The 56184-nt window shown below is 35.8% G+C and carries 50 protein-coding genes, 4 tRNA genes and 4 pseudogenes; 26 read left to right on the top strand and 32 right to left on the bottom strand.

Annotated features, from left to right (window positions below; translation table 11 throughout):
- Positions 1-225: 225 nt before the first annotated feature.
- A pseudogene (locus RHOW815_RS08410) lies at positions 226-415 on the bottom strand (transposase); the annotation flags it as partial.
- A 315-nt stretch (positions 416-730) separates the two neighbouring features.
- A complete protein-coding gene (locus tag RHOW815_RS00285; RefSeq protein WP_215216383.1) occupies positions 731-1417 on the bottom strand; it encodes a hypothetical protein in 687 nt (228 codons plus the stop codon).
- 73 nt (positions 1418-1490) lie between these two features.
- Here RHOW815_RS00285 and RHOW815_RS00280 point away from each other — a divergent pair, with 73 nt between their 5' ends.
- From RHOW815_RS00280 to RHOW815_RS00270, 3 genes are read left to right on the top strand one after another with little or no spacing between them, the layout of a single operon-like run.
- Complete coding sequence (locus RHOW815_RS00280) at positions 1491-2840, top strand: glycosyltransferase (protein ID WP_215216382.1); 1350 nt, start codon at positions 1491-1493, stop codon at positions 2838-2840.
- Positions 2800-3891, top strand: a complete 1092-nt coding sequence (locus tag RHOW815_RS00275) for a radical SAM/SPASM domain-containing protein (RefSeq protein ID WP_215216381.1) — start codon at positions 2800-2802, stop codon at positions 3889-3891. Before RHOW815_RS00280 ends, RHOW815_RS00275 begins: the two co-directional genes overlap by 41 nt.
- A complete protein-coding gene (locus tag RHOW815_RS00270; RefSeq protein ID WP_215216380.1) occupies positions 3839-5545 on the top strand; it encodes a methyltransferase in 1707 nt (568 codons plus the stop codon). The genes RHOW815_RS00275 and RHOW815_RS00270 overlap by 53 nt, the downstream gene beginning before the upstream one ends.
- On the opposite strand, the gene RHOW815_RS00265 is transcribed toward RHOW815_RS00270, so the two are convergent.
- The 4 genes from RHOW815_RS00265 to RHOW815_RS00250 are packed head-to-tail and all read right to left on the bottom strand — an operon-like array spanning position 5491 to position 9578.
- The gene (locus RHOW815_RS00265) at positions 5491-6105 is read right to left on the bottom strand and encodes a histidine phosphatase family protein (protein ID WP_215216379.1); all 615 of its coding nucleotides are present in this window, start codon (positions 6103-6105) and stop codon (positions 5491-5493) included. The genes RHOW815_RS00270 and RHOW815_RS00265 overlap by 55 nt on opposite strands.
- A 21-nt stretch (positions 6106-6126) precedes the next feature.
- A complete protein-coding gene (locus tag RHOW815_RS00260; protein ID WP_215216378.1) occupies positions 6127-7020 on the bottom strand; it encodes an NAD-dependent epimerase/dehydratase family protein in 894 nt (297 codons plus the stop codon).
- Between the two features lie 60 nt (positions 7021-7080).
- A complete protein-coding gene (gene asnB, locus RHOW815_RS00255) occupies positions 7081-8805 on the bottom strand; it encodes an asparagine synthase (glutamine-hydrolyzing) (RefSeq protein WP_215216377.1) in 1725 nt (574 codons plus the stop codon).
- Positions 8766-9578 carry a glycosyltransferase gene (locus tag RHOW815_RS00250; RefSeq protein WP_215216376.1) on the bottom strand — a complete coding sequence of 271 codons (813 nt, stop codon included), beginning with the start codon at positions 9576-9578 and terminating at the stop codon, positions 8766-8768. Before RHOW815_RS00250 ends, asnB begins: the two co-directional genes overlap by 40 nt.
- A 35-nt stretch (positions 9579-9613) precedes the next feature.
- Here RHOW815_RS00250 and RHOW815_RS00245 point away from each other — a divergent pair, with 35 nt between their 5' ends.
- Positions 9614-11239 (top strand): ABC transporter ATP-binding protein, encoded by a 1626-nt coding sequence (locus tag RHOW815_RS00245; protein ID WP_215216375.1) that lies wholly within the window; start codon positions 9614-9616, stop codon positions 11237-11239.
- A gap of 148 nt (positions 11240-11387) precedes the next feature.
- Here the strand turns inward: RHOW815_RS00245 and RHOW815_RS08795 are convergent, their stop codons facing one another.
- The 3 genes from RHOW815_RS08795 to RHOW815_RS00230 all read right to left on the bottom strand — a co-directional run bounded on the left by RHOW815_RS08795 (position 11388) and on the right by RHOW815_RS00230 (position 12882).
- Positions 11388-11603 carry a DUF4277 domain-containing protein gene (locus RHOW815_RS08795; protein ID WP_215216374.1) on the bottom strand — a complete coding sequence of 72 codons (216 nt, stop codon included), beginning with the start codon at positions 11601-11603 and terminating at the stop codon, positions 11388-11390.
- A gap of 522 nt (positions 11604-12125) precedes the next feature.
- Positions 12126-12500 (bottom strand): ISAs1 family transposase, encoded by a 375-nt coding sequence (locus RHOW815_RS00235; protein WP_215216373.1) that lies wholly within the window; start codon positions 12498-12500, stop codon positions 12126-12128.
- A gap of 229 nt (positions 12501-12729) precedes the next feature.
- A complete protein-coding gene (locus RHOW815_RS00230; RefSeq protein ID WP_215216372.1) occupies positions 12730-12882 on the bottom strand; it encodes a hypothetical protein in 153 nt (50 codons plus the stop codon).
- 330 nt (positions 12883-13212) lie between these two features.
- On the opposite strand from RHOW815_RS00230, the gene RHOW815_RS00225 reads away from it, so the two are divergent.
- Genes RHOW815_RS00225 through RHOW815_RS00215 form a run of 3 tightly spaced genes read left to right on the top strand, consistent with a single transcriptional unit; the run spans position 13213 to position 16231 of the window.
- Positions 13213-13557, top strand: coding sequence for a hypothetical protein (locus RHOW815_RS00225; protein WP_215216371.1), 345 nt, complete (start codon positions 13213-13215; stop codon positions 13555-13557).
- Positions 13558-13564: 7 nt separating this feature from the next.
- The gene (locus RHOW815_RS00220) at positions 13565-15211 is read left to right on the top strand and encodes a hypothetical protein (RefSeq protein ID WP_215216370.1); all 1647 of its coding nucleotides are present in this window, start codon (positions 13565-13567) and stop codon (positions 15209-15211) included.
- An 18-nt stretch (positions 15212-15229) separates the two neighbouring features.
- A complete protein-coding gene (locus tag RHOW815_RS00215) occupies positions 15230-16231 on the top strand; it encodes a hypothetical protein (protein WP_215216369.1) in 1002 nt (333 codons plus the stop codon).
- Between the two features lie 135 nt (positions 16232-16366).
- On the opposite strand, the gene RHOW815_RS00210 is transcribed toward RHOW815_RS00215, so the two are convergent.
- Positions 16367-16741 carry a hypothetical protein gene (locus RHOW815_RS00210; RefSeq protein WP_215216368.1) on the bottom strand — a complete coding sequence of 125 codons (375 nt, stop codon included), beginning with the start codon at positions 16739-16741 and terminating at the stop codon, positions 16367-16369.
- A 39-nt stretch (positions 16742-16780) separates the two neighbouring features.
- Here RHOW815_RS00210 and RHOW815_RS00205 point away from each other — a divergent pair, with 39 nt between their 5' ends.
- Genes RHOW815_RS00205 through eno form a run of 3 tightly spaced genes read left to right on the top strand, consistent with a single transcriptional unit; the run spans position 16781 to position 19965 of the window.
- On the top strand, positions 16781-17548 hold the full coding sequence (locus RHOW815_RS00205; protein ID WP_215216367.1) for a TrmH family RNA methyltransferase: 768 nt from the start codon (positions 16781-16783) through the stop codon (positions 17546-17548).
- Positions 17541-18665 (top strand): ribosome small subunit-dependent GTPase A, encoded by a 1125-nt coding sequence (gene rsgA / locus RHOW815_RS00200; protein WP_215216366.1) that lies wholly within the window; start codon positions 17541-17543, stop codon positions 18663-18665. Before RHOW815_RS00205 ends, rsgA begins: the two co-directional genes overlap by 8 nt.
- 16 nt (positions 18666-18681) lie before the next feature.
- Positions 18682-19965 (top strand): phosphopyruvate hydratase, encoded by a 1284-nt coding sequence (gene eno / locus RHOW815_RS00195; protein WP_215216365.1) that lies wholly within the window; start codon positions 18682-18684, stop codon positions 19963-19965.
- Here the strand turns inward: eno and RHOW815_RS00190 are convergent.
- From RHOW815_RS00190 to RHOW815_RS00180, 3 genes are read right to left on the bottom strand one after another with little or no spacing between them, the layout of a single operon-like run.
- Positions 19937-20881 carry a hypothetical protein gene (locus RHOW815_RS00190; protein WP_215216364.1) on the bottom strand — a complete coding sequence of 315 codons (945 nt, stop codon included), beginning with the start codon at positions 20879-20881 and terminating at the stop codon, positions 19937-19939. The two genes, eno and RHOW815_RS00190, sit on opposite strands and share 29 nt — an antisense overlap.
- Positions 20874-22709, bottom strand: a complete 1836-nt coding sequence (locus tag RHOW815_RS00185) for a sulfatase-like hydrolase/transferase (RefSeq protein WP_215216363.1) — start codon at positions 22707-22709, stop codon at positions 20874-20876. Before RHOW815_RS00185 ends, RHOW815_RS00190 begins: the two co-directional genes overlap by 8 nt.
- 9 nt (positions 22710-22718) lie before the next feature.
- Complete coding sequence (locus RHOW815_RS00180; protein WP_215216362.1) at positions 22719-23504, bottom strand: DUF8085 domain-containing protein; 786 nt, start codon at positions 23502-23504, stop codon at positions 22719-22721.
- 131 nt (positions 23505-23635) lie between these two features.
- Here RHOW815_RS00180 and RHOW815_RS00175 point away from each other — a divergent pair, with 131 nt between their 5' ends.
- Positions 23636-24025, top strand: coding sequence for a hypothetical protein (locus tag RHOW815_RS00175; protein ID WP_215216361.1), 390 nt, complete (start codon positions 23636-23638; stop codon positions 24023-24025).
- Here RHOW815_RS00175 and RHOW815_RS00170 read toward each other — a convergent pair.
- The 5 genes and pseudogenes from RHOW815_RS00170 to RHOW815_RS00150 all read right to left on the bottom strand — a co-directional run bounded on the left by RHOW815_RS00170 (position 24022) and on the right by RHOW815_RS00150 (position 26394).
- Entirely contained in the window at positions 24022-24606 is a 585-nt protein-coding gene (locus RHOW815_RS00170) for a peroxiredoxin (protein ID WP_215216360.1), read from the bottom strand. The two genes, RHOW815_RS00175 and RHOW815_RS00170, sit on opposite strands and share 4 nt — an antisense overlap.
- Positions 24603-25253 carry an MBL fold metallo-hydrolase gene (locus RHOW815_RS00165; protein WP_215216359.1) on the bottom strand — a complete coding sequence of 217 codons (651 nt, stop codon included), beginning with the start codon at positions 25251-25253 and terminating at the stop codon, positions 24603-24605. Before RHOW815_RS00165 ends, RHOW815_RS00170 begins: the two co-directional genes overlap by 4 nt.
- A gap of 23 nt (positions 25254-25276) precedes the next feature.
- Positions 25277-25350 (bottom strand) — tRNA-Arg (locus RHOW815_RS00160).
- Positions 25351-25585: 235 nt separating this feature from the next.
- A pseudogene (locus tag RHOW815_RS00155) lies at positions 25586-25771 on the bottom strand (transposase); the annotation flags it as partial.
- 155 nt (positions 25772-25926) lie between these two features.
- Positions 25927-26394, bottom strand: coding sequence for a hypothetical protein (locus RHOW815_RS00150; RefSeq protein ID WP_215216358.1), 468 nt, complete (start codon positions 26392-26394; stop codon positions 25927-25929).
- Positions 26395-26787: 393 nt separating this feature from the next.
- Here RHOW815_RS00150 and RHOW815_RS00145 point away from each other — a divergent pair.
- A pseudogene (locus RHOW815_RS00145) lies at positions 26788-27581 on the top strand (IS5 family transposase).
- A 37-nt stretch (positions 27582-27618) separates the two neighbouring features.
- Here RHOW815_RS00145 and RHOW815_RS00140 read toward each other — a convergent pair.
- From RHOW815_RS00140 to RHOW815_RS00130, 3 genes are read right to left on the bottom strand one after another with little or no spacing between them, the layout of a single operon-like run.
- Complete coding sequence (locus RHOW815_RS00140; RefSeq protein ID WP_215216357.1) at positions 27619-27756, bottom strand: hypothetical protein; 138 nt, start codon at positions 27754-27756, stop codon at positions 27619-27621.
- A gap of 38 nt (positions 27757-27794) precedes the next feature.
- Complete coding sequence (locus RHOW815_RS00135; RefSeq protein WP_215216356.1) at positions 27795-28244, bottom strand: ExbD/TolR family protein; 450 nt, start codon at positions 28242-28244, stop codon at positions 27795-27797.
- The gene (locus tag RHOW815_RS00130) at positions 28241-29128 is read right to left on the bottom strand and encodes a MotA/TolQ/ExbB proton channel family protein (RefSeq protein WP_215216355.1); all 888 of its coding nucleotides are present in this window, start codon (positions 29126-29128) and stop codon (positions 28241-28243) included. The genes RHOW815_RS00135 and RHOW815_RS00130 overlap by 4 nt, the downstream gene beginning before the upstream one ends.
- 164 nt (positions 29129-29292) lie before the next feature.
- Here RHOW815_RS00130 and trmB point away from each other — a divergent pair, with 164 nt between their 5' ends.
- Both trmB and RHOW815_RS00120 read left to right on the top strand, forming a co-directional pair.
- Positions 29293-29988, top strand: coding sequence for a tRNA (guanine(46)-N(7))-methyltransferase TrmB (gene trmB, locus RHOW815_RS00125; protein ID WP_215216354.1), 696 nt, complete (start codon positions 29293-29295; stop codon positions 29986-29988).
- A complete protein-coding gene (locus RHOW815_RS00120) occupies positions 29975-30868 on the top strand; it encodes a hypothetical protein (RefSeq protein ID WP_215216353.1) in 894 nt (297 codons plus the stop codon). Before trmB ends, RHOW815_RS00120 begins: the two co-directional genes overlap by 14 nt.
- On the opposite strand, the gene RHOW815_RS00115 is transcribed toward RHOW815_RS00120, so the two are convergent.
- Positions 30854-31300: a hypothetical protein gene (locus tag RHOW815_RS00115; protein ID WP_215216352.1), complete on the bottom strand. Its 447-nt coding sequence runs from the start codon at positions 31298-31300 to the stop codon at positions 30854-30856. The genes RHOW815_RS00120 and RHOW815_RS00115 overlap by 15 nt on opposite strands.
- Before the next feature lie 57 nt (positions 31301-31357).
- Positions 31358-31432 (bottom strand) — tRNA-Pro (locus RHOW815_RS00110).
- Between the two features lie 606 nt (positions 31433-32038).
- On the opposite strand from RHOW815_RS00110, the gene RHOW815_RS00105 reads away from it, so the two are divergent.
- The 3 genes from RHOW815_RS00105 (at position 32039) to RHOW815_RS08930 (ending at position 34940) form a co-directional block, all read left to right on the top strand.
- Positions 32039-32386: a helix-turn-helix domain-containing protein gene (locus tag RHOW815_RS00105; RefSeq protein WP_215216351.1), complete on the top strand. Its 348-nt coding sequence runs from the start codon at positions 32039-32041 to the stop codon at positions 32384-32386.
- 135 nt (positions 32387-32521) lie between these two features.
- Positions 32522-34117, top strand: a complete 1596-nt coding sequence (locus tag RHOW815_RS00100) for a glucose-6-phosphate isomerase (RefSeq protein ID WP_215216350.1) — start codon at positions 32522-32524, stop codon at positions 34115-34117.
- A gap of 718 nt (positions 34118-34835) precedes the next feature.
- Positions 34836-34940, top strand: a complete 105-nt coding sequence (locus RHOW815_RS08930; protein WP_350339713.1) for a winged helix-turn-helix domain-containing protein — start codon at positions 34836-34838, stop codon at positions 34938-34940.
- A gap of 16 nt (positions 34941-34956) precedes the next feature.
- Here the strand turns inward: RHOW815_RS08930 and recF are convergent, their stop codons facing one another.
- Genes recF through RHOW815_RS00075 form a run of 4 tightly spaced genes read right to left on the bottom strand, consistent with a single transcriptional unit; the run spans position 34957 to position 39019 of the window.
- Positions 34957-36018 carry a DNA replication/repair protein RecF gene (gene recF, locus RHOW815_RS00090; RefSeq protein ID WP_215216349.1) on the bottom strand — a complete coding sequence of 354 codons (1062 nt, stop codon included), beginning with the start codon at positions 36016-36018 and terminating at the stop codon, positions 34957-34959.
- Positions 36008-37120 (bottom strand): DNA polymerase III subunit beta, encoded by a 1113-nt coding sequence (gene dnaN, locus RHOW815_RS00085; RefSeq protein WP_215216348.1) that lies wholly within the window; start codon positions 37118-37120, stop codon positions 36008-36010. Before dnaN ends, recF begins: the two co-directional genes overlap by 11 nt.
- A gap of 49 nt (positions 37121-37169) precedes the next feature.
- Positions 37170-37637, bottom strand: a complete 468-nt coding sequence (gene smpB, locus RHOW815_RS00080; protein WP_215216347.1) for an SsrA-binding protein SmpB — start codon at positions 37635-37637, stop codon at positions 37170-37172.
- 5 nt (positions 37638-37642) lie between these two features.
- Complete coding sequence (locus RHOW815_RS00075; protein WP_215216346.1) at positions 37643-39019, bottom strand: hypothetical protein; 1377 nt, start codon at positions 39017-39019, stop codon at positions 37643-37645.
- Between the two features lie 190 nt (positions 39020-39209).
- Here RHOW815_RS00075 and leuS point away from each other — a divergent pair, with 190 nt between their 5' ends.
- The 4 genes from leuS to RHOW815_RS00055 all read left to right on the top strand — a co-directional run bounded on the left by leuS (position 39210) and on the right by RHOW815_RS00055 (position 43170).
- A complete protein-coding gene (leuS, locus tag RHOW815_RS00070; RefSeq protein ID WP_215216345.1) occupies positions 39210-41744 on the top strand; it encodes a leucine--tRNA ligase in 2535 nt (844 codons plus the stop codon).
- A 22-nt stretch (positions 41745-41766) separates the two neighbouring features.
- Positions 41767-42996, top strand: a complete 1230-nt coding sequence (locus RHOW815_RS00065) for a 3-deoxy-D-manno-octulosonic acid transferase (protein WP_215216344.1) — start codon at positions 41767-41769, stop codon at positions 42994-42996.
- Between the two features lie 17 nt (positions 42997-43013).
- Positions 43014-43087, top strand: a tRNA-Met gene (locus tag RHOW815_RS00060).
- A gap of 9 nt (positions 43088-43096) precedes the next feature.
- Positions 43097-43170: transfer RNA gene (locus RHOW815_RS00055), tRNA-Met, on the top strand.
- A gap of 127 nt (positions 43171-43297) precedes the next feature.
- On the opposite strand, the pseudogene RHOW815_RS00050 reads toward RHOW815_RS00055, so the two are convergent.
- From RHOW815_RS00050 to RHOW815_RS00035, 4 genes and pseudogenes are all read right to left on the bottom strand, one after another.
- A pseudogene (locus tag RHOW815_RS00050) lies at positions 43298-43761 on the bottom strand (transposase); the annotation flags it as partial.
- A gap of 209 nt (positions 43762-43970) precedes the next feature.
- Positions 43971-45650, bottom strand: coding sequence for a peptide ABC transporter substrate-binding protein (locus tag RHOW815_RS00045; RefSeq protein ID WP_215216343.1), 1680 nt, complete (start codon positions 45648-45650; stop codon positions 43971-43973).
- A 775-nt stretch (positions 45651-46425) separates the two neighbouring features.
- Positions 46426-47871 (bottom strand): AAA family ATPase, encoded by a 1446-nt coding sequence (locus RHOW815_RS00040; protein ID WP_215216342.1) that lies wholly within the window; start codon positions 47869-47871, stop codon positions 46426-46428.
- 112 nt (positions 47872-47983) lie between these two features.
- Positions 47984-48796, bottom strand: a complete 813-nt coding sequence (locus RHOW815_RS00035) for a glycosyltransferase family 2 protein (RefSeq protein WP_251368188.1) — start codon at positions 48794-48796, stop codon at positions 47984-47986.
- A gap of 24 nt (positions 48797-48820) precedes the next feature.
- Here RHOW815_RS00035 and RHOW815_RS00030 point away from each other — a divergent pair, with 24 nt between their 5' ends.
- From RHOW815_RS00030 to RHOW815_RS00010, 5 genes are all read left to right on the top strand, one after another.
- Positions 48821-49837, top strand: coding sequence for a guanosine monophosphate reductase (locus RHOW815_RS00030; RefSeq protein WP_215216341.1), 1017 nt, complete (start codon positions 48821-48823; stop codon positions 49835-49837).
- A 108-nt stretch (positions 49838-49945) separates the two neighbouring features.
- The gene (locus RHOW815_RS00025; RefSeq protein WP_215216340.1) at positions 49946-51211 is read left to right on the top strand and encodes an Npt1/Npt2 family nucleotide transporter; all 1266 of its coding nucleotides are present in this window, start codon (positions 49946-49948) and stop codon (positions 51209-51211) included.
- Complete coding sequence (locus RHOW815_RS00020; RefSeq protein ID WP_215216339.1) at positions 51204-52469, top strand: Npt1/Npt2 family nucleotide transporter; 1266 nt, start codon at positions 51204-51206, stop codon at positions 52467-52469. Before RHOW815_RS00025 ends, RHOW815_RS00020 begins: the two co-directional genes overlap by 8 nt.
- Complete coding sequence (locus tag RHOW815_RS00015) at positions 52462-53700, top strand: Npt1/Npt2 family nucleotide transporter (protein ID WP_215216338.1); 1239 nt, start codon at positions 52462-52464, stop codon at positions 53698-53700. Before RHOW815_RS00020 ends, RHOW815_RS00015 begins: the two co-directional genes overlap by 8 nt.
- A gap of 1 nt (position 53701) precedes the next feature.
- Positions 53702-55357, top strand: a complete 1656-nt coding sequence (locus tag RHOW815_RS00010; protein ID WP_215216337.1) for an NAD-dependent malic enzyme — start codon at positions 53702-53704, stop codon at positions 55355-55357.
- Positions 55358-55359: 2 nt separating this feature from the next.
- Here RHOW815_RS00010 and tpx read toward each other — a convergent pair whose 3' ends face one another.
- A complete protein-coding gene (tpx, locus tag RHOW815_RS00005) occupies positions 55360-55866 on the bottom strand; it encodes a thiol peroxidase (RefSeq protein ID WP_215216336.1) in 507 nt (168 codons plus the stop codon).
- Between the last annotated feature and the right edge of the window lie 318 nt (positions 55867-56184).

Genomic DNA, 56184 nt, shown 5'->3' with positions numbered 1-56184 from the left:
TAAGTCAGCTCTCTGGCTAGGGATCAGTTTTTTCATACTCAATAGCTTAACACAAAACAAAATATTTTTCTATACGATTGAATCGGAACCACTATATTCTAATATTTCCTGTACACTCTTTCCAAATCTTTCTCCAGAATATCCTCACTTTTGAAAAGATTTTAAACAGGCTCTTAGAATTTTTATCATCTTTTTTATTCCAAAGATGGAAATAATAATAACATAATTCCCATTTAGGATAATCTATGGGTAATATACGCCACTGGCAACCACTTTTTAAAATGTACAAAATTCCACAAAAAATATCATATAGATCAACTCTTCGTGGACGTGTTTTTTTGCGTGTAGACTCAAGTATTAGATGGATTTTGCTAAATTGTTTACGAGAAATATCGCTTGGATGAGAGCGGGTCATAACTACCTCCAAAGGTTTTATGAAAACTATCATTATACCTTAATGAAAAGATTTTAAACAGGCTCTTATATATTCAAGGGTCATAAGAAGCTGATCCTTTGTAGAGGATCTATGGAGTCTTCCTTCAAACCTTTTTTAAATGTGGCTCTTTTTAATCCTGTTAATCGACGAAACTCTTCTTTCTTAAAATCCTTTAAACAATTGTATTTCATGACAAAACCGTTTAAAGTTTTAATCATTTTATAAATTATCTACAAGTTATGCAAGAGATCTATTACAAATCCCAAGCAAAATTTTACTCCCTCTAGCATAATTTTAGATTTTTTTGGCATATTTTTTTATTAGAGGTTCTAAACGCTGATAATAATCAAATGTTTTGATATGAACAAAATATGTGTTAGAAGTAACCCAATCACATTCGTTTTGTAGCCAAACATTCACAACATAATCTCCCCACCAAAACTCTTTTTTCTCCTTTATGTCTTTGGGAAGAACGGAAAGCCACATCAGTTCATCATTTGTCTCTAAAGTTGGAATATAAAAACTTTTTTCCATGGCTGAAAGCCATTTTTGACATACATAGTAGACACTACAATTAATCGTTGCATGATACCCTGGAATATAGACAAATCTAGGTGTTTGATATTTTCTGCAGAATTGAAAAAAGGGAACATCTAGAGGTTTTATATTCACTGTATCCCAATCGATCCAAATCACTTCTTGATGGTGCCGAAGCATTTGATAAACCATCCAATGTTTCATGCGGAACGCAGGTTCTTTTAATATAAAATCTGGCGCATCGTCGAATATGCAGTGCACCTTTAGCCCAAAATTTTTTAAAACACTTGCTGCGGATACATCTCCGGCTAAAAAAATCAGTCGCTCTCTGTACTCTCGATTAATATACAAAGAAGTTTGCACTTCATGCAAAATTTTTTGAGAAATTTTTTCTAAATGCCCATATTTTTTTGAAAATAATCCTGTAATCAGTACTGGATCCATATGACATTTTTGGTTTCTTAAAAAAACAATTAGAAGTATTATTGATCTCAAATATTTAGTACAAGGAAAAGAATTGAAAATTTTAAAAGTGATCCACGGGTATCCCCCATTTTATTCTGCTGGTTCGGAGGTTTATTCACAAGCCCTTTGCTGCGAGCTTGTTAAACAAAGACATGAAGTGGTTGTATTTACTCGACAAGAAAATGCCTATAAGAAAGAGTATGCAGTTGATTGGCAAGTGGACCCAATGTGTTCTGATATTAGACTGTGTTTAATTAATATGGCGCAGAGTCGAGATGGATACCGACACGCCGCTGTTGATGTAGAATTTAATAAACTATTAAGAGAATACAAACCCGATATTGTTCATATTGGCCATCTCAACCACCTTTCCACTTCCATTGTTTTGGAAGCATTCAAACAAAACGTTCCCATTATATTTACGTTGCATGATTTTTGGCTGATGTGTCCTCGTGGGCAATTTCTACAATCTACTAACTCTAAAGACGCAGATCTTTACCCTCTCTGTCACTCCCAAAAAGACAAAACATGTGCTAGAAAATGCTATTGGCGTTACTTCAGTTCTCAGGACAATCAAGAAGACATCCTGTATTGGACAGGGTGGGTGAGTAAAAGAATGCGCCATATTAAAGAAGAGATCCTACCTAGGGTTGATTTGTTTATCGCTCCCTCTCGCTATTTGATGGAACGATTTATTTATGATTTTCCAATGGACCCCTCGAAAATTATTTATTTGGATTATGGCTTTCTAAGAGACAGCCTTACAAAAAGAAAGAGAGTAGGAAATCAATCGTTTACATTTGGGTATATTGGCACGCATAAACAAGCGAAAGGCATCTTCCTTTTGCTTCAAGCGTTCTCTCAATTGAATACTAAACAAGCGCAACTTAAAATTTGGGGATCTCCCTTAGAACCTTTCACCAGCTCTTTAGAAACACTCGTCTTAAATATGTCTCCTGAGGTTCAGAAAAAGATCTTCTGGATGGGCGGATATCAAAATGGGAGAATTGTCGAAGATGTTTTTAACTATGTGGATGCGATTGTTATTCCTTCGATATGGGGCGAAAATTCTCCTCTAGTTATTCATGAAGCTTTAGAAGCAAAAATTCCGATTATCACTGCAAACTTTGGAGGAATGAAAGAATATATCCATCACGAAATCAATGGACTTTTATTTGAGCACCGCTCTTTTTCTAAACTTGCTATTCAGATGCAACGACTGATTCAAGAGCCGGAGCTTTTAGAGTCTATTACGTGCAAAGGGTATCTACAATCTGATGACGGACGCATTCCTAGCATCCAAGAGCATGTAGAGCAAGTCGAGTCTTATTATCGTTTAATCATTCAACAAAGGAGTATGAATGATGGACAAAAAACCAGGTCCTTGGAGGATCACATTTGATACTAATCCTGATGATTGCAATTTGCGTTGCATCATGTGTGAGGAGCATTCGATTTACAGCCAATGTCAAATAAAAAGAAAAGCAGAAGGACGTTCACGACGACGGATGGACATTGATTTAATGCGAAAAGTGCTTGAGGAATCCAAAGGCTCTCCTTTAAAAGAGATTATCCCTTCAACAATGGGTGAACCCCTACTCTATCGTCACTTTGAGAAGATTATTGATCTTTGCCACGAATTTAATGTGAAAATGAATTTGACCACTAATGGAACCTTTCCAAAATTTGGAGCGACTGAGTGGGCAAAAAAAATTGTCCCAATTGGATCAGATGTTAAAATTTCTTGGAATGGAGCTACAAAAGAGACCTCTGAAAAGATTATGATTGGTTCAAACTTTGAGCAAAGGGTCCAAAACGTTCGAGATTTCATTCAAGTGCGCAATGAGATCGCAGCTCAAGGAAGGAATTCATGTCGCGTAACTTTTCAATTAACTTTTATAGAAATTGGAATCGAAGAAATTCCTGAAGTAGTGAAACTTGCTGCTGCACTCGGTGTCAATCGGGTTAAGGGACACCATTTATGGATCTTTACGAAAGAAATGGAAAATCAATCCATGAGGCGAAGTAAAGAAGTGATTCAAAGGTGGAATCAAATTGTTGCCAAAGCGCATGTTGCTGCTGAAAATTTTCGATTGCCTAATGGAGAAAAAGTCTTGTTAGAAAACATTTATGCCTTAGACGAAACAGCAGAGAAAGAATTAGTGCCTCAAGGAGTGTGTCCTTTTTTAGGAAAAGAGGCCTGGGTTTCCGCAGAGGGTCTTTTCGGACCGTGCTGCGCGCCTGATAAAGAGAGAAAAAAATTAGGAAATTTTGGCTCTTTGCATCACCAGTCTATTCAAACCGTATGGCAGAGCGATGCTTATCAAAAGCTTCAAAAAAATTACCTAAACTACGACGTCTGTCAAAGTTGTAACATGCGTAAAAAACCAGAGGAGCTTTATGAAAACGGGTCAGAAGTTGAATTGGACGACCTACCAAGTCTCTCCAGATGAAACCCATCATCTGATTGGAAAAACACCTGCTTACACAAGGCGTTTTTTTCATGTCCTAAAGTTTCATTCTCCAGGAGTTGCTCCAGTTTTAGATGAAACAGGGGCTTATCATATTAATTCACTCGGAGAACCGATCTACTCGCAACGCTATACACATGCGTTTGGTTTTTATTTTGAGCGCGCGGCAGTGAGCCAACAAGGGGAGTGGTTCCATATCCTTTTAGATGGGACCCCTTTATATCCGCATTGCTATCAGTGGTGTGGAAATTTTCAAGAAGCATTCTGCGCAGTTAGAGACAATTTAGGCTTTTTTCATATTGATCTGACAGGTGAGCGCCCTTATCCTGAGCAGTATGCTTATGTTGGAGATTTTCATGATGGAACAGCCGTTGTTCAAACAGAAGAAGGAGCCCATTTTCATATCAATCCAAGGGGAAAGCCCATCCATCCTTATCGCTTTCTCGACTTAGATGTTTATCATAAAGGATTTGCTCGGGCCAAAGATTCTGAGGGATGGTTTCATATTGACCGATTAGGTCAACCGATTTATCGAGAAAAATATGCATGTATTGAGCCTTTTTACAATAAGATTGCCCGTGTGGAGACACATTGGGGAGCACTTGTATTAATTAACCAGGAGGGAAAGGTCATTCAGGAGATCCGAAAGCAAACAAAAGATCCCTTTCATCACGTTTCTAGAGATCTGGTCTCTTATTGGAAGTTATTCACTTTAAAAACAGCTCAAGATCTTAATCTCTTTGACTTGCTTCCTAGCACCCTTTCCCTGATTTCTGATCAGATCGGGTTGTCTTCTTCAACTGTTGAAAAAATTCTCCTGGCTCTCAAAGAAATGCAATATGTGAGGGAATCAAAAGAAGGGTGGAATACTACAAATACTGGACAGCTTCTGACCTCTTCCCATCCTTTTTCTCTAAAAGAGGCTCAAGAGCTTTGGATGATGGAACACTTTAATAGCTGGCATGGACTTCTTGAGGCGCTCAAAAATGGGCAATGCGCGTTTGAAAGACTCTATCAAGTTAAGTGGTTTGACTTTTTGAATCAACATCCCAAAAAGCAAGCCTTGTATCATAGAGCTCTATCTCAATATGCAAAGAGAGACTATGGAGAAATTGTAAAAAGAATCAATTGTTCAAGCTATCAATCCCTTGCTGACATTGGAGGATCAACAGGAACTGTCTTAGAAAGATTCTTAACCCAATATCAACATCTAAATGGCCATTTACTTGATTTACCCACTGTAATCGATCAAATCAAAATAGAAGAATCCGTTAGAAGAAGAATGCACCTACATCCCTGTAATTTTTTTAAACGATGGCCGGATCTAAAAGTGGATGCGGCACTGCTCTGTCGCGTGATTCATGATTGGGACAACAAAAGGGCTCTTCATATTTTAAAACAGGTGCGGACATTACTAAAAAATTCTGCCAGTCGATTATTTGTGATAGAAAGTATCTTGGATCAGGACACAGGAAAGGGTGCCCTCTTAAATCTAAACATGCTCGTAATGACAGGAGGTCAAGAGCGCACCTTTGATGCATTCCATTTTCTATTTGAAGAAGCGGGTTTTTCTGTTGAGTCTCAAGAGCCTCTTAATGAGGTCTCATCTATCTTTGTTCTTAAGCCCCTAAAGTGAGCAAAGACACCTAAGTTTTCGAAAGAAAATGTGAGTCCCTCTAAAAATGTTGGCATCATCCTTTCAGGATTTTGACTTTTAAAAATATAACAAGTCAGTAAACAAACGTGGATATCATGTGAAATCCATATTTGATTCGATTGTTTGTTTTCTAATAGTTTTCTTAACATGCGATCGCATCCAACAGTTACGGAGTAAAAACCAGGCATAGACTTTCCATCCAACAAACATTTTATAATTTCAACAAGTGGGTCGTTTTGAAACGCTTTTTCAGCAATTTTAGGATTCAAAATCATAAAACCTGGGTCTCCAAGCAATATTGATTGGTAAGTTGGAATATCGACTCCTATTCCGTTTTTTATCTCTTCTGCAGTTTGGATGCATCGCTTAATAGGACTGCTCCAAATGACCTCTACCTTAGATTGAGCGATCTGCTTTCCAAATTCTCTAGATCTTTTTTGGCCTTGCAGGGTAATAGATACTTCGTGTCCCCAGTCATTCAGGCTGAATGGAGCTCTATGTGCGTGCCTAATGAAATAATGGGTATAATTAGAAGACATCTTTGAAACAGCTTCTCTTTTTCAAGAGGATTTCAATTGATTCAGCATCTGATGGATCCCTTCTCGAAGATGGACAGAGGCTTTCCATTTTAAAATCTCTCTAGCACGAGACGTCTCTCCCGAAAACTTTGAAACGTCAAATGAGCGGGAAGGCGCTTCTATGATTTCTATATTATGAACGCTTGCTTCTTGTGCATAGAAAGCGGCTTCTTCTAAACTCACTCCAAGACCTGTCGTGAAGTGAATTGGCATAAGGGGAATAGGGCTTTTGTTTAAAATATCAATATAAGATAACATCCCTCGAACAACATCATCAATAAACGTGAAATCAAAAAGGTTTTCTCTACCATCAATCCGAATAGGTGTTCCATAAAATGCGGCCAAACAAAATGCAGGAATCACCCGATCATGATGATCGTTCACGCTTCCAAAAACATTAGAAAAGCGGACAATAGACCCTTTGAGGCCTCTTTTGACTGCATTTTTAACTGCTTGTTCTGCGGCAACTTTTGATTCTCCGTAAATATTTACAGGAGCTAAGGGGGCGGTTTCTTTTACGGGTAATCGCTCTTGCTGTCCATAAACTTCTCGACTACTCCCATAAAGGACCCAAGGCTTTAAAGGAGATTCAAGAGCCGCTTCAAGAATGTGTTTTGTCCCTTCAACATTGGTTTCCCAACAAAATTTTGGGTTTTCTTCTCCCCATATCACTCGAGAGACAGCTGCTAAATGTACAATCCCATCGACTTGAGACGCTGCATCTAAAACTCGATTATAATCTAAAATATCTCCATAATCTTCACAATTCGACTGTGCTTTAATGTCGATTCCGATCACTTTTATGCCTCGTTTTTTTAAGGCAGAGGATAATGCGGATCCAATTAATCCAGCAGATCCGGTTACTAAGAGCTTCATAAGACTTCCTTTTTTCATATAAATGAAAAGAAAGTTTATGAACTAAAGAGGTGAATTTTTTCAATAAATATTTTTTCTCCACCAACTTTCTAACACCAAAAGATTGAAAATAGCGCGAGAGTGCCCATGAGGATTCTGAGAGAGTTTTTCAAGACCTGACAAAGAAAAAAATTTTAATTCAGTTAAGACTCCAGATAATAGCCTTTCTCTCATCCAGTCTTTTAATATCCCAGAAAACCAGTTTCCTAGAGGGACCCCAAATCCTTGTTTTTTTCGATTAATAATAGCTGGAGGCACGAGTCCTTCTGCTGCTTGTCTTAGGATCCATTTTCCTCTTTTCTTGTTTTCTATAAGCTGCTTGATAGGAAGGTTCAATGCAACATGTGTGATCTCGGGCATTAAGAAAGGCGCGCGCGCCTCTAAGCCAACGTGCATTGTCGCTCTATCTAATTTAGTTAAAATGTCATCTACTAAATAATTTTGAATATCGTCAAAAGAACGTGCTCTGTATGGATGGACATTGCCAGACTTCCACTCTTTTAAAAAATCAAGACGAGGAGTTGCAACGATTGTCTGCATCTCTTTTACAAGAACAAAGTTTCTGGTCAAGAGATCCATTGAGGAGAAAACATCTGAATAACAAGCGCTTGGATGGTTAAAGAAATAACGTTCATAGCCATGGAAAAATTCATCAGCCCCATCTCCAGTTAACACAACATCGACATCTTCCTTAGCACGTTTAGCCAAACAAAAGGTCGGAACCATGGATTCATCTGCAAAGGGTTCTCCATAGCAAGAAACAATTGTATCGAAATGCTTAGCCAAAAATCTCTCGTCGCACTTAATGAGAATGTGTTTTAATCCAAGCTTTTTACAAAGGGTCGTGCTGTATTTTTTTTCAGAATAGGTTTTGTCTTCAAAATCAATTGAATATACAGGAAACGTTGGAATGCATTTCTGCAGATAAGTGACAACAAGTGAAGAATCAATCCCTCCACTTAAGAAAGCGCCAATCGGCTGATCTGAAACGCTACATTGTTTGACACAAGACCCAATGAGGTCTCTTAATTCATCCACTTCTCGGTGTTTGACTTCTAAATGTGGGGAATAATAACGCTTTAATTCAAAGGTCTTGTGATGCCATTTCAAGTAATAGCCAGGTTTTAACTGAAGCACATCTTTCCATCCGGAACAAGGGGTTGGAACATAACTCCATTTTAAAAAAGCAAGAATATTAGGGAGGCTCACCTCCCAACTTAAATCTTTCCAAGGCTTAAGCCCAGTTAGTTCTGAAGCAAATACCAGCCCATGAGAAATTTTTGCATAGTATAGAGGTTTTTCTCCCCAGCGATCGCGAACCAAGAAGAGCGTTGCTTTTGGTTCATCCCAAATGGCAAACGCAAACATTCCAGCAAGCTCTTTGAAAATTGCGGATCCGTATTGAATATACCCCTTTAAAATCACTTCAGTATCTGAATCGGTTTTCCATTGATTGCAATGTATCTTATTGCGCAGAGTTTCCGTGTTATAAATCTCGCCGTTAAAAACAATCCAAACTTTATTGCTTGTCATCGGCTGCTTTCCTAAAGGAAGCCCCCGAATCGAAAGCCTTGTACTTCCTAATGCAATCCCTGGGCCAATAAAATATCCCTGATCATCTGGCCCTCTATGATGAAGATTTTGACACACTTGCTTGATGATCTCTTTGAGCTCCCTTTGTGAGTCGTCAATGCCGACAGCACCACCTATTCCACACATTCTTTGCAAGCTCCATCTAAATACCATTTCAAAAGAGCGCGATCTAATGGTTGAAAGGGTTTTTGGAAAAATCGGATAAACTCTAAGTCTTCAAATTGACTTTTTTTATCATGACAATGGACGTTTCCTGGATGCAATCGATAGACGTAAATCGGAGTTTCAATAAAGACGACATGCTTTTTTTCACCGAGTAATTCTAACATTGGAAAAACAAACGCACTATCTCCCGAAGCTCGGATGGGGTCTCCATTGGGGCGATTAAAAACCACAGGATCAATGAAATCCCAAAGCCAACGCCTAAAAGTGCGCAAGTGAAAACAGCGAAACCCATCTTGTCGAAAGCTCAGGTTGCGCCAGACTTCATCCGAGTACTCTGTATTGACTCCCTGTTTATCCAAAAAGTAAGGTGATTGAAGATCTTGATAGGGACGAAAGTCAATAAGCACGTTCCCATATGTCATTGCAATATTAGGATTTTGATAGGCCTTAGCAACGTGAAAAAGCGCATCGCCGAGTAAATAATCATCACCGTCCACTAAACACACAATCGCGTTTGGATGATCGATTTCAGAGATCCCTTTTGCAATGGCCCTTATTTGAAAATGACGCTTTTCTAAAAATAACACGCGTTCATGCATGATCTGCATCAGTGCTTTTCTATCATGAGTGGAGTATCCTGAGGCATCATCGACATAAAGCCAATCATATGAAAAATTTCCTTTCTGGCCTAAAATAGAATATATACACCGCTTAGCAAATTGGATAGATTGTCTTCCTGTGATAAGAAACAAAAAATGCATACAAAACTTTCTATTAAAATAAAATTTTATACATTATGAAAAAAACGCTTATTCATTCAGTTTTAAAGAATTATCAACTAAAAATTTTAGCAATTGGATTCCTAGGGATATTTTGGTCTCTTAGAGATATTGCCACCCCTTATATTGTAAAAACCATTTTGGATTCAACAAGTCATTTAAATGCGCAAGAGATTTCAGAATGCGTTTTTAGATCATTACTGACCATCATTTTTATTTGGGTTCTCATGGAAGTTTGCATGAGAATCCAAGGAAGGCTGCTTCTCAGAACAATTCCTGATATTCGCAAAGAACTCTGTGAAAAATTGTTCAAACGAGTCAAAGCATACTCTTATTCGTTTTTTTTAGAAAATGTAACAGGAACTCTTTCAGATAAAATTCATGGAGCTACACAAGGAATCGAAGCCCTTCTATCCATTTGTCTTTCATCATTCATCCCCATTCTTTCTCATATGGCGTTTTCCCTTATGATTACAGTAACAATCAACCTCAAACTTTTCTTTCTTTTCCTTGTGTGGATGCTCTTACACTTAGGAATCACTTGGAAGATGGGAATGAGGTCTTTAGAAAAAGTTGAGCATCTTGCGTCTGTTAGGTCTCATCTGCATGGGAAGATTGTGGATAGTTTCTTTAACATTTTTACGATCAAAATATTTTGTAGGGAAACCGACGAAGATCAATATTTTAATAAATATTTGAATGAAGAACTTGTCGCTGCGCAAAATGTTCAAAAGTACTTAGAAAAAATCCGTCTTATTCTTGGCTTATCAACCATTTTCATGCTGATCATTACATTGTTAATTACTTATTTTCAGTGGAAAACAAGCACAATTTCTAATGGGTCTCTTGTACTTATTATCATGATTTTACTCAACTTAACGAGTTTTCTTTGGTACTTGAGTATGGAATTGATTCGATTTAATGAAGAATTTGGACGGGTCAAAGAAAATATGGATGTCCTTTTCTCAGGAGTGCTCGAGCAACAAAATTCGTCAAAGATCGCTCAACCTATGGGAAACATTGAGGTCCAAAACCTATGCTATGCTTATGACAAGCCGTTATTCAATCATCTCAGTTTTTCTATAAGGTCTGGAAAAAAAGTAGCACTGACAGGATTTTCAGGATCAGGAAAAACGACCTTTATTCATCTTCTCCTTTCTCATCTTTCCCTTCAAAAGGGACAGATCTTTTTAGATGGAGTTGACATCCAAACGCTTTCCCCAAATAGTCTCCGTCAGTACTTTTCTGTTGCTGCTCAACACCCGACTCTTCTTAATCGCTCAGTAAGAGATAACATTCAATACGGCAATCTGAGCGCAACAGAAGATGAAATCATCTGTGCAGCTAAAATTGCCAATTGCCATGACTTTATATTAAAACTTAGCAAAGGCTATGACACAATTGTTGGAGAAAGAGGTGACAGACTTTCCGGAGGACAAAAGCAAAGAATTGCAATTGCAAGAGCGCTCATTAAAAAAAGTCCTGTTTTAATTCTAGATGAACCAACATCTAGCCTTGATCATGAAACCGCTATATTAACATTAAAAAACATTCTAAACTCCATACAGTCCCGTACCCTCATTGTCATCACTCACAATAAGGAAATCGCCTTACTAATGGATGAAATGATTGCAATCTCTTGAAGAGTATGATTCATGTAGGTTATAATCATGTAATTTTACATTTCATCGCACAGAAAAATTCAAAAAAAGAGCGCTTAATAGCTTCTTCCAAGATTAAACAGAATTTTAAATTTTCTCTAACTATTCTCTTAAAATTAGCGAAAAAGCTTTAATATTGATGAGCTAAATACAATGTTCTATTCGTAAAGCCCAGACCATTGATGATCATAGCTACCGCTGCTATTCCTGGACTAACTTTCCTTTGAGGGCCTGATGGCAGACGATTGTCAATCCTTGTTTGGAATGTATTCAGAAACTTCTCAAAATCGGCTTTACAAGGAGCAAGAAACAGAGCTGCGGAAAAATTAAGAGAATGGCAGAGCAACTTGTTGCATCAGGAACTTTAAGCTTTTTTTAAAGGGCACGGGCATAGGACAGTTTTATAATTTATGCTTTTCTAAATGAATTGCGCTTTTGCAGAGATTTTAAACTATGTATGGCGGAATTGATACATTGCTTGCATTTGAATTGCCGTCTCTCCAAACAAGCAAATGACTTTCTTCTGCAATATTATCGAGAGCACAGCCTAGCGCATGATCGGTAATATCTTTGGCCTTAAGACCAAATCTTGGGAGCCTTATCTATTGGCTTGGATGCAAAAAATTGATGAGCTAAATACAATAGATCTCTTGCATAACCAATAAGCAATCTAAAATTTTAAAGTATTTTAATCCAGGAGATATGATTGTTTGAGCGATATAGCTGGAAATGCTTTTGTTAAGATTAGGAATCTATAAATGAAAGCTTTAAAATAAGGGGTTATGCAAGAAATCTAATGTTCTATTCGTAAAGCCCAGACCATTGACGATCATAGCCACTGCTTTTAAGTCCTGACAAATGGCAGCCACTAAGCCATAATGATCCATTTTTGTAAAAGATTCAAAGTAGCCCATCGAACTATAGATAGATTTTCAGCTCCATTTCCTTTTCTAACACGACTTAAATCCTCTCGGAAATTAACATCAAGTTGCCAACGCAATTTGTTTTCGATGCTCCATTGATTACGCACTTCCTTTGCAAGACGTTCTGCATTAGCAGGTAGACTTGAAATAAAATACCGAATTTCACAGCTATTCTTCTCTTGCGATTTCTTCTGTACTTTTACGCATATCAAGCTATGCAGCTTCTTCCAAATCTGACGCTGAGGTAACCAATCTAATTTCTCAGTCGCCCATACTTCTCTTATCTCACTACGTCCTCGAGTACCCAGGGTACAGGACATTAAAAGAGTAATTTGAATTTTTCTGGAAATTGTCCATTCCTTATTTTCCGCAGCCCTTTAAGTTTTTAGGATGTTTGAGTACGGTTTGACAACTAGAACATTCATTAACCTAATTTTTGATTTATAGGCGTCAAACCGTACTCAAACACCCTAAAAACTTAAAAATCTACTAATACAATTTCCCTAATAAAGGACTATCGATCCTGTATATCGAGAGAAGATTTTAAAATTACTCTTTTAATGTCCTGTGCCCTGCTCGAGTACCTTTTTCAGACCGCCAATAATCACAGCTAGCTTCTTCCGGTATAACGTCCTGTGCTTGTTCAAAAAAGTTATGAGCTTCTGCATGTAAGTGGTCTTGATTGCCTTTTTTATCTCTCAATTATCAAGCAAAATCTTCATACGTTGGCCCTGGCTAGGAGGTAGGAATTGTAGGTATTAAAGTCTACTCACATAATTAAATTAATTATGCTTTTTAAACTATTTTGTTTTTTTTGATAAAATTATCGAAAGCAGATTTATTAGAAGATTAAAGATTTTTGATCAAAGAAAAGAAATTAAATGAAGCTTCCTTGAGTTAGCTTAGCTTTTCTGTTTTTTTTAGTCTTAAGGTATCCTTGAGCTCGATTTTTAAGATTTCTTATAGTTTTTTTTTACTTTCTGTTAAAATACATCTTTTTAATCAGACTAAGTCTAAACTTAGGAGTTTTATATGACACTACCAATAAGAAAAGGGAAAACCATAGTGACAAGAGATGCTGCATTTGAAGCCCTAAAAGGACAAATCAATGAGCAGGCGCATAAATGTACAGCTCCTGTAAAAGCTGCTTTAGGAGAGCGTTCAGATGCATTTATTAAAAGATCAAATGACGCTAGCAAAAGCTTTTCCGCAAAAGTTCTTCCTAACCCAGTTGCACATATTGCCGAAGAATCAATTAACACTGCTGAGCCTATTAGCCAAAAAGCAGCTCAAGTAGTGATTAATACAGGTATTAATCTAACAACAAACAAGTTGGTGAATAAAACTGTTGATTGGGCAACGAAACATAAAAACTAAACTCCTTATGAGCATTACTTCTTTAAATCAACTTTCTGATTTCTATCAACAGCCTTTGCTGCCTCTTGTTAGGGCAGAAGATCCAGAAAGAATCGTTTCTCAAAAAACGATTCATCAGTGGAATGTAAATGAGTGCGTGGTCTATTTAATTAAAGAGCATAACTCTTTAAAGTATAAAACAATTGATGGAAATAAAAAAGAGATCTACTGCAATGATATTGACCTTCCAGAAGAAGAGGATCTAGAGCAGGAGATCTCTTACCTCAAGACATGCAAGGTTATGGTGGAAGAGAATGGTGCTGCAAGATTTTATAACACCTACCACACTTGGAGAATCCCTAGTAGAGAATTTGATAAGGCTGAAGAAGCAATCCATACACCTGAAAATGATTTCATAAAATCATTTTCTAACTACCAGTCATGGGAATACGATCCCACTACAGAGCTTATCCTGAATCGTGGAACGGAAGACTTAGTTTGGAATGTATTCAGAAACTTCTCAAAAAAAGATACTTCTTTGCAAGAAGTCACAGTTCCTTCTTCACGATGTCATCCCGGAACGGTTGCTCTCGTTAATAAAATAAAAAAAGAAGCTTTTAATAACCCACAACACATACTTTGTTTAATAAGAGATTTTAAAGTAAGGGTTATTAATTCTGAACTTTTCCAAAAAGAATTAGCTGTAGAAAAAAATAATCTAGCAATAGAAGCTTCTTCTGATAGGCTCGATCAAGAATCATTCCTTATCAAAAACGAAAAAATAGTGTATTCAGTTGCTTCTGGTGCGATGTATTTATCGAAAAAAGTAATTGTTGCTACAGCTAATTCGGTAAGCAAGTTTTGTGGCAATGGTATTTTGGGAACCATGGCTGGAGCCTATTTAGGGTTTTTAACAGGAACGGTGATTGCTGGAGTTAGCACAGGTATAGTCCTTAGGAGTGCTCAGACAGTTACTTCTCGTTTCTTTCCTTATTCTCTTCCAGATTTTCTGCATAAAAAGCAAAAATCTCTGGAAGAAAGAGCTTCTCTTGTTTCTGTAGAAAGACCTTTGTTTATTGAAATTGAACCAATTAGTGAACCCATTGTAATTGATCCTAGAGTGCGTGTTAGTAAATTTACTTGGGCTGTAACAGTTATTACAACTGAAGGGGTTTCTAGGAGTCATGCTGCAATTGTGATAGAAGGGATTAATGATGGCTTTTTTAATAGAGAGGCCTGTCTAAGTACTAGTACAGAGATAGACGTTGGAGAAAAATTTATTTATCTAGCAGAGTTCAATCCTCCTGTAGAGGCTCATCTTCTTTCTTTGAGTCAGTTAGAATACGAAAAAAGAACCGAGATTTGGATGAGAACTAGTGATAAGGTCCAAGAGATAATACGAGATATTGGAAAGGAAGTGTTAAAGGAAACCCCTCGCCAGTTTAATATACGAGGGAAAAATGCATTACTTCCCAATATCACTTATACAAAAAAGAAATGGGTCGCCTTTTTTGAGTTACCAGGTGATAATTGCTATACCTTTACTAAAGATCATGCCAAAAAATTAGATATTGATCCAGGCTCAAGCTCGGCTGACTTTATAGCAGCAATAGCAAGACTTTATACTAAGGATCCAGCAAGCTATAAAGCCTTCCCCGTTCAACAAACCATTTAACACAAAAAGGGTTATACTATGTCTGCACCTATCTCTCATTCAGAACATCTGGATTACCGGATTCGTAATCAAATATTTAATTATACAGAAAAAATGATAGAACATACGCAATCGTTTCGTTCTGCAGCCTTTTTTTCTATAGAAACCTCTAGCTTAATTTCTTTCATGCTGCAGGTTTTTTCTATAGGAGAATTAACTATTCGCGGACTTGGGCTTATCGGTTCTTCCGATCGTCAACTCGGAAAAGCTATGCTGAAAAAAGCATCTATAAAGACCTTAGGAATACCTTTGGATGTGCTAAACTTAATAATTGGACCTTTTGTCATAGCTTTTGATTCAAACCCCAAGTTTCATATATTATATGGGAAAGAATATACTAAAGTAGATCTTGACCATGCAGAACGAGGAACCATTGACAATGAAGATCATCAACGGGAATCTCAAGAAGCCTTTGGTAGGGCAAAGAAAGTAAAAAGTAGGAGAGAATCTACGGCCCCAGATTATCAAATAAGAAATAATCCTACATCCATCTCTCATTCAGAAAGATTAGATTATCACATTCAGCATCAAATATTCAATTATATAAATGAAATAACAGAACCTGGACAAAGACTTCGTCCTCCAGCGTTTCTTGCTTTAGGAGTATCCAATACTACATTTTTCATCTTGCGAGTCTTTGCTGTGGGAGAATTGACCATTCGGGGCCTTGGGCTCATTTATTCCTCTGATCGTCCACTCGGAAAAGCTATGCTAAAGAGAGTTCCTATACAATTTTTGCAAGCAACTGCGGGTTTAGCTGCTTCAACAATAGTCAACTCTTATCGCATTATTAAAGAACCCAAGGGCTATATACTTAATAATCTAGAACAAACCCAAATAGACATACAGCATGCAGAGACCGGCACATTTGATAGAGAAAACTACCAATCGGCTTTACAAGCAGCAAGAAACAGAGCTGCGGAAAAATTAAGAGAATGGCAGAGCAACTTGTTGCATCATGAACTTAATCGATACATCTAATCCAATATAATGCTTCATGGGTTACTCCTCATTTTTTTGCTCTTTAACGAGCGGTTTTGAGATTTAAAAAAATCTTGTTTATATTGGAGAGTTTAACCTACTCCGTCTAAGGAGCAACCCATTTTTTGTGTGCAATTATGGCATGTATATCATCAAAAGTTGGCAAAAAAAACCAAAAGGTTTTAGAATTAATCCACTCCATCCCACTTTGGGACTAAACATGGTTAAGAGCTCAAAATGAGATATATTTCCACACCTTACATCAAAATTTAACAACCGGATCTCGTTACATAAATTAATGATCTGATCTAAACTTGTATTTTCAATCTTACTTTTTTTGAGCATCCCTTTATAATAGGAAACATCTAAAACATTCTTTAATCCTTCTTTAGCTAAAGGAGGGTATCTTAAAGTAAAAAACAGAACTTTTAAGCGCCGTATGTTTTTTTTAAGAGCATTACATCCACAAAGAGAACCTCTTTTTTGTAAAAAGTTTAAGAATAAATACAATTGCTATTGCTGGGCAATCTATTTTCTGACAAAATGGGCTTGTTCGAAACAAATATTCTCATGAGCTACCTTTCCAGTCTACAACATCCTCTTATCAAACACTTAGTTAAATTGCGACGAAATCGCGCATATCGCTATGAACAAAAAACGGTCTTAATCAGTGGAATAAAGTTGATTCGCGAATTATCTCAAAAATTTTTTTTTAAAAATATTCTGATCGAAAAAACATACCGACCTCTTTTTTCCTATAAAGCACAACAAATCCATACCACTTCTTTAGCTATCCTAGAAAAAATTACAGGTCTTGAAGCTCCTGAGCCCATTGCAGCTGAGATCTATATGCCTACCTTTCAAGATGTAAAGTCTAGTAAGCGCTTACTGATCTTGGATAGAGTGGTAGATCCTGGGAACCTAGGAACTCTTTTACGCACCGCTTTAGCATTTGATTGGGATGTATTTTTATTAGAGGGATGCGTAGATTTATATAATGATAAAGCACTGCGTGCTGCTAAGGGCGCAACTTTTTTTTTAAACCTAACTCAAGGAGACCTTATCAATCTACAGAGCCTACTACAAAAAGGGGGGTTTTCTATCTATGCAGCTGATGCTAAAGGGGATAAAATCCAAAAAAACTTACCAGAAAAACCCATCGCTTTAGCTTTGGGAAATGAATCCCACGGACTGAGTCCTTTTATCATGCAACACGCTAAAAAAATAGCCATCCCCGTTAAAAAACCCGTTGAATCTCTGAACGTGGCAATTGCTGGAGCTATTTTCATGTATCTGTACAGGGCCAAGAATGAGTAAGCAAGATCACTTTCTCCATTGGGAGGAGCAATATTGGAATGCAGATAGAAAGGCTTCGCGCAAACAAAGAAAAACCGCAGAAAAAAAAGACCGATCTAAATTTAAAAAAAGCAATCAGGACCAACTGCTCAAACAAAGTAAAAAGCTTATTAATGCAACAGATATACAAGGTAGAGTTCTCACTATTGCAGCAGATGGAATTACGGTTTTTGCAAATGAATATTCCTACCTTTGTTCTTTAAAAGGCGCTCTTAAACAAGAGCGTGACCTTATGAAAAACCTCATAGCGGTTGGAGATCTTGTATCTATGCAAATCATCGATGAAACTCATGCTGTGATTACTCAAATAATCCCCCGTAGCTCTATTCTGTCTAGAGCAGATAACCTCTCTCGCAATAAGCAACAATTGATTGCCACCAATGTAGACCAAGTTTTTATTACAGCTTCTGTTTGTAGTCCTAGATTAAAACCTCTACTTATCGATCGCTATATTATAGCCGCACAAAAAGGAAATATTCGTCCGATTATTCTCATCAATAAAGTAGATTTATTAGATAATCCTCCTAATAGACTTTCTTGGGAAGCTATTGAAGAGGAAAAGAGATTATATGAAGAGTTTGTTCATACCTATAAATCGCTTCATTTCATCGTAATTCCTATGAGTGTTACCACTCAAGAAGGCATCGATGCATTAAAAACACAAATGCACAATAAAACATCGGTATTTTCTGGACAATCTGGAGTAGGTAAATCCTCTTTGATTAATTTGGCTACAGGCCTTTGCTTTGCAACAAGGAAAGTGGTAAAACGCACAGGCAAAGGCTCACATACGACAACACAAGCTCGCATGATCCCCTTAGAAGGAGGGGGATATTGTATTGATACCCCTGGTATTCAGAGTTTTGGAATCTGGGATGTAGATAAAAAAACACTATCTTCTTACTTTTCTGAAATCTTTACCATTTCCTCAGAATGTCAATTTCCCAATTGCACCCATCAAGAAGAACCTAATTGTGCAGTAAAAAAAGCAGTAGAGATAGGAAAAATTTCGAACTTGCGCTTTGCCTCTTATTGCGCTTTAATGTCTTCTCTATTTAAAAAACATCAAAATCGTTAACCATTAGGCATTTTATATGAGTAATATCGAATCTATTGATGCTTTAGAAGTACTCGACTCTCGCGGCAATCCCACAATTGAGGTTTCTGTTTTTGCTACAGATGGTAGCCAAGGTAAAGCCATTGTTCCCTCCGGAGCATCCACCGGTGAGCACGAAGCTGTTGAACTAAGAGACAAAGACCCTAAGCGCTATCAAGGTAAAGGTGTTCTGCAGGCTGTAGAAAACGTGATCAATCCTCTTGCTAAACTTTTAAGAGGAGAATCCCTTTTTGCACAAAATAAAATCGATCAGTTAATGATTCAAGCAGATGGAAAAGAAGATAAATCACGCTATGGAGCTAACGCTATTCTAGGAGTTTCTCTTGCAGTAGCTAAAGCTGCTGCCTGCTCTAAAAAGATACCTCTTTATAAGTACTTACACCCTCAAACCAATTATATAATGCCCCGCCCTATGATGAATATTATCAATGGAGGAGCTCATGCAGATAGTCTACTCGATTTTCAGGAGTTTATGATTCGCCCTGTCGGAGCACCTAGTTTTCGTGAAGCATTGCGCTGGGGTGTAGAAATCTATCACATACTAAAATCGCTTTTAAAAAGCAAAGGATATTCTACATCGGTTGGAGATGAAGGAGGATTTGCTCCTAGATTAGAATCCAATGAGATAGCTCTCGATTATATCTTAAGGGCCATTAAGCAAGCGGGCTATGAACCAGGTAGCCAAATAACCATTGCCATGGACTGTGCCGCTTCTGAATTTTATGACAGTTGCAGCAAATCTTATATAGAAAGAAAAAAACAAGCAGCTGGTATGCCTTTTAGCACACGTTCAACAGAAGAGCTTATCACCTACCTTAGTGAATTATGCGAAAAATACCCTATTGATAGCATTGAAGACCCTCTCGATCAAAATGACTGGAAAGGTTGGCATAAATTAACAACTACATTAGGGAAAAAAATCCAAATAGTCGGAGATGATATCTTTGTAACCAATCCAAAATTTCTACAAAGAGGGATTGATCAAGGAGTGGCTAATTCTATTTTAATTAAACTCAATCAAGTTGGAACTCTATCAGAAACTCTTGGAACTATAGATCTAGCAAAAAAGAATCGATATAAAACCGTTATTTCTCATCGCTCAGGAGAAACAGAAGATACAACAATTGCTGATTTAAGCGTGGCTTTTTCAACAGGACAGATTAAAACAGGAGCACCTTGCCGTACAGATAGGGTTGCTAAATACAATCGTCTACTGGAAATTGAACATGAACTTAAAGCTCACGCGCATTTTGGCAAATAAGTAGCGGCTGTCCTGCAAATAATAGAGTATGCGCAACTAAAGGCTTTAGTTCTGCATCTATGGATAATACATATCTATTTCCAATGAGAGAGCCTACTTTGGAGACAGAATCTCCTTGTGCAACATAAGTAATAAACCGCTGTTTAATTTCTTTTTCAAGCTGATTCCAGTTTTTTTTTTCCTGTTTAAATACTCCTGGAGGATGAAAAGCAACAGAGGATTCTTTGCTTAATAGATCGTAATATTCGATAAAGGTATGCCCAGCTAGAGCTCCTCCTAAACTACAGCCCAGTACACGCGCAGTCTTTTTTTTTTGATGAACTTGGGCTAACCATTCTTGGATCTGTAATTTCGCTTTCCTAAATACGCTAAACCCAGGACCAGAAAAATCTAAATCGCTAAAAAGAGAAGCTAAGCTTCTCTTAGTAGTTAGACTACAATCCGTTCCTCGAAAAATTAACAAAGAAGAAATGTGAGAATTTTTTGGAATCCAACCAAAAGCTGGCATCTGTTGCCAAAGATTAAAAATTCGATCTAGAACAAATGTCTCTAAAAAGATTTGATTTTGTAAATTACGAACAGGAATTTTTATCTCATGGCTTAAAGCAATATCGCGATAGGCTAATGCTTTGCAAAGAAGCTCCGTTACACAAAAATCTAGCCAGTTATTATCTACCTCTACAGTGTTTTCTAATGCTCCTTGCACAACTTTTAAGTCCCCTTGACTACTAGATACGAAAGAGAGCAGAGGTGCATGTGAGAAATATCCATGCTCTTTTGCAAACTTTTGTAAACTTAAAGGACTTCTATAGGTTTTGATTTCCTCTTGTGTTTCATAAGAGCATCTCTGGTAAGGGAAACAGGTTCCAAGTAGTGAATCTAGTTTTGATAGGCTCCAAGTTCTTACATTACTCATGAGAAGGAAATACCTTTTTAAGAGCTGGTTTGAATCGCTCTTCTAGGATTTGTTCTTTGTTAGCTAATAGATCATCATGCCATGTTTTTACATCTATGAGTTGTAATCTTTTACAACTAAAAACATCCTTTTCTGCACGAAAAATCGCTTTATATTCTTTATCGTGAATGCAAAATTCTGTCGGGGAAAAACAAGCATTGAACCGGGTGATTACCGCATAAGGCCAATGACTCTCTTCTAAAACAGATTGTCCTTCATAATTTCCTATAAATGGTTTTTTCAATAAATAGTGAAATAGAGTAGGGAAAATATCCATATGCGAACTAAGTCGATCTAAAGTGCATCCACTCCATTTAGGATCGTTCCCTAAACGATAATAAAGAGGAATATGAAGCTGTGGATAACTTAAATGAGAAGCATGAAAAAGATGTCCTTGTTCATAAAACTCTTCTCCATGATCTCCTGTAATTACTACCAAAGCATCTTCATCCGATTCAAGAGCTACGAAAAATTTCCCAAATAAGGTATCCACAAAATGCAGCGCATTTCGATAACGATTCTTAATTTTTTCTAAATAGTTTTTATTATTAGAGAGAGCTTTTAGATAGTTAAGGGTTTGATCCACTGGTTCAAAAACAGATTTTTTCTCAATAGGCCAGCTGTAGTCTAAATGCGTAGAATCTAAAAAAGTAATAAATACCCGCCCACCTTTATTCTGTTGCATATCCTCTATTAAACAATTGACAACAGCTTGGTCTTTTAAATAAGTAGGTACTGCTACAGAATCTTGCGTAACCATTTTATCAATAAGCTCTCGATTACGACCAAATAAACTCTCTCCCATTCCGTAATAACCAAGGCGTGAGGAGGCGTATACATGGATGCGATATCCACTTGTCTTCAATATTTGTAAAAAAGGACTTCCCATGGCTTTTTGCTTTAATAATAAAGAATTCCAATGAAATGGCAATTGAGAATAAAAAAGTGAAAACCAGGAAAGATGTGTTGCATTTGCATTAGCAAGAGCTAATTGAAAAGAGAGCGCCTGTTCTTTAAAAGAGTTTAAATAAGGAGCTATTTCATGATTAATAAAATCTTCTCTTAAAGATTCTACTATAAATAAATAAATATCTGGTTTTGCATTTAAATGCAATTTCTCAATCTCTAATAAGTTATGTTCTTGCAGAGCTAGAATAGGTTGATCTACTTCTAAATACTCCTTTTCTTTCACAAAAAAAGTGGTTTTCCAAGGCAGGATTTTTTGATATGCCTGTATATTATCAAGCATTTTCCTATCTAGCGTTATTAAATCCCAACCACATAGTAAAAGAAAACTACCACCTAATAATACAATCAGAGAATGAAAGGAAAGATAAAGAGGAATTTTGTCACTCCAGTATTGTGTTTTTTTAAAACACAATACACTCGAAATTAAGATAATGACCGAGCCAAAAACTAAAAGGACCCAATTGGTTAAAGAAATATTGCTTGCATACAGCAACTCTAAAATATTGTCCCATCCTTCTTGCAGCATAAAATTTAAAGCAAACCAAAATGAAATATCCATTAGTCGAATAAGAGGAAAATCAATGATATAAGCTAAGATTAAAAAGAGGCTCAATCCAACTATGTTGACAGCAAAAGGAATATATAAACTGAGAAGTTTAGCTAATATCATTAATAAAATAGTTTCAAGAGCACATTGTCCTATTGCATCAACATACCATATGACTACATTGGACTTTAGCAACAAATGAACAATATGTAATGTACTTATCCATAAAAAATAGAAGCCAAAAAACCAATAGTTAATCGATTTTTCTTTCATGGATTATCTTTAATTTAATAAATCAGTAACAAACTCTTCCCAAGATTTTTTCTTAATAAAAACCTCAATGCGTTCAGGGTGTTGTGGATATACCTGCTCTACAAATTCTGGTATAAAGCGTATGAGGTTATCTACAGCGTATTCTTCATCCATACGATGAGAAAACCCTTTAATAAATTCATTCCATTTAAATCTACTGGTCTTAATTTGACGCATACAATTTTTTAGTTCTTCATTGGAAAAGATATATCCAATAAAGCGCAAAGGATGAATATAATTCACTTGATCTCCTTTTTTTTCTAAATCGTTTTGCAGAAGCAGTAATTTTAGCAATCCTTTTTCTGCCATTGTTTTAATAATGATGCTGATATTTTTTTTATCCTCTTCTAATAAAGGAAGTTGATAAAAAGAATCCTGCGTAGATACAGAAACAAAAAAAGCTTGCATTTGTCTTTGTATTTTTTCTTGATAAGCGGTTAACTCTTTTTGCATATCTTTCCAACTAATATTTTCAAACAGCTGGCAAAAAACTAAAGGAATATTCTCATATTCTCCTGTTAATCTTTTAAAGACTTGGCTTTTAACGTTTTGATAGTTTTCATAATCAAATCTTTTGGCAAGAAAAAGATTCTGAGAAATTTCCTGAATAAGTACTGCTTTGGCTTGAAAAAAATCATCTTGATCAATTAATTGATGAACAGTATCAAAAAAATTTTCCTCTATTTGCTCTTTAGATTGCACAAAGATAAATCCCATATGACTGATAATCAGAGACAAAAGGAAAATTCTCAGCATCTAGCCACCTCCATAAATTAAAACATTAGTTTTAATTATACAAAGAATTTCCTACAACAACTTTACTTATATTGAATTTTTTTTTGAAAAAATATAAAGAAACAAATAAGTCCCTTTCAAAGGAGGAAGAGATGCGCCATACGGTTTTTTTATTTGGAGAAGCAGAAAAAGGAGAGTTTTGCACTCCTAAGTTCTGTAAATCTGCCTATCAACTAGCAGAAAAATTTGGCAATCCTCCTAAGGGAAGCGAAGGATTACCATGTGGCATTCAGATGCTACTCTACAATAGGTTGTTAATCTATTTTAGAGTAAAAGAAGAAGGTTTTAGCTTGCCGGATTATAAACAAGGGCTAAAAATGCTTAAAAATCTAAAAGCATTCCCTAAGCTATCAGCTATTTGCATGCCTGGAGTAGGAGATGAAGATATTATCAAACGCACCATTGCCATTTGTTTTTTATACCAAAGCATCTTCGTTACTTCTCAAAAAGATCTCTATGACTTCTTAACCAGCCACGCTTAGCTAAAATAATGAACCAATCCCACTGCATCCGGTTGCATGGTTTTTTTACCCACGCTCCAATTAGCAGGGCAAACCTCTCCATGCATTTCAAAGCAGATTAATGCATCTAAAATACGCAAAACCTCTTCTACAGAACGTCCAATGGGGAAATCATTGATTAAAAGATGACGTATCATTCCTTGACGATCAATTAAGAACAAACCTCGATAAGCAATTCCTTCTTCTTCATGCAATACGCCATAATCATTAGCTATTTTCTTATTCAGATCAGAAATAATCGGATATTCTATCCCTTCAATACCACCTTTAGCTTTAGGAGTAGAAAGCCAAGCTAGATGAGAAAATCCACTATCCACCGAGCAACCAATTACTTGAGCATTTCTTTGCTTAAATTGTTGAAGGGCTTCTTGAAAAGCGTGCACCTCTGTTGGACAAACAAAAGTGAAATCTAAAGGGTAGAAGAAAAGCACAACATATTGCCCTAAAAAATCATCTAAAGAAAACCCATCTATTATTTTATCCCCTTGTGCAGCCTTTGCCCTAAAAGAAGGGGCTTTTTTTCCAATCAGTAAACGACTCATAACGTCCTCTTGTGTAAAAGTTTTTCCATTGCATGAATGTTTGAAAGTTCTTGCTTAATTGTAGTTTTATCCCCATGCCCTGGATAGACAATAGTCTCTTGTGGAAGAGCTCCTAATTTTTTTAAAGATTCTATCATTGTAAGGGTAGGGCATGCTGTTGGCAAATCCATTCGACCAATAGCTCCTTGAAATAGGGTATCTCCTGAAAAGAGGATTTTCTGTTTCTCCAGATAAAAACATACACCTCCCGGAGTGTGGCCTGGAGTATGAATGACTTGAATGTGCAGATCTCCTACATTAACCACTTCACCATCTTTTAGATGATGATCTACTTTTACTCCTTGAATAGGAATAAAGAGAGGAAGCCCATCAGAACCAGGATTTATGACATTAGTTTCATCATCTTGGTGTATATAAACCGGTATATCCAAATGATTTTTTAGGCAAACAACGTCTGCAATATGATCCCAATGAGAATGAGTAAGAAGAATTTTTTCCAGTGTTAATTGGTGCTCTTCTGCATAAGAGCTAAGCTCTGTAGCACTATCCTGTCCTACATCAATTACAACAGCTGACTTAAAAGATGGGCAGCTAAGCAAATAGCTATTCGTATCTATTGGCCCGGTTGAAAATCTTTTTACGATCATAGATAGCTCTCTATAGAAAAAAATGCACCAGAGAGGATTCGAACCTCCGACCTCCCGGTTCGTAGCCGGGTGCTCTATCCAGCTGAGCTACCAGTGCATAGGGGATACATCATCCCGATTTACTTGATTTTCAGCAAGAGCGTTTTATTTTAAATGAGCTCTTTAAGAGAACCTTTTTTTATACTTTTTTTTCATTCTTGCCATGCTCTTGTTTAAAAATCCTAGGAGATCGCTCTTGAAACGCATGTTAATCCTTGCCTTTTACCTCTCACAAATTTCAGCACCTCTTTATGCAGAAAAGATAATTCAACAGATTTTTACTAAGATCCCGTTTAAAATCTTTTCAAAAGTAGAGCAATAAAAGCGAGAACCACCATATTCAGGATTGTACATAGTTTTCTTTCGCAATTTTTCCATAGCCTGCGACATTTTTCTATCCATGCAAAAGAACGCTCTACAACCCATCTTCTAGGAATGACTGTAAAAGTATGAAGTGCATTTCTTTTGGCTATTTCTACATTTTTAACAATTTGAGCATCAATAATTACAAAGCTTGTTTTCTCTTTCCAACCACTGCTTTTTCTGACTTCGCCAACCCATTTTTTTAAAAACTATTTTAAGAATAGTCTTAGAATTTTTATCCTCTTTTTTATTCCAAAGATGGAAATAATAATTACAAATTGCGAGCTTTAAAGTTCAGGTTATGCAAGAGGTCTAGTGTATTTTTGATTACTACATTTACAGCAAATTTTACACAGATAAATCTTATGTTAGCTTTATTAAAACCAAAATTAAAATCAAAAATTTCTAAACCCCTCACTCTTATTAAAGAACAGATGCTTATCCTAAAATAGTTCGTTAAATACATTCCTACAAGAACTCTTAAGTTTTTTTCTAGATCTTTATCAGACATAAGAGGCTCTTTTAAAAACTTGTTTTCGATAAACTTGACAAAAATACCAGAAGCATTATCAGCCATTGAATAAATCGCTCCATCTCTTGGGGAAATAACCCGAGTAATACGACCTGTTATGCATCCAACTACTCCAGCTTCAAAGATATCAGCTGCATTTTTAGAAGTTGTTTGCATGTAAAAAGAGTCATTTTGCCAAGCTGATCGTAAGTGTTGCACTATTTTCATTTAGTTCTTCTTGCGTCTAATCAGGTTTTTCTTTTAAAAATTTTTCATAAAAAAGATAGGACATTTGAGTAAAAAAATGATTGTAATGATAGCTTTTTCTAAAAAACTACTAATATTCCTAGTTTTATATCTTTTTGTTATATAGTAGTGTCAATTCAAACGGCTAGCTTAATGGGGTTCAAGTCAACGACTTGAAACTTGTCGTTAATCCTATATTTTTCTATGCGATTGAATCGGAACCACTATAGACACCCCTAAGAGGATACAAATTTAACAGAAATAAAGTAAAATACAATTTTCATATAACTCTTGGAAAGCCCTATTCTTAGAGCCTGTTTAAAATCTTCTCATTAAGGTATAATGATAGTTTTCATAAAACCTTTGGAGGTAGTTATGACCCGCTCTTATCCAAGCGATATTTCTCGTAAACAATTTAGCAAAATCCATCTAATACTTGAGTCTACACGCAAAAAAACACGTCCACGAAGAGTTGATCTATATGATATTTTTTGTGGAATTTTGTACATTTTAAAAAGTGGTTGCCAGTGGCGTATGTTACCCATAGAATATCCTAAATGGGAATTATGTTATTATTATTTCCCTCTTTGGAATAAAAAAGATGATAAAAATTCTAAGAGTATTCTTGAAATAGTTTTAAAAAAAATTGGTTGGCGAGGTCAGAAAAAGCAGTGGTCGGAAAGAGAAAACAAGCTTTGTAATTATTGATGCTCAAAGTGTTAAAAATACTGATACAGCGGAGAAGATAAGGATATGATGCAGGGAAAAAAATATCAGGAATAAAAAGACATATAGCAGTCGATACCCAAGGGCTTCCTCATGCGATTCACATTACCACCGCTAATATCACTGACAGAAATGGGTGTATAGAAGCATTTTCACTACATAAAAACCATTTGTTCGGTGTAAAAAATGTTTTAGCAGATGGAGGATATTCTGGAGAAAAATTTGCAAAGAGTGTGCAGGAGATATTAGGATGTATAGTAGAAATAGCCAAAAGAAATACACTTCATACTTTTACAGTTATTCCCAAAAGATGGGTTGTAGAGCGTTCTTTTGCGTGGATAGAAAAATGTCGCAGGCTATGGAAAAATTGCGAAAGAAAACTACATACAAGCCTGAATATGGTGGTTCTTGCTTTTATTGCTCTACTTTTGAAAAGATTTTAAACAGGCTCTTAGATCTGGTAGGTGCAAAGAAAATTCTTCATGCGTAAGCCCTGCTCGTTCCCCATCCAGATCCGATCGATTTAGGATCTTTGACAGAAGGAATGTTTTCTCCATTAACCAGGGATTGTAAGACCTTTGTATAAAGTTCATGTGCAGACTCACATGAAATATTCATAGCTGTGTTAATTAGTTGCATAAAAAATTCTTTAATTGCTATTCACTTTCATAAACGGGGTGGATTTGAAACCCGGCTTGCTTTACAGCAAAGATCAGCTGTACAATGGGCTCCCACATCGCTTGTTTGTCGATATGTAAGAGCACTTGTGTTTTTAGCGTATCTTTGGGTAAAAGACCGAGTTCTTGTTGTTTTTTAAGCTCTAATTGCACGTCTAGTGGGCAAGAAATCAGGTATTCATTAAATTCTGTAATCCATTTGTACTCGCCCTTATTATTTATGCTCAAATGCACGGTATAGCGGTCTTGGGGAATAGAAGCATCTACTTTTGTTTGGACCTTGACTAAACTGATCTCACGATCAAAAAGGCTGGCTCGAGTAACTGCAATCACTGCAAAAACAGCTACGATTAAAAACAGAAAATCAATCATAGGAGCTAAATTCAGATGATTGTATCTTTTGAGTTCTTCTTCAGGGATTAGGTTCATATACTTGCACTCTTGTTTTGAGCATCGATAAGAGAAGCTATTTGGTGGGTTTCACTCTCTACTAATACCAATGTTTTTACCAATCTGTATTTAGCAGAAGAATGTAAGATAAGCGCTAAGATAGCTACAATTAATCCAACAACGGTAGTCCCTACAGAAACTCCGAGTCCATCGAATAGCATAGAAACGCTTTCTATAGAGCGATTGACGTCATAAAAAGCATAAAACATGCCAAAAACAGTACCTAATAAACCAAGCATGGGGGCAATAATAGCAATATCATTAAGTAAGTTAATTCTTTGCCAAAATGTTGCAGTAACTCTTTTGCCTTCCGCTTTCATGATTTCAACCATTACTGGAAATCCATGTTGCCTGGAATGAATACCTGTGGCCACTAAATGACAAAATAACGTTTTTTCTTGTTTACATACCCCTAAAGCTTCGTCAAAATTATGGTTGGTTAATTGAGAGCGAAGTGTGTCGACTAAAGATTGAGAAACTTTTGTACTATTGCGCAGGGAAGACAGGCAGTAGAACCATAAGCAAAGAGCAAACGTAGACATTCCAAATAAAAGTATGTAGATGAGAGGTGCTCCAGAAAATGCTTGTTTAAAATCAATTACCATCATCTTTGAAGGAAAGTCAGAAATCGACTCTTGCAGCTGTGTGAATGGGGTTTCTTCGGGGGTTGCCCTAGATGAAGTATCCAAACGAGCATCTTCTTCTAAAGCAATGAGTTGTTCTTTGACACTGTTTAACTCTTGATCGATTAAAGAAAATTCCTGCTCAATTGTTACAAGGTCTGAGGTATCGGTTTCTGTAGGGTTGGCATATAACGCACTAAGCTGCATCAATCCAATAATTAAAATAGACTTTAACTTCATTTTAGGATATCTCCTTTAAAATTCTAAAAATGCTATAGCTTTTAACTTTGTTTTTTAGCTTATCAAGCTGGATTGGAATAGATCAAGAAGAATAAGAGAGATATAGGCAACAAAATAACAATTAGCTATCATGTTTTAGTTCTACATACAAATTTTTGCTGATTATGAAACCAAAAGATTTAAAGTTTCCTTTTTCTTGGGATGAAAGAAGGCCCGTAATTTTTGAAAATATTTTATTTGTGCCTCAATATTACATGAACCATAGAGAATGGGGTTTTGTAAATTGGTACAGTCCTCAAGTGTTTAAAAATCAATTGCCTATTCATATTGAATACTGTAGTGGAAATGGCTGCTGGTTGATTGAGAAAGCAAGAAATCATCCTGAAATTAACTGGATTGCTGTCGAAAAAAAATTTGAAAGGGTGCGTAAAATCTGGTCTAAAATGCGAAATTTAAGCTTGACTAATATATTGATTGTTTGTGGTGAGGCCCTTACCTTTACCAAAAATTATGTGGCAGATGTAAGCTTTCAGAAGGTCTATATCAATTTCCCAGATCCTTGGCCCAAAGAAAAACATGCGAGAAACCGCCTAGTACAGGAACCTTTTCTCATAGAATTAAGCAAGAAAGCCAAGCCACAAACAGAAACTATTGTCGCTACTGACCATCTAGATTATGTACAGCAGATTATATCCGCTGTAAGCTCAAGTGAAAAATGGGATTTTTCTCTGAAAAACCCTTTTTATACCAATCATTGGGAAAATTATGGTTCTTCTTATTTTGAGCAGTTATGGAGGGCAAAAGGTAAGCAAGTGTATTATTTACCCTTTTTAAACAAGAGTAAAAATGCCATTTTCTAAGGCAAAACAAATTGTTTTACCAGCAGGATTATCTGCAGATTTAGATTGGAAAACACAAGAGCTTCTAGCTTTTCGAGAATCTTCTGTTCTTTGGTATCTTGATTTTTCTTTTTCTACTATGCATTTTTCTCCTCAGGACTTCTTAAAAAGTCAATCACAATTGCTTACAATAGAGCATTTTTGTCGGACAATTTGGAATGATTTTAAAAAAAATACGGCTGGCGTAATCCTCTATCAAGGAGCAACGGATTTTTCTAGAATTTTTCCAAAAGAGCTTTGGTCAGAGTCTTTTCATAAGTGGTTGGATTTGTTCATACAAAATGCTGCACATCGACATGAGTTAAAAGAGGCCTCTTCTAGTTCTCTAGAGCACTATTATGAGTTATACGCTGCTAAATTATTTGCAGAAGTTATGCAAAGACTACTTGTCTTTTTACCAGAGGAGTGTGTTACATTATTACTGATTGAAGTTACAGAGCCTTTGTCTTTCTTAGCGCAAAAATTTTCTCTGGAGTGGTTTGAATCATTTGTTTTATTGGATTTAAAGAGAAATCAGCTGCCTTTTTTACATCAGAAAGCACGTTTAGGAATTTGTTTACCTCCTGACTCTCATTGTGATCAAAAAACATTAACTCAGATTAATTCCATTTTAATGCGCTTAAAACAAAAGCAGATAGATTTTAGATGTATTCCCGAATCTAAATTAAACCATTTCTGGAATGGACTAGATAGCATCTTGGTTTTTTCTAGAACATTATCAAATCAAGGAAAAAGGCAATTGCAAGGATTTTGCGCAACAGGTGGTAGAGTGATTATAGAAGGCGAGAGTCTTTGTTTACCTCAAGAAGTAGCTATGCTCGATTTTTTACAAATCTTTTAAAGCTTTTAGTTTTCGAAATAGAGCTTGTTCTGGTTGAATATTTTTTAGAAAATAGCTAAGAAAGCGCTCTTTTAGAGAATGGTAAGTAGGTTCATTTATACACTTTTTTTTTCCTTCTGGTAGGGCTAGTATACTAATTGCTTCTGAAAGGCGGATTGAATGCAATGTATTTAGCTCCTGATTTTCAAAGCAAAGGGTCGTGTTTTCTAAATGGGTTTTTAATTCTACCAAAGATAAATAACGTTCTTCTATTTGAACTTTTTTGGAGATTTGATATAGGTCGTGTAGTCTAGCTACAACATGAATATAATCTTTGTTTATATTTGCGTCTTTTTTACCGCTTATTTCAAAAACATGTTCAGCACACGCCTTAATCTCTTGATGAAGTAAGTTGTAATAAAGAAGAGGGTGATTACCTTTTGATAACGCCATATAAATTCGCCTTTTGAATTCAGTATAGCTATTATAAAATTTAGTAACATAAAATAATCGGAGCAAAGGGATTTGAACCCCTGACCCCCTGCTCCCAAAGCAGGTGCGCTAGCCAAACTGCGCTATGCTCCGATAAAACATAAGGTACCTTAAATCATTTATTTTTTTCTTACAAGCGTTTATCGGAGATCGTGCCAATGGAAAAAATAATTACGCTGAAGGCTATAGAGAATAACTAGAGTTTTTAGGAAAAAAATGTTGCAACGATATTCTAAGAAAGGGATAAGAAGTGAAAATCGCCTCTAAAAAAGAACTTTTTAAACACGTTAAATAATTAATAGATTAGAATTAAGGAAAAAACATGACATTTCGCAGCTTAAAAATTCTATCTTGTGAGTATGCACTCCCTTTTTTTAAACAAATGTATAAAAAAAAATCGGTTTCTGAAAAAAACCACTTTTCATTTAAAAAAATAGACAAAAGACTTTACTATATTGTTATTTCTACAAAGACGAAAAGTACATTTTACTAGATACTAGCGATTGTATATATTGATTCCGATTCAATCGTATAGAAAAATATAGGATTAACGACAAGTTTCAAGTCGTTGACTTGAACTCCATTAAGCTAGCCGTTTGAATTGGCACTACTATATACTGAAATGCATTAGAAAAAAGACTTTTCAAACACTAAATTCATTAAATTTTTCTCATTGATGGAGTTATAAATCTAACCTCTATGCAACCTGAAGCGAACTTTTTAACAAGAAACCAAAAAGACATCCTCAAGGCTCGTCATCGTCATGAACGAAACAAGAGATTGTGTGATAGAATTAAAACTATCCTGCTCTTAGATAAAGGGTGGACATATGAGGCAATAGCTGATGCCTTAATCCTAGATGAGGATACGATAAGGCGTTATTATAAAACCTATTTAGAAGGTGGCAAAGAAGCATTGCTGAATTTGAACTATACAGGAAAGGCATGCTGGCTCAATCAAGGCCAGCTTGAACAACTAAAAATCTATGTAAAAGAAGAAGTTCCTAGTTCGGCTAAACAAGTTGTCAATATTATGAAAAATTCTTAGATTTCAAGACGGCAATTTATGCCTTTTTTGAAAAAAATTCTAAATATCGATAAGAACTACAGCCTCTTTTGTCTAGGACAATTTTGCAACGATTATAGTAGCTGATTTAATAAATATCATTTAAGAGAGTAGAATATGACTTTTTTTCATCATTTACCATCAGTTGCTCAATTACATGATCTTGCTAAAGATTCGATTGACTTAACAAAAGAAGGAGTCTTAACCGCTAAACGCATCGATAATATGATGTTAGAGGCATTAGGGCTTAAATTGTTTTACGCAACAGAAAAAGTTAGTGAAAAGAATATTTCTGTTTTATGTCAATTAGCCGAAGAAACACAAGCTGTTAAAAAAATGACAGATATGCAAAATGGGCAGATTGTTAATTTTATCGAAGGGTTTTCTATTGAAAATAGGCCTGCAATGCACACTGCAGTGCGAGATTTTTTTGAGCAATGTAATACTTCTTTAGAAGCAAAGCAGGCAACAGGTTTAGGGTATAAGGAATTAGAAAAACTCCGTTCCTTTTTAGATGAGATGGAAAAAAAATCTCAAATAACAACAGTTATTCAAATCGGCATCGGTGGTTCACATCTAGGACCTGAAGCGATTTATTTAGCTTTAGAAGCTTTTCATAAGCTAGATCGCAAAGTATACTTCTTATCTAATATTGACCCAGATGAAGGCGCTCGTATTTTTCAACAAGTTGATCTAGAAAAAACTCTTGTTGTCGTAGTTTCCAAATCAGGAACTACTTTAGAAACTATGACAAATGAGCGATTTGCAAGAGAGAAGTTTAAGCAAGCAGGTCTTACTACAAAGAACCACTTTATAGCTGTAACGGGTAAGGGGAGCCCAATGGATAACAAAGAGCGGTATATGGACTGTTTTTATATCTGGAATTATATTGGTGGCCGCTATTCTGTTACTTCTATGGTAGGTGCTTTTATTTTAGCATTTGCTCTAGGAATGGATCGTTTTTTAGACTTCTTAAAAGGAGCAAATGCTATGGATAAAATAGCTCTTCGCTCTGATCCTTATGCAAACTTGCCTTTAATGTCCGCCTTATTAGGAATATGGAACCGCAACTTTTTAGGATTTCCTACTGTTGCAATCGTTCCCTATTCACAAGCCTTATCTCGTTTTCCAGCTCATTTGCAACAACTAGATATGGAATCCAATGGAAAGAGCATTGATAAAGCAGGACATTTTGTTGAATATGACACAGGTCCTATTATTTGGGGAGAACCTGGTACAAATAGCCAGCATTCTTTTTTTCAATCTGTTCATCAAGGCACAACGGTTGTTCCTATTGAATTTATTGGGTTTAAAGAGAGCCAATATAAAGAAGATGTTTTCTATCAACAAACCACTTCCCAAGAAAAGCTATTAGCCAATTTATTTGCTCAATCCATAGCACTTGCAGTGGGACAAAAAAGCGATAATCCCAATACTTTTTTCCCTGGTAATCGCCCTAATCGCATTTTATTAGCTGACAAATTAGATCCTTTTACCATAGGAGCTATTTTAGCTTTTTATGAACATAAGGTTGTTTTTCAGGGTTTCATTTGGAACATTAACTCTTTTGACCAAGAAGGTGTGCAGCTTGGTAAGAATTTAGCCTCAAAAATCCTTGAACAATTTTCCCTCCAAAGGCAGGGTAGATCTATGGATACAAAAGGATTTCCTTTAGGAGTTGCTTATCTAGAGCATTTGTCCTTTGGATCTTAACACCCCATTACCAAGAAGCTTTAAAAGTATACTTTCATAGAATCATTAAAATTTAATGAATTGGTTATCTATAATATACTTCTCGTAGTTGTAGTCTGTAAAAATTACAATTTTCCTATAAAATAGTTCAGAAGCAATGGATAAAGCTTTTATGCAAAAGTTATCTAAAGAGCAGAGAAAATATTTGGAAATGCTTGTCAGAAAAACAAGATGTTAATAGATCTCTTGCATAACCCCTATTTTAAAGCTTTCATTTATAGATTCTTATCTTAACAAAAGCATTTTTAGCTATATCGCTCAAACAATCATATCTCATGGACAGGGCCAACGCATGAAGATTTTTCTTGATAATTGAGAGATAAAAAATGATTCTGGCTCCTTTTTCATAAGGAGTATAAAATGGAAGGATTCATTCATTCTTCATCTATTATGATGCATTATATTATCAGCACATCTATGCATCATGTCGTAAAGATTATTTATTAGATCTGGTAGGTGCAAAGGAAATTCTTCATGCGTAAGCCCTGATCTCATGGACTAAAATCCTTTAGAATTTTAGATTGTTTATTGGTTATGCAAAAGATCTAATGACTTTCTTCTGCAATATTATCGAGAGCACAGCCTAGCGCATGATCGGTAATATCTTTGGCCTTAAGACCAACTCCTAGGAGCCTTTCTATTGGCTTGGATGCAAAGTTCAAAAAAGACATAATAGCAAATAAAATATACAGAGTCTGACATGACAGATTGGTTGAAAAGGAAAGGGTTTGTGTATAAGAATCCGATCAAAGTACCAGGCAAACTTGAGTTGATAATGCGTTAGGAAAAAGGCAATTTTTTTATAGAATCGCCCCTCGTTCCATCCAAAAAGAGCGGGTGGTATCTGGAAGTTTGCTTTTAAGCACATTTGCAGAGCAAATAAATACCTGTTTAAATCGAGTAAAACAGAAGATGAGATTTTCTTGTCTTTTAGGGTCTAGTTGCATTCCAAAGTCATCGATACATAAGAGGGGAGAGTAGCCTATTTTTTTTTGCATCCAATTCCATTGGGCGAGCTTCAAAGCGTAGATTAAAGAGCGTTTCTGTCCTTCGCTAGAGAAATTTTTGGCTTGTTTACCAGATAGTAAAAAAAGAAGATCGTCTCGGTGAGGTCCTAGAGTAGTTGCTTTTAAAAGCATGTCTTTGTGTCGATTTTTTTCCCATTTAAGTAAAAGAGAGGAATCTTTTTTTGTAAGAGAGGATTGGTAATGAATATCTAAAAGATCTTTTTTGTTAGAGAGTAAAGACAGCCATTCAGCAGCCGGGTCTAATAAGTAAGAACTCAGTTCTGCTCTTTTATCTATAAGATACAGGGCTGAGGGGAGCATAATGTGTTCCCATGCAGACAGGGTTTGTATTTCTTGGCTGCGCAAGGCGTAGTTACGTTGTTTCATGGCTTTGTAATACCTACTCAAGTGGTGTAGGTATAAAGGATCTGCTTGCGAGAGATAAATATCTAAAAAACGTCTTCTTTCATTAGGCATTCCAATGATTAAAGCAAGGTCATTGGGGTGTGATAAAATAGAAGGCAGGATTCCAATGATATTTGCTAGTTTTGGGTAGTTTGTGTGATTGTACTGGATGCGTTTGGTAGTTTCATCATAGTAGATTTGTAATTTTTGCGGAAGTTCATCCTTAATAAAATGAGCCTCGAGATAAAAGTACTGCTGACCTTCTCTGATAAGATCGCTTAAGTTATGAGTTCTAAAAGAACGGCCAGTGCTTAAAAAGTAAATGGCTTCTAAAACACTTGTTTTTCCCTGGCCGTTATTTCCATAAATCAGATTAACCAAAGCAGAAAAATGAAAATCTGTTTCCTTATGATTGCGAAAATTACGTAGAATAAGGTGTTTAAGATACATTCACTTCTAAGCGCATAGGCATAATAACAAACTGGGCAGAAGTGGAGTCAGTAATCAGTCCTGGGTTATAGGGATCACTAATGCTAAAATGTACAGATTCATCTTTGCTATGCCGCAGCATATCTAGAAAATAGTTAGGGTTAAAAGCTACCTCCAGTTTCTCTCCTCCATAATTGACAGGCATATGCACTTTGCCTTCACCAATAGATCCACTCATAGCAGATAAGTGTAATTCCCCCGTTGTAAAAGTAAAACGCACAGAATTGCTATTTTCTGAGGTAAATAAAGAAACCTGTCTTAGTAAAGACATTAACTCATCGCGATTTAAAGCAATGGGATTGGCGATTTGTTCAGGAATAACACGACTCACATCTGGATATTGACCTGAGAGAAGTTTGGTAATCAAGGTAACTGATTTAAACTCAACAGCAATTTTATCTGGCATAAGAGTTAAGGTAACAGGATCGTCCTCTTTGCTATCAAGCAGGCGAATCATTTCTTCAACAGCTTTTAAAGGAATAATATAAGAACTTGAGTCAGTAGGGATATTATCTATTTCTATATTATTTTTTGCTAGGCGTTTTCCGTCCGTTCCAATAAATACAATGGTATTCTCTAAGCTTTGCAATAAGATTCCATTAAGGGCGTGTTTGCTGTCATCACGAGCTGCTGCAAAAGAGGTGCGTGACAATAGGTAACTTAGTTGAGAGGAGGATAGGTTCAGCTGTATTCCTTCTGATAGATTGGGAAATTTAGGAAATTCATCTTTATGCATTCCTTGGATTTTAAAACGAGAGGTGCCAGCATTTACTAGAGCTATTTCTGAGGAAGGAGCGTGAATTTCTACTTGTATAGCGGTTAACTCACGAATTAATTGAAAAAACCTCTTAGCAGGAAGTGTAATAGCTCCTTCTTCTAAAACTTTGGCTTCTACATAGATTCGTACACTTACAGTAAGATCTGTTACACTTAAGATGAGCTGGTCATCGATAGCCTCTATCAAAATATTAGATAAAATAGGAATGGTTGGTTTTACAGGAACTATGTTTTGAATCTTACCAACTAGATTGACAAGCTCTATTCGTGTGATGACGACTTTCATGATATACTTCTCCTTAACTTAAGATATCAGCATAATCAAAAAGGGAAAATCAGTCTATGCGATTGCGCATTGCTTGTTGAATTGTTTTTGTATGTTCTTTTTCTTTTAGCGCTTGTCTCTTGTCATAATTCTTTTTACCTTTTGCACAGGCAACTTTAACTTTTATAAATCCATTTTTTAGATACATGGAAAGAGGAATTAGGGTAAATCCTTTTTCTTGAGAGAGGTTTTTTAATCTTATGATTTCTCTTTTGTGTAAAAGCAAAAATCGATCTCTTTTATCTTCATGGTTAAAGATATTTCCAAAGCGATAGGGAGCAATGGAAGCATTTTTTAAAAGAACTTTTCCTTGTTGAGATATTAAGATATACGCATCGCTTAAACTGCCTCCATGATTGCGCAAAGATTTTACTTCTGTGCCGGATAAAATAATACCAGCTTCAAATGTTTCTATGATTTCATAGTCATAAAAAGCGCGTCTATTAGAAACAAGTTCTGATTCTTTATGTTTTGACATATCTTTTATCCAAGAAAATCTTTTCCATATTCTGTTACGCGAAAACAACGATGATTTTGATAACTACCTAATTCTACAATTCCTAATTCAGATAACCATTCTAAAATAATTGCTTCAATCAAAATAAGCTCTCTAGAGTTGTAAAAAGGAAGCGTATATTTCCAGTTTTTGCCTTGTTTTTTTAAGATAACACTAGATTCTTCGCTTAAAGCAGTAGTCATACCTTTAAGAAAATCTTCAAATAAAACCCATTCGGAACAAGCTACTCTTAAAACACTTTTTTCGATATCTCTTAAGGCGCGCTCGTTAAATGAGCCGATCACTTCTGGCGCATAAGAATGGCGATACAACAATAAGGATTTTTGGGGATTAGTTAAGCCAAACCATTCATTTGCTTTGTCTAACAAAGAAAGGCTTTTATTCTTAACAGAAGCTAAGTTCAATAACTCTATTTTTTTTAGTAAACGTTCAAAATAGTTTATATGTCTTTTATTTGTTGGGTTTAGGTGCAAACAATTAGCCAGCTCAATTGTATCTCTATAGAAAAAGGGTTGTTTTTTTGCTAAAGATAAAAGAAAAGTGATATCTTCAAGAAAACAGAAAGCTCTTGTGCTTTCTCTTTTAACAGAGTTTGCACAAAGCGTAGTAGGTTGTGTTTTACGTAAAAAGAGTAAATAATCTTTCCATTCTTGAAAAAACGTAATTACTTCCACCCATTTAGAATCCATCTTTTTATAGGTTAAACAACATACGAAGTGAAACTCTAGCAATAGTGCAATTGTTTGAAATTGTTCCAGAGAAAAAGAGTATTTAACCATCAAATCACTTACATACAGCAAGTATTCAGGAGCATCTAGAAGATCTTTTAGTATGTCTTCCATAATAGGATCAGGAAACTGTAGAGCTGATAAATGGCGTTGAAATGTCTGGGGTGTTAATAAATATTTTTCCACAATAGAGTCAAAAATACGATCAGAGGTTCGAGAGATGTTATACCAAACAGGAAGAGTGTGAATAGGAACTTTTTTCAATAACCCTTTTAAGAATTCCATACCAGGTTTAAAGTCAGGATCAAATGCTGTTATTCTAGCTGCAAAATACTTACGCTTTTCTTTATCAACGGTAATTGCAGAGCCATTTAACGAAAGCAGTCCACTTTTAATAAACTTTTTTACGCTGGGAATTAATTCTTTTTCCTCATAGTTCAAAGCTTTGCTTAGATCTTGAAAAGCGATTTTTAAAGGGCTGTATAAAATTTCTTGTAAAAGTTCTAGATCAAGTGCAGATAGTTGAGAGATCAACAATCTGTTTTCAATATCTTGCTTGTAGTTGTAATCCTCCAAGCAAATTTTATTTTTTTTTATCAAACTAATTTCTAGCATGCTTCTTAGAACCTATTATATAAGTCTTGGAAAGACAACAAAGATAGTACTAGATTGTTTGATTTGTAGCAAGGAAGGATATTAATATTTAATAAACTTAAAATAAACAACTTATGTATAAAAGCCCAAAGACTAGACAAAAGATAAGGGTTCGCGTTAAGCTTGTGTGTTAAATTATTTGGGCAGGACTATGACAAAGAAGAACTATGACCATCAAGCAATTGAAGCAAAATGGCAAAAAATTTGGGAAGAAAAACAGCTATTTCAGGTCGAAATAGATACGAGCAAGCTTAAATATTATATCTTAGATATGTTTCCCTATCCTTCTGGTTCAGGACTACACGTAGGTCATGTAACAGGATATACAGCAACAGATACAATTGCGCGCTATAAAAGACAAAAAGGGTTTAATGTACTGCATCCTATGGGATGGGATAGCTTTGGTTTGCCCGCAGAGCAATATGCCATTCGCACAGGAACCCATCCAGCAAGCACTACGCAAAATAATATCAATACCTACAGACGGCAGCTTAAAAAACTGGGATTTAGTTACGATTGGAATAGAGAAATTACAACAAGTGACCCTAAGTATTATAAATGGACACAATGGCTTTTTACTAAGCTATACAATAAAGGGCTTGCTTATGAAGCAGAAGTTTTAGTTAATTTCTGTCCGGCCTTAGGAACTGTTTTAGCTAATGAAGAAGTCGAAAATGGTAAGGCTAAAGAAGGAGGATATCCGATTGAGAGACGTCCTTTGCGCCAATGGATGCTTAAAATTACCTCTTATGCAGATCGTTTGCTTAAAGATCTAGAATTAGTAGATTGGCCAGATCACTTAAAAAAGTTACAAATAAATTGGATTGGCCGTATTGAAGGCGCTAAAATCCACTTTGAAGAAACACAAACAAAACAAACAATCACCGTATTTACTACTCGTCCTGATACGTTATTTGGTGTGACTTATTTGGTACTATCTCCAGAGCATCCGCTTGTTTCATCAATTACAACAGCGCCTTATCGCAAACAAGTTCAAAGATATTGCAAAGAGATTTCCGGGAAAAGCGATTTGGAAAGGACAGAGCTTAACAAAGAGAAAACAGGTGTATGGACAGGTGCACATGCTAAACATCCCATTACAGATCAAGATATTCCTATTTGGATTTCAGATTATGTGTTGATGGGATATGGAACAGGGGCTGTCATGGCGGTTCCTGCCCATGATGAAAGAGATTTTGCTTTTGCTAAAATCTTTCATCTACCCATTATTGCTGTTATCATTCCTAATGAAACCGATCTAGATATACAATCTGGCAAACTTTGTTGGACAGAAGAGGGAACATATATTAATAGTTCTTTAGGTTCTTTAAATTTAAATGGTTTAGATTTGAAGCAAGCAAAGCAAGCAGTAATTCATTGGTTAGAAAGCCAAGGAAAAGGAGAGAAAACCGTTAATTATAAATTGCGCGATTGGTTATTTTCCCGCCAACGTTATTGGGGGGAGCCTTTTCCCATTCTTCACTTCTCCGATGGTACTAGGCGAGTTCTAGATTTAGATGAACTGCCTTTATGCCCTCCTGAATTAAAAGATTTTAAGCCAGCTCCTACTGGAGAGAGCCCTCTTTCTAAAGTTAAAAAATGGGTGCACATTACAGACTCTAAAACACATCAAATAGCTCAAAGAGAAACCAATACCATGCCACAGTGGGCGGGGTCTTGTTGGTATTATTTACGTTTTTGCGATCCTCATAATCCAGATAAACCGTGGAGTGAGGAAGCAGAAAAATACTGGATGCCGGTGGATTTGTATGTAGGAGGAATAGAGCACGCAGTGCTTCATCTTTTGTATGCACGTTTTTGGCATAAGGTATTTTATGACTGTGGCCTTGCCAGCACTCTTGAGCCTTTTCAAACCCTGCGCAATCAAGGTCTTGTTTCAGCTAGATCTTACCAGATAAATCAAGGTGTCTATGTAGCACCAGAGGGGGTCTGCGAAGAAAATGGCATCTTTTTCAAACTAGGTACTAAAGAACCGCTACACACTCAAATAGAAAAGATGTCCAAATCAAAACTCAATGGGGTAACACCGGATCACATTATTTGTGAATATGGAGCTGATTCCCTTCGTCTTTATGAGATGTTTATGGGCCCATTTGATAAAGAAAAACTCTGGAACAGCGATGCTGTAAATGGATGTTATCGCTTTTTAAATCGCTTTTATGACTTGGTTACTTCAGACAAAATTTGCGATGAAGATACAGCTGAAGGATTGAAGTTATCCCACCGTTTGGTCTATCAGGTTGAAAAAGAGATAGAAGCTATGCAGTTCAATACAGCTATTGCTAAAATGATGGAATTTATCAATGCTTTTTCACCCCTTGCTTCTTATCCTAAGCAAGCGCTAAAAATGGCTATTCAAGTATTGTATCCTTTTGCTCCTCATATCGCAGAAGAGCTGTGGGAGTATTTAGGTGAAACAAAAAGCTTAACCTATCAGCCATTTCCTATTTTCGATCCAAACTATTTAATAGATGAAACAGTCTTATATGTAGTGCAAATAAACGGTAAGGTAAGAGGAAAATGGTCTTTGCCTAAAGAACAAACCAAAGAAGAACTGCTATCTTTTTTACAAAAACAACCGCAGATCATAAAATATTTACTTAAACCGATTACTAAAGTAATTTTTGTTCCTAATAAACTGATTAACCTTGTGTGCGATGTTTAGTTTTTTTTATAATACCTGTCTTATGTTACTAGGACTATTTGCCCTACCTAAGTTCCTTCTCTCTTGGAGTAAATACAAGGGAACTATTTTATATAGATTGGGATTAAAATTTCCTAATTTACAACTCTCTTCTGCACCTGTAATTTGGATTCACGCTGTATCAGCAGGTGAGACAAAAGCTGCTATTCCTCTAGTAGCTCAACTGCAACAAACTTTTCCCTCTGCACAAATTGTGATTTCTAATACCACTCGTACAGGGCACATGGAAGCTAAAAAAAGCTTACCTCAAGCAAAAGCTCACTTTTTTCTTCCCTTGGATTTTTCATTGATTATGTGCCGCTTAGTAAAACAAATATCACCCAGCGCTCTCTTCTTAGTAGAAAGTGATTTTTGGTTTCATCTGGTTTACTATGTAAAAAAAATAGGAGGAAAAGTTGTATTGGTGAATGGAAAAATATCAGAGCGCTCTTATAAAAGGTTTCAGTTTTCTCCTTATTTTACACAGAAGCTATTTTCTTTATTTGATCTTTTTCTGGTACAAAACAACACGTATTTTGAGAGGTTTTCTCATCTTATTAGCTCTCATAAAATCCACATAACAGGTAATCTCAAGTGGGATGTTAAGCCAGATCTTTTATCTTCTTCTCAAAAACAAAACTTAAAAGAACGGTTTAAATTAGCTAACAACACAATCATGATAGCTTCAACACATGATCCAGAAGAGAAGTGGTTGCTTGAAAAACTAGACCTACTTTGGCAGTTATTTCCCAATTTAAAAGTGCTTATAGCCCCTCGTCACCCTGAGCGTTTTCAAAACGTAAGTTCTCTACTACAAAAAAAGAACTACTCTTACGCTCTTTCATCCAATTCTTCCCAAATCACTGGAGAAGAACAGGTAATTTTAATTGATCAAATGGGACAGCTTACCAAGTTATATCAAATAGTCGATCTTGCTATTGTAGGGGGAAGCTTTGTTTCCCATGTTGGAGGGCATAATATTTTTGAGCCCGTATCGGTTGGAACGCCTGTGCTTTTTGGACCACACATGCATACACAAAAAGATTTACAGCAACAAATCTTAGCCGCTCATATTGGACTGGAGATCACCTTAGATAGTCTAGTTGAAACAATCTCCAAACTACTGTCTTTTCCTTTATCTATTTCTCAAAGTAGCCCTTCCATGCAAGGAGCAACTAAAAAAACTATCGACCTTTTGCAAAATGTTATTGAGCTAAAAGCGCAAGCGCGTTAAACTCATGCTTTCTTTATCGCGGGGTGGAGCAGTTGGTTAGCTCGTTGGGCTCATAACCCAAAGGCCGGAGGTTCGAGTCCTTCCCCCGCTATTTTCTTTCAGCGGCATAGCTCAGCTGGTTAGAGCGGCGGAATCATAATCCGTAGGTCGTTGGTTCGAGCCCGACTGCCGCTAATTATCGTTTATTTATTGATGTGTATTCAAATCTATGCTTCTCTTAGTTGTATACTCGTTTGCATTTTTATACAAATGAGAACTACTTTCTTTTTCATCTCATTAGACCTCTTGCATAACCTGAATTTTAAAGCTTCCAATTATAGATTCCTTCTATAAGATTAAATCTTAGGCAAAAGCATTTCCGTCGATTTCTATATCGATCTGCTATGATTTTAAAACGCTTAAGCATCCCGATTACATTTTCATTAATTACCTTGGTCTTTGGATGGATTTTCGTTTTAAATTCTTTAAATAATCGAAAGTCATGACGCTTACTATTACTAAATGCAGTGCAAATAACCTTCTGGCTCTTTTTGTCTACTATCACCTGATTTTTTAACGTATGCCTTTTCTTTTTTCCTGAATAAAAATATCTTTGGTTTTTAGTGCAAAGTCAGGGTGCTTAAATCAGCATATCTTCTATCCAACGGATATTCCGATAGCAAGCACTTTCTGAAATATGTAGGATGCTGCAACAAAATAGGTTCTATATTCTCTCCTATGGGAAGATGAGCCAAAAGAGTATGTACTCAAAGATAAAGAAAAGGGCATACTACCTAGGTGTATTGCAAATTACATTAATGAATATGGAGCCATTGAAGTAGCTCATAAGTACTTACTTGATACTAGCGGTAATGCTATAGGCATTGCCAGTAGCACACGGGAGCAAGTGTATTCATTTATCTAGAAAAAATTTAGGGTACCGTCTGAGATGTAAGTCTTAGGGTTTTTTACGTATTAAAATCCCATCCTTTTTTTTACTTTTTTACTGACGGATTTTTAGATTTTTGCTTTATATGAGAATGTTTGTTCTCTTTTTTGGTTTGTTTTTGTTCTGGAGTAAAGGGGAATAGTAATCTATCTCCCCATAGAGAGACATTAAATTCTAGCTCTGGATTTATGAGATATACATAATATCTGTGATATAAGGGAATAACTGGCATATCGTCGATCAGTACTTTTTCGGCTTGCTCTAGAGTTAATAAGCGCTTATCTCCTTCCTCATAGTTAGAGCGATCAAGTAACTCGATAAACTTTGGATGTTCCCATCTAGGATGATTCATTGTATAGTTTTTATACTTAAATCTTTCAAGCACATTCATAGGGTCGTCATAGAAGGCAAGCCAACAAAAAAAACACATTGAATAGTCATAGTTATTTAACTTATCTAAAACAATGCTAAAATCTAGCTTTTCTAGCTTAATAAAGATTCCAAACGCTTTTGCCCACTGCTGTTGAATGACTTGCACTATCTCATTTGCATAAATTCTGGGATAATAAAAAAAAGTCAGTGATTTAAAAGCCTCTTTGGTAATACCTAGCTCAGCCATTCCTTCATTGAGCAAAATATTAGCTTGGATTACATCGTTATCTTTGAAAAACTCGGTACATCGATTTTCTTTTAAGCAAGGTGCAACTAGATTTGTTGCACATAAGCCGGCTTTGTAAGCAGGAGTGATTGAATCCGTTTTGATATTTTTTTTACATCCTTTTCCTAATATTTCAATTAATTCTTGGCGATTAATTGCCAAAGCAAAAGCTCTTCGAATCTTAACATTATTAAAAGGCCGTTTAGTTGTATTGAGATTAATAAATACAGAAAAAGGTTGTGCTTCTAAGTTAAAGGTCCATGTTTTTTCTAGCTCAGATATCTCCTCTAAAGGAATATTCGTTAAAGAGTCTCCAATCATATCAACTGTTCCTTGTTTAAACATTTCTAATGTTACGTGATTGTTTTCGACAATATTGAATGTAATTTTTGGTGGATGTTTATCTTTTATTTTTCGATAGTATGGATTGCTAGTTAAAACGATTTGATCGCCTTGCTTAAAGCTTTCCAATATGAAAGGTCCATTGCACACGAATTGAGCGCCTGTTTGGCATACCCAGTTAGGGTTCTTTTGGTCTTGCTCAATACTTATAGGATAAAAGCAGGGTTGTGAAAGCACCTTAAGAAGGTAAGGAGTCGGGTGTTCCAGCGTAATTACAAGGATTTTTTCATCAATTGCTTTAATACCTACCTCATTTAAGGGAACAAGTCCTTTCCTGGCTTTTTTTGCGTTTTTAATGGGAGCAAATTGGTAGTCCCCTGTTGAGGGAAACTTTGGATTAAGAATGTCTTTCCACGACTGTTCAAAATCATAAGCAGTAACGGGCTTACCGTTAGACCAATAGTTGTCTCCTAACATAAATGTATAGGTAAGCTTATCATCTGAGACCTTATACGACTTAGCTTGGGCAAGTTTAATGGATCCATCGGGATAGCGCTTAGTAAGACCTTCAAACAACAAGAAAATCATTTGCGAAGAATAAACATCGCCGGCTTTACGAGGATCAAATGTTTTAGGAGACGTTATCATATTTAAATTGAGCATAGGTAAATTATTTTTTAACGGAGCTGAAGAGCTGCAAATAAATATACATGTAGTAACAAGCACAACAACCAGTGTTGCTTTTTGGATAAAAGGTTTCCTTAGTTTTTTAATGATACAAGAAAAAAACGCTAAAAATCTGTTCAACTTCTTGCATAGCATGTAAAAAACCCTTAAAGAACAATTATAAATTTTATAAAGACGTATTTTCTGATAAAATGGCATATTCTACAACAACAAAAGAAAAATTTAAGACACTTTTATTGCTAGAAGTTGTGATGTGAATATTATTTTGAGCTCCTCTTAGCTATATACTATACATGCCATAATTGCACACTAGGAAAAGTGACTAAAATTTTTTGTAGTAGAAAACCGAAGAAATAGGTAAAGACGACAAATGAGTTGGCGCTTAGAAGCCGTAGTATACATTGTCTTGCCCATTTCATTTCGGATAGCATAATGGAGCGAAGAATCTAAACTAGTTTTCTTCAAAAAGACTCCGCAGAGAACCCTGGACTTATCTCCCGCATTAAACTTTGCTGTCCAAGATCTTAAAAAACGCCTTTTATTGTGCAAGCGAAATATCGGCTCGGAGAGCTTATGAAGAATTAAGAGAATTTATATTCCCCTTGTGTGCAATTAGAGAACTTTTTTCAGTAAGGCATAATGATAGTTTTCATAAAACCCTTGGAAGTAATTATGGCATATATAGTAGTGCCAATTCAAACGGCTAGCTTAATGGGGTTCAAGTCAACGACTTGAAACTTCTCGTTAATCCTATATTTTTCTATACGATTGAATCGGAACCACTATATATTAAAAATTAGAACATAACACATCTTCAAAAAAGATCATCCATTGTCAGTTGATTATCAATCACTGAAAGATAATGTGCATTCTTTTTGACACCATAAGTGGTTACCATAGTCATAAATAGAGTTTTAGTAGTCTCTGTTTGTTCTCTAAAAACGTTCTTTTTATTCTGCAACTTTTCTTCATAAGATTTATCGATAGTAAATTCCGAAGAGCTATATTTCATTTCACATAAATTGATACATTTATCTGCTCTATCTATAACAAGATCTATTTGCGCCCCTTGTTCATTAATCGATTTTTTAGGCAGATAGTGCCATCCTGATTCAATGGTACTGATACCCGAAATACCAAGCGCTTTTTTTATTTTCTGAATGTGTTTTAAGCAAAGAGATTCAAAGGCACATCCGCTCCATGCATTCCACTTGGATGTGCTTTGTTTTTTTATCCAAAATTCTGAATCAACACTTTCCAGACCAATCTTAGAGTTTTCTACAATCCAGGTTAAGTAAAAAAGAGAGTATTCATCAATAAGCCGATAGATTCCTCCAGCTTTCTTTTTCTTAAAGGAAGGAACATGTATAAGAAAACCCGCATCGATTAACTCTTCAATAACTCTGCTTGAGGTTCCACCTGAGGTTAATTTTGTTTTGTTTAAAAGTTCATTTTTTGTGAGTCCATCTATAGCCTTAGCAAGAACTTTTACGATAGCTATATGATGCTCATAGTTCTCAAAAAGAGACTTATAAAGATTGTCAAATTCGTTATAAAGCCCACCATTTAGGGAAAAGCACACATCATTGATGATTTGAGCTGCAGATTTGCCTCTAGCTATATAGGAAAGATATTTCGGAACTCCTCCCATTGCCATGTAAATATCAATAATTTGTTTTCTCTCTAGTTCAATATGACGGGATTTAAGATATTTTTCTGTTTCTAAAAGAGAAAAGGGAAGCAGACGCATTTTTCTTGTCACTCTGCCATATAACCCTCCTTTGTTGTTTATAATATTTCTAATAATCCAGAATGCGGAAGAGCCACAAATAATAAGAACTACATTTTTTTTTCTAGATAGATAACGGTTCCAAAAATGCTCTAAGGCATTTAAAAATTTAGAACGAGGAGAAGCAAGCCAGGGGACCTCATCAAAAAAAAGGATGATTTTTTTGTCTTTTATTTCTTCAATAGCCTCATGTAATAAATTCAAAGCTTGTGCCCAATTTTCTGGAGAAGAAATCCGTTTCCCTTGATTAAACTGGCGGGAAAATTCGTAGGCAAATTGAAAAAGTTGCTCAGCTCTAGATCCTTCTTTCATTCCTGTTATCTCAAAATAAATCCCTTTATTTTTAAAAAATTCACTAATAAGAAAGGTTTTGCCTATTCTTCTTCTTCCATAAACAGCAAGGAACTGAGGCTCCGTTGACTCATAAATCTCCTGGAGTATTTCAAGTTCTTTTTTTCGACCTATAATCATTATTTATTCCTGTTTTTCGCTGATTATAGCATGAAAACAAGCGAAAAATCAATAAATTAAATCATTTTTCGCTAGGTTATTTAAAAATACGACAAAAAAACCAAGAAAAAAATTAAAGAATATCTTGGTTTTTCTGCGCTTCTCGTAATTTCAAATACTTATAAAAGGCAGTATGTCCATTATAAGCTGAAATAATAAAACCCTCTACTCCTTGCTTTAGCCCTTTTTTTAAAAAGTAACTTTTGAAAAAAGCAAAAGAGCCATGAAAAATAGCTTTGGCTAAGGAGACTGGTTTAGAATCTTTTTTCTGAGTAGCAAAAAGATCTGAGTATACTTGCATTTTTTTTAGAAAGTCATGGATATTTCGATAAGGTGTATGAAAAAGGGGATAAAAGAGAGGATGGATTTGCATCCCTTGAGAAGAGACTTTTTCATGAATCATAGAATCGGTAAACTGGGTTTTTTTTCTGTGGTATAAGCGAATAATCGGATCTGGATACCAGCCGCCACAGCTTTTAATCCACTTACCATTAAAGAAATTATGTCGATCTATTTGATAGATAAAGTTGGAATCTAAAGAGATGTTTAGAATTTCTTGAGATAGCTTAGAAGAGAGGACTTCATCGCTATCTAAGGCCAGAATCCAATCGTGAGTGGCTGATTTAGCAGCTTTGTTTCGGGTAGGACCAAACCCGATAAATTCAGATTGTATTATTTTGACATTAGGAAATTGTTTAGCTATATCTAATGTTGTATCGGTTGAACCTGTATCATAGACTAATATTTCAGGAAAGCCTCGCACAGAGAAGAGCGTGTCTTCTAGGGTTTCTTGAGAATTTTTTGTAAGAATAATTACTGTAATCATATCAAAATTACTAAATTTAAGTGTTGCTCCTATGTTACCGTTTTTCTCTTGTGAAAGCAAATTTTAACAGAAAAGGTTTTTAGCATGTCTATAAAAAATGCATATACTTTTGATGATATAGCTCTTGTTCCGCAATTCAATAATGTTCCTTCTCGTACAGAGCCTTCTTTAGAGACATGGCTAACTAAAAAACTTAAAATGTCACAACCTATCCTATGTTCCAATATGGATACAACAATAGGGGAAGACCTAGCTCCTATTTTACTACAAGAAGGTTCTATACCTATTTTTCATCGCTTTGTAAGTTTTAAAATACAAAAAGAATGGGTTGAAAAATATACAGACAAAATATTTATCTCGTGTGGGATTCAAAATATTGATCAAACAAGACAATTGCTTGATTTAGGAGCAGCTGGTGTATGTATTGATGTAGCACATGGTCACTCCGATAGAATGTTCTATTTTATTCAAGAGCTTAAACGCACCCATCCAGATAAAGAAGTCATAGCAGGAAATGTGTGTACCGCTATGGCGTATCACGATCTGGTTAATGCAGGTGCTGATGCGGTAAAAGTAGGTGTTGGTCCAGGAGCTGCTTGTACAACTCGTATGGTAACCGGTTTTGGAGTGCCTCAATTTACAGCGATTTACGATTGTGCAAAAATAGCGGAAAAACTTCGTGTTCCCTTAATCGCAGATGGAGGAATTCGCAATAGCCGGGATTTGGTTCTTGCTTTAGCCGCAGGTGCTAGTACTGTTATGGTTGGAAAACTATTTGCCATGACAGAAGAGAGCGCAGCTCCTAAGCGCGACTCTAGCAATGGAAGAGAAGCTAAATTTAGAGGCCAGGCTAGTGCTGATTTTCAAACCGACTTTTATGGAGGGTTAAAGGATAAAACAGTTGCTGAAGGGATCGATTTTTGGGGCCCTGTTAGCGGATCGGCTAAAGAGTTAATAGACTCTCTTTTAGGGGGCTTGCGTAGCGGACTAACCTATGGAGGAGCCCGCAATATTAAAGAATTGCAGCGCAAAGCTGAGTTCGTGGTAGTCACAGCTAATTATCTAGGAGAAAGTTGTCCTAGACCTATCTGGTTTTCTTAAATTTTTTTTAATTAGGAAGATTTTTTTACTGATAAAAAAGCTTCTGTGCTTTAAATCATTACCTGATATTATCTTGAGTGGCTTAAAATTTAAGATATTTCGAAACATATGCAATTCAAGCAAGACCTTAATCGGTTTTCTAAAACGGAGCGCCTGTTCATTATGGGCGCTATGCTCTGTGGATTTTTTATTTTAGCGGATTATTCCATTATTTACCCTGTAAGTAATTCTTTGTTTATTTCTACTTATGGAACCCGTTTTTTCCCTTATGCTTGGCTGGTATCCATCCCTTTAAATTTACTACTCGTCGGATTATATAATAAATATTTACCTAAACTCGGATGTCTAAAAACCTATTTGATACTAGCAAGCAGTGTTGTAACTATAAACTATTGTTGTGCTTTGCTCATTAAGCAGTATTCTTTTTTATCTTTTTTTCTCTATGTCTGGAAAGATGTTTACATCATGCTGATGTTTCAACAGTTATGGTCTGTAATCCATTCAACTGTGTCATTAAAGCGGGCTAAATATCTCTATGGAATTTTTTTTGGCGTGGGAGGATTAGGATCTCTATCTGGTAGTTTATTACCGGGTTTTTTTGCAATGAAAGTGGGCTCTGAGTCTTTACTATATATGACGCTGCCGCTTTATTTGTGTTTAACAGCTGCTTTTATACTCACCTTAAAACAAAGCAATGCAGGAGCATCTCTTCTACTAAAAGAGAAAAAAGATGCTAAAGATGCCTTAATGCATGGGATTCAACTCATTCTAAATTCTAGGATATTGGTTTTCATTGCTTTAAGTGTTCTTTTTATGCAACTTAGCGCTACTTTAATCGACTATCAATTTAATACTTTTTTAGAGAAATTCATTACGGTTAAGGATCTGCGAACAGAATATACCGGTCGAATGCAAGCCATTGGTTTAAGCTTTACGGTATTTATGCAATTTTTTGGAACCTATTTACTTGTGCAAAGAGTCGGTATAAAACGCTTGCACATCGCACTTCCCTTTATTTTATGCATCATGAGCATTCTCTGCTTTCTTTTTCCTAGTTTTGGGATAGTTACCTTTACGGTTATCCTCTTGAGATCCTATAACTCCTCTTTATTTAGCATTATCAAGGAAATGCTATATATTCCCTTAAACCCTGACCAAAAGTTTCGAGCAAAAGCCTTTATTGATGTCTTTTTGTTTCGCTTTGCTAAAATATTTGCATCCTTGATTATTTTAGGCCTACAATTTATCTTAACCACTCTGCTATTGCCTGTTCTCAATTGGATTAGTATTAGCGTCTACGTAACTTGGATAGTCTTTGCGGTATATCTATTTAAAAAAATGACTCCTTTGTTAGAAGCAGGGGAAAATGCTTAATCTATTTACACAAAATAAGTTTTCCGCAACAGAACATCTTTTTATTATAGGCGCCATGTTGTGTGGGTTTTTTATTTCAGCGGATTATTCTATCATTCGGCCTGTAAGTACTTCTTTATTTATTACAAAATATGGAACGCAATTTTTCCCTTATGCTTGGATAATATCCGTTCCTTTAAATCTACTTCTTATTGGGATTTATAATAAATATTTACCCAAGCTTGGTTGTTTGAGAATTTATTTGATAGTAGCAGGTAGCATTGTAGCTATAAACTACAGCTGTGCTTTGTTGATCAAGCACTTTTCTTTTCTAATCTTTTTTCTCTATATCTGGAAAGAGATTTACATCATGCTGATGTTTCAGCAATTGTGGTCTATCATTCACTCGACAGTGTCTTTAAAACACGCTAAGTACCTTTATGGTTTTTTTTTAGGAGCAGGGGGATTAGGTTCTTTACTGGGTAGTTTATTGCCGGGTTTTTTTGCAGTAAAAGTGGGCTCTGAGTCTTTACTATATATGACGCTGCCGCTTTATTTGTGTTTAACAGCTGCTTTTATACTCACTTTAAAACAAAGCAATGCAGGGGAATCTCTTTTACTAAAAGAGAAAAAGAGTGCTAAAGAGGCGCTTTTACATGGCGTCAAATTAATCATAAATTCTAGAACGTTGATCTTTATTGCTTTAAGTGTTCTTTTTATGCAGCTTAGCGCTACTTTAGTCGACTATCAATTTAGTACGTATCTAGAACAGACAATTATTGGTAAAGATTTAAGAACTCAATATATAGGGCGAGTGCTAGGTATTGGTCTTGGCATTTCCGTCTGTATGCAATTTTTCGGCACGTATTTTCTTATTCAAATGATGGGAGTAAAACGTTTGCATATGGGATTCCCTATGCTTTTAGGCTTGATGAGTATCCTCTCTTTTCTTTTTCCAGGTTTTGCTATAACCACGCTTGTTTTTATTCTTTTAAAAGCTTGCGATTTTTCTTTATTTACCATCATTAAGGAAACCCTCTATATTCCCCTGAGCTCGGATGAAAAATTTCGAGCAAAAGCCTTTATCGATGTTTTTCTCTATCGTTTTGCTAAAGTATTTGCTTCTCTGATTATCTTGAGCTTACAAATGGTTTTAACTAGCTATTTATTGCCTGTTCTTCACTCCATTAGCATTTGTGTTTTTATCAGCTGGGTAGCTATTGCTATATATTTATTAAAAAAAATGCAAACTTCAGAGTTAAAAGACAAAAATGCTTAAAAGATCCAAGGAACATCTATTTATCTTAACAGCTATGTTGTGCAGTTTTTTTATCTCGATGGATTATGCGATTGTTCGTCCTGTAAGCAATGCTTTGTTCCTTACCGATTACGGTGTAAATTTCTTCCCTTACGCTTGGCTTTTTTCTATTCCCTTAAATCTACTTCTTGTTGGTTTATACAATAAATATTTACCCAAGCTTGGTTGTTTAAAAACCTACTTAAGCTTAGCAATTGCTGTTATAATCATCAATTGCACATGTGCTATCTGGATGCATAAAATTTCCTTTTTAAGCTTTTTTCTCTATGTCTGGAAAGATGCTTACATCATGCTTATTTTCCAGCAGCTTTGGTCTTTAATTCATGTAAATATATCAATGGAGAGAGCTAAATACCTCTATGGGTTTTTTTTTGGAATAGGGGGATTAGGATCTTTATTAGGAAGCTTGTTTCCTAGCTTTTTAGCTGTAAAAATAGGCTCTGAGTCTCTTTTGTATATAACACTACCTCTTTATGTTTTTTTGAGTTTTCTATATGTAATGATGTTAAAACAAAGCAAACAAACGGAATCTTTTCCTTTAGAGAAAAAACAAGGGCTAGAAACCGTATTACACGGTCTTAAGTTGATTGCGGGTTCTCGCGTATTGATCTTTGTTTCTTTAGCGGTTATTTTTATGCAGGTAATCTCTACTTTAGTCGATTATCAATTTAATACTTTTTTAGAAGGACTTGTTACTAAAAAGGACTTAAGAACCCAATATAGTGGTCGCATTCAAACAATGGGTCAGACCTTTACTACAACCATGCAATTTTTAGGCACCTACTTTCTAGTGCGGTTTTTTGGAGTCAAACGTCTTCATGTGGGTATCCCCATGCTTTTAGGCATCATGAGCGTTTTTTGTTTTCTTTTTCCTGCCTTTGGCATGATTACTCTTACTTTTGTCATATTAAAAACTTTTGATTTTTCCTTATTTAGCATCATTAAGGAAATGTTATATATTCCTCTGAGTTCGGATGAAAAATTTCGAGCAAAAGCTTTTATCGATGTTTTTCTCTACCGTTTTGCTAAGGCCTTTGCTTCTTTAATTATCTTGAGTTTACAGGCTATTTTAAGCACGAGTATGCTAACTGTTTTGAATGCAACCATTGTTTTTATCTTTACTATTTGGATAGCAGTAGCTATGTATCATTTGAAAGAAACCGATCTTAGCATAGCATCATGGGAAGTATAAAATGAAGGAAATACAAACCTCTCTACGATCAGAAAAGCTTTTAAATCATTCCATATATAATAAAGGAACAGCATTCACTGTAGAGGAAAGAGATGTATTTCATCTACATGGATTACTGCCCTTTCATGTTTCCACTCTGGAAGAACAAGTAATTCGTCGATATCAGAATTTCCTGGCTCAAAAAAATCAACTCTCTAAATATACGTTCTTATCGTCTTTGCAAGATCGCAATGAGGTGCTCTTTTATCGACTAGTATTGAATCATATCTCTGAAATGCTGCCCTTTATCTATACTCCAACAATAGGGGAGGTGTCGCTGCAGTTTAGCAGTTTGTACTACCAACACCGTGGAATGTATATCTCTTATGCGCTTCAGGATAAAATAGAAGAGATTATGGCAAATCTTTCTCAAAAAGAACTAGATGTTGTTGTTGTAACAGATGGAGAACGCATTCTAGGTCTAGGAGATTTAGGCGTAGGAGGTATGGCAATTCCTCAAGGAAAGCTTTCTTTATATACCTTATTTGGAGGTATTCATCCTTTAAGGACTCTACCTGTTCTTTTAGATGTAGGAACCAATAATCAAACCCTTTTAAACGATCCTCTCTATTTAGGTTGGCGCCATCCTAGAATTTCAGATGATTTGTATTACGATTTTATCGATCGATTTGTTAGGGCTTTAAAAAAACGATTTCCTAAGGTTTTATTGCAATGGGAAGATTTTTCTAAAACACACGCAAAACCTTTATTGGAAAAATATCAAGGTGTACTTTGCTCGTTTAATGATGATATTCAGGGAACAGCTGCCGTTACTCTATCAGCTCTTTTATCTGCTATTCAAGGATCTCTTCTCTCAGAACAAAAAATCGTGGTATTTGGAGCTGGATCAGCTGGGCTTGGGATTTCTTATCTGATTGTAAAAGCCATGCAAGAAGAGGGTTGTAGTGAGCAAAGAGCACAAGAAAACTTTTATATGATAGACAGACAAGGGTTAATCCACACAGAATTATCCAATCTAGATAGCGAGCAAAAAAAATTTGCTCGTGATTATCAAAGTCTACGAAAATGGGAATTGAATTCTTTTCCTATTTCTTTGTTAGAAGTCATTAAACAGGTAAAACCAACCATTCTCATCGGAGTTTCTGCTCAAGCAAAAGCCTTTACAAAAGAGATTGTAACAGAAATGGGAAAATATGTAGAGAACCCGATTATTTTCCCCCTATCTAATCCAAATTCTCGCTCAGAAGCAACACCTGAAGAACTTCTACACTGGACTAAAGGCAGAGCTATTATCGCAACGGGTAGCCCCTTCGAGAATGTGGATTACGATAGTAAACAATACACCATTGCACAATGTAATAATGTCTATATTTTTCCAGGCATCGGTCTAGGGGCTATTGCAGCTAAGATTCCTAAGATCACTGATGAAATGTTTATTCAAGCAGCTTATGTATTATCAAAACACTCCCTCTTCCCAGATCTATTCCCGCCTCTTAAGCTCTTAAGAGAGGTGAGTCGTGAGATTGCTATAGCAGTTATTGCTGTAGCAGAAAATCAGGAATTAATCCCTCCCATGACAAAAGAGATAAGAGAAAAACTTGTGGATCAAACCATTTGGTTTCCTTCCTATCCTACTTACAGCTTCAAACAAGAATAGTTTTATTTTTTTAAGAAGTGTTTTAAAGCTTCCGTATAATTGGGTTCCTGGGTAACTTCTGGTACAAGCTCCGTATAAATAACCGTGTCATTTTCATCTAGAACAACGATGGCTCTTGCACACAAGCTAGCAAGAGGTCCATCTAGCATTAAAATTCCATACGATTGAGCAAAATCTTTAGACCCCATCATCGAAAGACAAACAATGGTATCTACTTCTTCTGCATGGCAAAAACGGCTTTGTGCAAAAGGCAAGTCTGCAGAAATATTCAAAACCACTCCCGATTCGGGATTTGCTTTTATGACTTGATTGAGTTTTTTAGCAGATAAAGAGCAAACAGCTGTATCTAAACTTGGTACTATAGAAATTAATTTACGCTTACCTGAATAATCCTTTAAGGAGCGTTTTTTTAAATCCTTATCTATTAAAACAAAATCTGGTGCTTGTATCCCTAATCTAGGCAATGAACCACTTATATGAATAGGGGATCCCTTAAAGGTAACTTCCATGAATGGCTCTTTTTTTAAATTAAAAACTTTTACTGTTAAGTTTAGTCAAAAACCTTTTTTGCTAATACACTTTTTTCTCCTTCAGAATGAACTACAAGAATCGCACAACAATGAGTTAAAAATTTAAATAAAATTGACTATAACCAATTTTGGTCATATAACTTTTGAGAAATAAAGAAAAAAAGGAGATTTAAAAATAATAATGAAAGAGCAGGTCATCTTAATTGTCAGTCTTTTCAAGTTTGAAGTGCACAGAAGAATTAAAAAAAGAATAGGCAGGCGATGAAAGAATCTCTATTGTGATTTTTAACAATCAAA

Source organism: Candidatus Rhabdochlamydia sp. W815, assembly GCF_018642185.1.
Classification (GTDB): Bacteria; Chlamydiota; Chlamydiia; order Chlamydiales; family Rhabdochlamydiaceae; genus Rhabdochlamydia; species Rhabdochlamydia oedothoracis.
The sequence above is the reverse complement of the archived record's forward strand: the minus strand, read 5'-3'. Positions and strand labels throughout refer to the sequence as shown.

Excerpts from the sequence above, each read along its gene's own strand:
- RHOW815_RS00235 (WP_215216373.1), bottom strand. The coding sequence starts at position 12,500 with ATGTCCTGTACCCTGGGTACTCGAGGACGTAGTGAGATAAGAGAAGTA.
- dnaN (WP_215216348.1), bottom strand. The coding sequence starts at position 37,120 with ATGAAAGTCGTCATCACACGAATAGAGCTTGTCAATCTAGTTGGTAAG.
- RHOW815_RS00190 (WP_215216364.1), bottom strand. The coding sequence starts at position 20,881 with ATGAGTAATGTAAGAACTTGGAGCCTATCAAAACTAGATTCACTACTT.
- RHOW815_RS00075 (WP_215216346.1), bottom strand. The coding sequence starts at position 39,019 with ATGCTAGAAATTAGTTTGATAAAAAAAAATAAAATTTGCTTGGAGGAT.
- recF (WP_215216349.1), bottom strand. The coding sequence starts at position 36,018 with ATGTATCTTAAACACCTTATTCTACGTAATTTTCGCAATCATAAGGAA.
- RHOW815_RS00010 (WP_215216337.1), top strand. The coding sequence starts at position 53,702 with ATGAAGGAAATACAAACCTCTCTACGATCAGAAAAGCTTTTAAATCAT.
- RHOW815_RS00180 (WP_215216362.1), bottom strand. The coding sequence starts at position 23,504 with ATGCTGAGAATTTTCCTTTTGTCTCTGATTATCAGTCATATGGGATTT.
- RHOW815_RS00015 (WP_215216338.1), top strand. The coding sequence starts at position 52,462 with ATGCTTAAAAGATCCAAGGAACATCTATTTATCTTAACAGCTATGTTG.
- RHOW815_RS00065 (WP_215216344.1), top strand. The coding sequence starts at position 41,767 with ATGTTACTAGGACTATTTGCCCTACCTAAGTTCCTTCTCTCTTGGAGT.
- RHOW815_RS00170 (WP_215216360.1), bottom strand. The coding sequence starts at position 24,606 with ATGAGTCGTTTACTGATTGGAAAAAAAGCCCCTTCTTTTAGGGCAAAG.
- rsgA (WP_215216366.1), top strand. The coding sequence starts at position 17,541 with ATGAGTAAGCAAGATCACTTTCTCCATTGGGAGGAGCAATATTGGAAT.
- RHOW815_RS00250 (WP_215216376.1), bottom strand. The coding sequence starts at position 9,578 with ATGCATTTTTTGTTTCTTATCACAGGAAGACAATCTATCCAATTTGCT.
- RHOW815_RS00025 (WP_215216340.1), top strand. The coding sequence starts at position 49,946 with ATGCAATTCAAGCAAGACCTTAATCGGTTTTCTAAAACGGAGCGCCTG.
- RHOW815_RS00285 (WP_215216383.1), bottom strand. The coding sequence starts at position 1,417 with ATGGATCCAGTACTGATTACAGGATTATTTTCAAAAAAATATGGGCAT.
- RHOW815_RS00275 (WP_215216381.1), top strand. The coding sequence starts at position 2,800 with ATGATGGACAAAAAACCAGGTCCTTGGAGGATCACATTTGATACTAAT.
- RHOW815_RS00270 (WP_215216380.1), top strand. The coding sequence starts at position 3,839 with ATGAAAACGGGTCAGAAGTTGAATTGGACGACCTACCAAGTCTCTCCA.
- RHOW815_RS00020 (WP_215216339.1), top strand. The coding sequence starts at position 51,204 with ATGCTTAATCTATTTACACAAAATAAGTTTTCCGCAACAGAACATCTT.
- RHOW815_RS00140 (WP_215216357.1), bottom strand. The coding sequence starts at position 27,756 with ATGAATATTTCATGTGAGTCTGCACATGAACTTTATACAAAGGTCTTA.
- tpx (WP_215216336.1), bottom strand. The coding sequence starts at position 55,866 with ATGGAAGTTACCTTTAAGGGATCCCCTATTCATATAAGTGGTTCATTG.
- RHOW815_RS00130 (WP_215216355.1), bottom strand. The coding sequence starts at position 29,128 with ATGAAGTTAAAGTCTATTTTAATTATTGGATTGATGCAGCTTAGTGCG.
- RHOW815_RS00100 (WP_215216350.1), top strand. The coding sequence starts at position 32,522 with ATGACTTTTTTTCATCATTTACCATCAGTTGCTCAATTACATGATCTT.
- trmB (WP_215216354.1), top strand. The coding sequence starts at position 29,293 with ATGAAACCAAAAGATTTAAAGTTTCCTTTTTCTTGGGATGAAAGAAGG.
- RHOW815_RS00040 (WP_215216342.1), bottom strand. The coding sequence starts at position 47,871 with ATGATTATAGGTCGAAAAAAAGAACTTGAAATACTCCAGGAGATTTAT.
- RHOW815_RS00150 (WP_215216358.1), bottom strand. The coding sequence starts at position 26,394 with ATGAAAATAGTGCAACACTTACGATCAGCTTGGCAAAATGACTCTTTT.
- RHOW815_RS00185 (WP_215216363.1), bottom strand. The coding sequence starts at position 22,709 with ATGAAAGAAAAATCGATTAACTATTGGTTTTTTGGCTTCTATTTTTTA.
- RHOW815_RS00105 (WP_215216351.1), top strand. The coding sequence starts at position 32,039 with ATGCAACCTGAAGCGAACTTTTTAACAAGAAACCAAAAAGACATCCTC.
- RHOW815_RS00165 (WP_215216359.1), bottom strand. The coding sequence starts at position 25,253 with ATGATCGTAAAAAGATTTTCAACCGGGCCAATAGATACGAATAGCTAT.
- leuS (WP_215216345.1), top strand. The coding sequence starts at position 39,210 with ATGACAAAGAAGAACTATGACCATCAAGCAATTGAAGCAAAATGGCAA.
- RHOW815_RS00030 (WP_215216341.1), top strand. The coding sequence starts at position 48,821 with ATGTCTATAAAAAATGCATATACTTTTGATGATATAGCTCTTGTTCCG.
- RHOW815_RS00135 (WP_215216356.1), bottom strand. The coding sequence starts at position 28,244 with ATGAACCTAATCCCTGAAGAAGAACTCAAAAGATACAATCATCTGAAT.
- RHOW815_RS00115 (WP_215216352.1), bottom strand. The coding sequence starts at position 31,300 with ATGGCGTTATCAAAAGGTAATCACCCTCTTCTTTATTACAACTTACTT.
- RHOW815_RS00265 (WP_215216379.1), bottom strand. The coding sequence starts at position 6,105 with ATGTCTTCTAATTATACCCATTATTTCATTAGGCACGCACATAGAGCT.
- eno (WP_215216365.1), top strand. The coding sequence starts at position 18,682 with ATGAGTAATATCGAATCTATTGATGCTTTAGAAGTACTCGACTCTCGC.
- RHOW815_RS00120 (WP_215216353.1), top strand. The coding sequence starts at position 29,975 with ATGCCATTTTCTAAGGCAAAACAAATTGTTTTACCAGCAGGATTATCT.
- RHOW815_RS00220 (WP_215216370.1), top strand. The coding sequence starts at position 13,565 with ATGAGCATTACTTCTTTAAATCAACTTTCTGATTTCTATCAACAGCCT.
- RHOW815_RS00245 (WP_215216375.1), top strand. The coding sequence starts at position 9,614 with ATGAAAAAAACGCTTATTCATTCAGTTTTAAAGAATTATCAACTAAAA.
- RHOW815_RS00215 (WP_215216369.1), top strand. The coding sequence starts at position 15,230 with ATGTCTGCACCTATCTCTCATTCAGAACATCTGGATTACCGGATTCGT.
- RHOW815_RS00225 (WP_215216371.1), top strand. The coding sequence starts at position 13,213 with ATGACACTACCAATAAGAAAAGGGAAAACCATAGTGACAAGAGATGCT.
- asnB (WP_215216377.1), bottom strand. The coding sequence starts at position 8,805 with ATGGTATTTAGATGGAGCTTGCAAAGAATGTGTGGAATAGGTGGTGCT.
- RHOW815_RS00175 (WP_215216361.1), top strand. The coding sequence starts at position 23,636 with ATGCGCCATACGGTTTTTTTATTTGGAGAAGCAGAAAAAGGAGAGTTT.
- RHOW815_RS00260 (WP_215216378.1), bottom strand. The coding sequence starts at position 7,020 with ATGAAGCTCTTAGTAACCGGATCTGCTGGATTAATTGGATCCGCATTA.
- smpB (WP_215216347.1), bottom strand. The coding sequence starts at position 37,637 with ATGTCAAAACATAAAGAATCAGAACTTGTTTCTAATAGACGCGCTTTT.